Origin of the sequence: Yersinia sp. Marseille-Q3913 (assembly GCF_963892745.1) — a bacterium.
Taxonomy (GTDB): Bacteria; Pseudomonadota; Gammaproteobacteria; order Enterobacterales; family Enterobacteriaceae; genus Yersinia; species Yersinia bercovieri.
The window spans coordinates 1-57,671 of record NZ_CAWQAF010000077.1 but is presented as its reverse complement, the minus strand read 5'-3'; the positions used below and the strand labels follow the sequence as shown (position 1 = coordinate 57,671).

Sequence of the window (57,671 nt, the reverse complement as noted above, 5' to 3'; positions counted from 1 at the left end):
GGCACGACAAAATCCCTTTCAATGATGTTTTAACACATCATTTAACAAATTTCCCCCCTCACAAGACGTGCCCAATAACATATGCTGGCACAACTTGGTCAACAGATTGAGCCAACCGCCCCTATTCTCACCTCATGATCCCGAGGCCCGACACAATGAAACTTGATGCAAAAACGACTGCACTGGTACTGATTGATCTGCAACAGGGGATCTTGCCTTATGCCAAAGGCCCTTACAGCGCTGAACAGGTCATCGCGATCAACGCGCGACTGGCCGATAAATTTCGCCAACTCGGTGCTCCCGTCGTTTTGGTGCGCGTAGGCTGGTCTGACTCCTTCGCCGAGGCGCTAAAACAGCCGGTAGATCAGCCTAGCCCTGCCCCTGAGGGCGGTTTACCGGAGTCATGGTGGAGATTCCCTGAACAACTGGCAGTGAGTGATCAGGATATTAAAGTGATCAAACACCAGTGGGGGGCGTTTTACGGCACTGACTTAGATTTGCAGCTGCGCCGCCGTGGGATTAAAACCGTGGTACTGGCGGGAATTGCCACCAATATTGGTGTCGAATCGACTGCCCGTACTGCTTGGGAATTGGGTTATGAGTTAGTGATTGCTGAAGATGGCTGCAGCACGGCAAGTGCCGAGATGCAGCAGTTTGCGGTTAACCATATATTCCCACGCATTTCCCGAGTTCGCAGCAGCACTGAAATTCTTGCGGCGCTAGACGCATAAGTCCTGCCCCCCATAAACTCCCCCGAATCATACACACCCGTGAGTGATGCGGAGGAGTCGCTATCACGAGCAGACAACCCCCTCTTTCCAAAGGCTAAACTGAAACTCAAGAAATGACATTCCCATAATTTTTCTAGCGACAGTAACCCGGTAGGCGGTTATCATCATTCAGCCAGTCTATGTTGGGCAATGGAGTTAAAAATGGTTAGCTCGCTTTATGTCGTGTTGGGCGCACTGTTATTGATCAAACTTTCATTTGATGTGGTGAAATTAAGAAACCAGTACCGGGTAGCTTATGGCGACGGCGGTTTTTATGAGTTACAAACCGCCATCCGCGTGCATGGTAATGCCGTAGAATATATTCCTATTGCTGTAATTTTGCTCATTATGATGGAGATGAATGGTGCACTGACGTGGATGATCCACCTTTGTGGATTAATGCTGATAGTCGGCCGCCTGCTGCATTATTATGGTTTACGCCATCGCGAAATTCGCTGGCGTCGCTCTGGGATGAGTGCCACTTATGTTTCTTTGGTATTGATGGTTATTGCTAATATTTACTACCTGCCTTGGGATCAGATTTTCAGTCTCACCTGACCCCGGTTACCGCGTTATCAGCTCCGAGCACCAAAGCCGCCGGAGCACTGTTCGTCCGGGCGGGTTATCCCCGCCTTCATGCCTTTCCCGCCTATCTCCTGCTTACCCTCGGTTTATCGCGCTTATTTGTCCGTTTTTCTGTTATAATATGCGCCTTTAATTTCTTGTTAATGCCAATGACAGTCATGCCAAATCGCGACACTCAATCTCAAAACGATGCGCAACACCATCAGTCTGGGGCGACAGAGCCACAGCGTGATAGCCTGTTTGCTGCCCCTATTGCCAAATTAGGTGACTGGACCTTCGACGAAAAGGTCGCTGAAGTGTTCCCTGATATGATCCAGCGGTCAGTTCCCGGCTATTCCAACATTATCTCGATGATCGGCATGTTAGCGGAGCGTTTTGTGCAGCCCCATAGCCAGATTTACGATCTGGGCTGTTCACTGGGTGCGGCTACACTGTCAATGCGCCGTAATATCAAGGCTGAAGGTTGCAAAATCATTGCCGTGGATAACTCGCCCGCGATGGTCGAGCGCTGCCGTCGCCATCTCGACGCTTTTCGTGCAGAAACGCCAGTCGACGTGGTGGAGTCAGACATTCTGGATATCAAGCTGGAAAACGCCTCAATGGTGGTGCTGAACTTCACTTTGCAATTCCTGGAGCCGGCTGACCGCCAACGGCTGCTCAATCAGGTGTACCAAGGGTTGCGACCAGGGGGGGCCTTGGTGTTGTCCGAGAAGTTCAACTTTGAGGATAGCGATATCGGCGAACTGCTGTTCAACATGCACCACGATTTTAAGCGCGCCAATGGTTACAGCGAGCTGGAGATCAGTCAGAAACGCAGCATGTTGGAGAATGTCATGTTGACCGACTCCGTTGAAACCCATAAACAGCGTCTGCATCAAGCCGGTTTCGAGCACGCGGAAGTCTGGTTCCAGTGTTTTAATTTTGGTTCGCTAATTGCCCTGAAAGCAGGAGAGGCTCAATGATTGAATTTGGCGATTTTTACCGGCTGATTGCCAAAGGCCCATTAAGCCCATGGCTAGATACCCTACCCGCTCAGCTCAGTGCCTGGCAGCGCGAATCATTGCACGGTAAGTTTAAAACCTGGTTTAACGCGGTAGAACATTTGCCGCAGCTCACCCCAACATCGCTGGATTTACGCGATGGCGTGCGGGCTGAGATGTCGCCACCTATTTCTGCCGGCCAGCGGGAGGGGATGGAAAATATGTTGCGCGCTTTGATGCCATGGCGCAAAGGCCCCTTCTCTTTATATGGGCTGGATATCGATACCGAATGGCGCTCTGATTGGAAATGGCAGCGGGTATTACCGCACATCACGCCACTGGCGGGGCGCACCATTTTGGATGTCGGCTGTGGTAGCGGTTATCACCTGTGGCGCATGATTGGTGAAGGTGCTCATCTGGCGGTGGGTATCGACCCAATGCAGCTGTTTTTGTGTCAGTTTGAAGCCATCCGTAAGCTATTGGGTGGTGATCAACGTGCCCATGTGCTGCCGTTGGGCATTGAGCAACTGCCAGAGTTGGCAGCCTTCGACACCGTGTTTTCTATGGGTGTGCTCTATCACCGCCGTTCGCCGCTGGATCACCTCTATCAGCTAAAAAACCAGTTGGTTAGCGAGGGGGAATTGGTACTCGAAACCTTGGTGGTTGAAGGCGATAGTCGGCAGGTATTGGTGCCCGGTGATCGTTATGCTCAGATGCGTAACGTCTATTTCATTCCGTCGGCACCCGCATTGAAAGAGTGGCTGGAAAAATGTGGGTTTGTGGATGTCAGAATTGCGGATATGGCGGTGACCACCACCGATGAGCAACGCCGCACAGACTGGATGACCAGCGAGTCATTAGCTGAGTTCCTCGATCCAAAAGACCCAAGCAAAACTGTGGAAGGCTATCCGGCCCCAGTTAGAGCCGTATTAATCGCTCGTAAGCCATAACCCTCAGCTATAAAAACAGCCCTCAGTTTAATCGCCGAGGGCCGCTAACCACGCAGTAGCTTCAAGGACGAAAGGTCTAGGCGGATTGAGGCAACGGTGCGCCCATCACCAGCAAACTCTTCATCGCCTCAACCACTTCGCCATCAACACAATAATGCGCAAACTCATCAACATCACTGTCGGCACACATGGTCACGCCAGCTTTGCGATATTTCATCGTCGAGGGAACAGAACGCCCCGCTGAACTGTGTAACTCGCGAATACCGGCATCAATAAATTTCTGCATATTGGTCAGACGAACACCCGCACCCGCCATGATAATCGGCCCTTGCGCTTGGGTGGCTGCGACCAAATCTTTCAGTAATGACAGTCCCAGCTCCGCATTCTGTTGCTGACCCGAAGTTAAAATCCGCGCCACATTCAAATCAGTTAATTGCTGCAAGGCGACCATCGGGTTTTGACACATATCAAATGCGCGATGGAATGTGACCGCCAGGTCACCGCTGAGGGACATTATCTCGCGCATCCGCGGCATATCAATATGACCATCCGTATCCAGCACCCCCACGACCACGCCAGCAAAACCCATATCACGGATGCGCGCGATATCATTTTTGATGATGGCAAAATCATTATGGCTATAGCAGAAATCACCGCCCCGAGGCCGCACGATGGGATGTACCGGAATGGTCACAGTCTCTCTGGCTTGCATTAAAGCGCCGACGCTAGGTGTTAAACCCCCTTCGGACTGACCGCAGCATAATTCAATCCGGTCGGCTCCTGCCTTTTCTGCTACCTGCGCGCAATCGACGCTATAGCAACAAATTTCCAATTTAGTCATTCTCTCCCCCGTTTGACGGATGCCACTGCGGCAGTTGTTTTACCCGGTAACTCTGGGCATAGATATCACCTAAGAATTGAATAATTATATTTCAGAATAATTTATATGCTTAATATATCACTCGCGTTCAAACTGAATCTAATCCAGTGTACTAGAGCACTTACTATGGCACTCATTTTGAGTTCGTGAGTAGATGTCAGTCACAGTGATAACCATAAGTGATAGTCGATGTTGAAATAAATAACCCATTTACGTTAGTTATGGTGCTCGCTGTCTATTATTTGTCTCAAGGTATAGGGATGAAACTTAATTGTTATCTCACCGTCACTCACCGCCAACGTTGGATTGGGTAAACGTTCATGTTCCCCCTGCGGTGAACTAAATTTTTCATTAATACCCACGGGTAATGTCGCGGGTAACAAGGCTCGGGCGCGTTGTTGCAGAGTTTGCGGGTCACCGGGCAAAACCAGCTCAACATGCTCCCAGCCCTGATGGGGATAATGGGTTTTCCCCGGATACGGCAGCTCAATGCAATCTATCTGCCAGGGGCCAATAGATAAAGGCTGCGCTAAATCGAACAGACAAATAGGTCGGCCATTAATCTGCGTCTCGGACATCAAATTGCCGCAATGTAATAATCCGCTACGCCAGCGCTCCGCTGTTTCAATTTGATAGCAGCGCAATGAAATATGGTCGGCGCTAAACTGAGTCAAATCCAAATTTAATTTGGCCGAAAAATTCACCAGCTTTTGCTCAAAACTTGGCAGATCAGTGATTAAATCCTGTAATTCGGCGATATCTTTCAAGCTGCACATCTGGCTCTCCTTTTAAGCGGCTATTTCAAACATTGAAGCGGCCATAATCTACAGTTATTAGCACTAATCAGCCATATTTTATCTGATTGATTTATGACGCCATCTCAATCATTGCTAATAAAATAATCAGTTGATCTATTTGCGGGCGATCTGCGCTGTAACCACTGCCCCAATGCTGACGCCGAAAGCCAAATATGGTATAAATCCTGCCATCTTGCGACTAACACGCTGTCAGCCCGCCCCACCGTCACTCATTGATTGCGGTATCAGGCGCTGGCCCCGTTTGAATTAACTGGCACAGTGACTCTTTTGTGCATCACTAATGTCTCTTTTGTGCGTAATTAAGGTAACCCGGTGAATATTCAGGCTCTTCTCTCAGATAAAGTCAGCCAGGCGCTGATTGCAGCAGGTGCTCCAGCAGGTAGCGAAGCTCAAGTTCGCCAATCTGCTAAAGCTCAATTTGGCGATTATCAAGCTAATGGCGTCATGGCCGTTGCCAAAAAACTGGGCATGCAACCCCGACAACTGGCAGAAAAAGTCATTGAGCTGCTCGATCTTGAGGGCATTGCCAGCAAGGTTGAGATCGCCGGCCCCGGTTTTATCAATATTTTCTTAGACCGTCAGTGGGTTGCCAGCAAAGTAGAGTTCGCGTTAACAGCACCCAAACTGGGCGTGGCACCAGTTGAACCGCAAACTATCGTGGTCGACTATTCGGCACCTAACGTGGCTAAGCAAATGCACGTCGGTCACCTGCGCTCAACCATTATCGGTGATGCGGCGGTGCGGACTCTGGAGTTCCTGGGGCACCATGTTATCCGCGCTAACCACGTCGGCGACTGGGGCACACAGTTCGGTATGCTGATTGCGTATCTGGAAAAAATGCAGAATGAAAGCGCCAGCGATATGGACCTATCGGATCTGGAGCTTTTCTATCAGCAAGCCAAGAAAACCTATGACGAAGACGAAGAGTTCGCCCTGCGCGCCCGTGCCTATGTGGTGAAACTGCAAAGCGGCGACGAATATTGCCGTCAGATGTGGCGCAAACTGGTGGATATCACCATGGCGCAGAACCAGATTGCCTATGATCGGCTAAATGTCACCCTGACCACAGATGATGTCATGGGCGAAAGCCTATATAACGCCATGTTGCCGGGCATTGTTGCGGATCTGAAAGCCAAGGGTCTGGCAGTCGAGAGCGACGGCGCAACTGTGGTCTATCTGGATGAGTATAAAAACAAAGATGGCGAGCCAATGGGCGTCATTATCCAGAAAAAAGATGGTGGTTACCTCTATACCACCACGGATATCGCTTGTGCCAAGTATCGTTATGAGACACTGGGCGCAGATCGCGTGTTGTATTACATCGACACCCGCCAGCACCAACATCTGATGCAAGCATGGACTATCGTGCGCAAAGCCGGTTATGTTCCTGAATCTGTGCCGCTAGAGCACCATATGTTTGGCATGATGCTGGGGAAAGATGGCAAGCCATTTAAAACCCGCTCAGGTGGCACGGTTAAGCTCTCCGATTTGCTGGACGAAGCCATTGAACGTGCGGGCAAATTGATCGCCGAGAAAAACCCGGATATGCCTGCAGATGAGCTGAAACAGGTCGTGGAAGCGGTCGGTATTGGCGCGGTGAAATATGCCGACTTGTCGAAAAGCCGCACCACCGACTATATCTTCGACTGGGATAACATGCTGGCGCTGGATGGCAACACCGCACCTTACATGCAATATGCCTATACCCGCGTGGTTTCGGTGTTTAAACGTGCTGGCGTTGATGAGAACAGCCTGACACTGCCACTGGTGATAACCGAAGATCGTGAAGCGGCACTGGCAACGCGCCTGCTGCAATTTGAAGAGGTCATCACTACCGTCGCCCGTGAAGGGACGCCGCATGTGATGTGTTCCTATCTGTATGACGTGGCGGGCTTATTCTCCAGTTTCTACGAGCATTGCCAGATACTGAATGCAGCAAGTGAAGAGATCCGCCAAAGCCGCCTGAAACTGGCGATGCTGACGGCAAAAACCCTGAAGCAAGGTCTGGATACCCTCGGTATTCGCACGGTAGAGCGCATGTAGTTCTCGCCACTCGCCGTTTAGCTAATAATTGACGACAAAAAAGGCCCCAAGGGGCCTTTCAGACTGCTGACAAACCCCGATGACTCGATCTTGAACGGCGAGGACAGACAGAAGAGTAAAGCGTCCGCGCCAGGGATGGCGCGGCTCGAGCCATCAGGGATGATTTTACGGCGTCTTTACGATCTACCTGTTCTCTCCGCTCAGGCGGCTTTGTCAATAACAGCAAACCGATTGACCATCAGCAGGTCACATCAGCCATGGGTTCGCCGGGCAAAATCTCGCAATTTGAATCCGAGTAACGCCAGTGAAGCAAAATAGGCAATCACCCCCGCCGCCACCACTGCCGATAAGCGCAACAGCCGATAAGCCATCCCACCAATATCCCACGCCGGCATGACCCACAACAGCCCCAGCAACACCGCTGACATCACGATCACGCCGATAACCAATTTCGTCAGGAATATCGCCCAACCGGGTTGCGGCTGGAAAATCTGCTGCTTACGCAACTGCCAATACAGCAAGCTGGCATTCAGACAAGCCCCAAGACCAATCGACAGTGATAGCCCCGCATGTTTTAGTGGCCCGATGAAAATAAGGTTCATCACCTGAGTCAATATCAGTGTGACAATGGCAATCTTCACCGGCGTTTTGATGTTTTGGCGCGAGTAGAACCCCGGCGCCAGCACTTTAACCACAATCAGCCCCATCAGGCCAACCGAGTAAGCTACCAGCGCTCGCTGGGTCATCGCGGCATCAAAGGCACTGAACTTGCCATACTGGAACAGTGACACCACCAGCGGTTTGGCGAGGATCCCCAATGCCACCGCACTGGGTAACGCCAGCAAGAAACAGAGGCGCAGACCCCAATCCATCAGTCGGGAATATTCATCATGGTTACCGCTGGAGAAACTTTTTGCCAGTGAGGGCAACAAAATGGTGCCTAACGCCACGCCCAGCACACCGGATGGGAACTCCATCAAGCGGTCAGCATAGTACATCCAGGAGACAGAACCTGAGACTAGAAACGACGCAAAAATAGTGTTGATGATCAGTGAGATTTGGCTGACAGACACCCCAAGGATCGCCGGCCCCATTTGGCGCATCACTCGCCAGACACCCGCATCGCGCAGTGACAACCGCGGCAGTACCAGCATACCTATCTTTTTCAGATGAGGGAGCTGATAACCCAATTGCAGCACTCCACCCACTACCACGGCCCAGGCCAGCGCCATCACCGGGGGATTAAAGTAAGGCGCGGCAAAGAGGGCAAAACCTATCATGCTGATATTCAGGAAGGTTGGCGCAAACGCGGGAATGGAGAAGCGGTTCCAGGTATTAAGAATAGCCCCCACCAGCGAGGCCAGTGAGATCAGTAAGATATAGGGGAATGTCACCCGCAGCAGCGCAGAGGTGAGTGCAAATTTATCTGGAGTATCGGTAAAACCGGGGGCGGTAATAAAGATAACCCAAGGTGCTGCCAACATGCCCAATATCGTGACTACCGCCAGTATCAGGGTTAATAAGCCGGAGACATAGGCGACAAATGTTCGTGTCGCCTCCTCGCCTTGCTGGCTCTTATATTCAGCCAGAATCGGCACAAAAGCCTGCGAGAATGCACCCTCGGCAAAAATACGCCGCAGGAGATTAGGCAATTTAAAGGCTACAAAAAAGGCATCCGTTGCCATACCTGCACCGAAGACCCGCGCCACAATGGCATCACGGGCAAAGCCCAATACGCGGGAAAACATGGTCATTGAACTGACGGCTGCCAGTGATTTCAGTAAATTCATAGGTTTCTGATCTGGGGTTAGGGTGGGCATCAGCGCTGCCCTGATACTGTTTAAAAACAGCCGCCAGTCTACGTAACCGGCTATGAATAGCCATCGAAAAGTGTAACAACTTACTGAGAGCGCTGATCTTTTGTTCATGCTTGCTCAGCGCTACTAACCTGGTCCGCACTCTACTGCTGTAACATCGCTTCTATCATGCGTTGAGCATAAATCGCCTCTTCACCTGAGAGTTGCGGGGCCGTTTGGTGGCTCACCGCGTCAATAAAGTGACGTACAGCCCCGACAAAGCCGCGCTGCTCCAGTGTGGTTTGCCAACCGGGGGCGGGCAAGCTAATCACCTGCCCGTCAGACTCCTGCTGCCACTGGCGCATATCATTAATCTGATAACAGCTCCCGGAGCTGATAGCTTGCACACTCTCCCGCTGAGTACCAGCATCACGATGCATACTGGTGGTTATCAGGCAATGACCCGTTTCGAAGTGGTGCTCGGCATATAACATCTGCCCTTGCGCGTTGGTTTGCACGCGGCCGGTGGTCAATGTTGCCGGCTCACCACCCAGCCACAACGCGGTATCCACCACATGCAGATAATCATCCAGCAAGGTAAAACGGGCACTATTTGGCCCAATGCCGTTTTGGCGATGTTTCTCCATGCGCAGTGATGTCGGCAAAGCCATCTCATACTTAAGCTGCTGGTATAATGGCGAAAAACGGCGGTTAAAACCGACCATCAACGCCAACTTTTGTTTGGTTGCCAGGGTGATCAATTGCTCCGATTGCGCCAGCGTTTCAGCCAGCGGCTTATCGACATAAACATGAATTCCGGCCTGCAATAGCTCACTCACCACCTGAAAGTGGCTGGCGGTACTGCTGTGAACAAAAATAGCATCACACTCAGCGGCGAGGGTATCCAAACGTGAAAAATAGCGTATGCGGTAGCTGTCGCACACCGGCTGCGCCTTAATTTGATTGGGCGAAAACGCGCCAATCAGTTGCCAATCCAGCGCTTGGGTCAGGATCGGCAGATAGACTTTTTGCGCAATCCCACCCAGACCGACGATACCCACACGCAGTTTTTTGCCAACGCCCGATCTGTTCATAGCATCCTTATCAATCATCTAACTGGATCAGCACTTCATCCAAACGGCGTGTCAACGCCATGACCTGTTGCTCAAGCTGCGCGACTCGGATTTCAAGAGCGCTCGCTCCCCCGTCAACGCCCTCGTCTGTGGGTGCAGTTGGTGCAGCATCGCCGCTAAACAGATGCCTATAGCGGCTCTCGCGTTTACCCGCTTCACGGGCCAGACGCGCCACAAATGGCCCATCTTCACGTTGGGAGAGCTGATTCAGCACCGCTTCTGTCTCGGTTACATCCGCAAACTCATACATTCGGTTGGTGCGGGTACGCAACTCACCTGGCGTCTGTGGGCCACGTAATAATAACGTGGCGATCACCGCCAACTCCGCTGGGGAGAATTTAAGGTTACCAAACTCAGAATTGCAGAAACGGTGCTCGTACTTCATGACCCTATTGCCACTTTGTGTGCGGATAAGGTGTTTTTTCAGCAAAAAATCCAGTGTCTGCTGCACATCCGATTCGGATAGCTCCATCACTGGTTCACGGTTGGTTTTCTGATTACAAGCTACCGTCACACCATTGAGCGACATCGGATACTGCTCTGGCGTCGTCACCTGTTTTTCCAGCAAACAGCCAATCACTCTGGCCTCTAATGCATTTAGACTCTGTTTCATCCTGACCTCAGCGCGTGGGTGTCCACTCATTGTTAGTCAAGGCCGTCAGCACATGATCGCGCCACTGGCCGTCAATCAGTAAATAATCCTTCGCGTAGCCTTCGCGCTCAAAACCCAGGCGCTCAAGTAAGCTGCCACTGCGATGATTATGCGGCATATAATTAGCCATAATACGGTGCATCCGCTCCTGCCGCTGCATATAGCGGATCAGCGGTTGCAATGCTTCAAACATTAAGCCCTGCCCCTGCCAGCGCTCACCTAATGAGTAACCCAGGAAACAGGCATGAAAGGAGCCGCGCAGCACATTGCTGAAGTTAGCAACCCCGCGCACCTCTTTCTCCTCAGGATCCAGCAGAATAAAGTAGTAGGCGCTGCCCTGTTTTTGTAGCTCCATGATCATACCCAGCCGCGCCTGCCAACCGGACGGCATACAGTGGCTTTGATCACGCACCGGTTCCCAGGGTTTGAGAAATACCTGATTTTCAGCGTAATACTCCGCCATGCGGTAAGCATCACGCTCATGAACCAGCCGCAGTGACATGCGGTCAGTGGTCAGGCGTATTTTAGGTGTTGCTGAATGATAGCCGAACATCTGCTCCCCTTGGCGGTGCGCTGCACCTAATTTAGCATTTAGCGGCTAACGGCGGCTCTTATGATTCAATATACCTGTTACACCGCAGTCGCGTAACACCACCCTTGCGCTCTTTTCAGATATCAACACCACAAAATGGCGTCATTGAAGGGCTAAAAAATCATTTTATGATGAAATTGTCGATGAGGTAACGTATTGACGATAAAAAAATATTATCAATCTAACCCCTATCGTTTCTGATGATTTGGGTACAAACTATATTTCTTATAAATAATGTTTTTTACAAACAATGTTTGCTACAAACGAGTTCGCTACAAGCTATATGGGCAATAAACCATAAATGTAGTTTCTATTCCCTCCTTATTTGATTTCTGACGGTGAAGCATGGCCTTGGTATCGCAAGCTCGGAGCTTGGGTAAGTATTTTTTATTGCTTGATAACTTATTAGTGGTGTTGGGTTTCTTCGTTGTATTCCCACTTATCTCTATCCGATTTGTCGATCAAATGGGTTGGGCTGCGGTGATCGTGGGCCTTGCCTTGGGATTAAGACAACTGGTCCAGCAAGGGCTTGGCATCTTCGGCGGTGCTATTGCCGACCGCTTCGGTGCCAAACCGATGATAGTCACCGGAATGCTGATGCGCGCAGCGGGTTTCGCGTTGATGGCAATGGCTGATGAACCCTGGATACTGTGGCTCGCTTGTGCGTTGTCCGGCTTAGGCGGCACACTTTTCGATCCACCGCGTACCGCATTGGTGATTAAGCTCACTCGCCCGCACGAACGTGGCCGTTTTTACTCACTGTTGATGATGCAAGACAGTGCTGGCGCGGTAATTGGCGCATTGATCGGTAGCTGGCTGCTGCAATACGACTTCCACTTTGTCTGCTGGACGGGTGCGGCTATCTTCGTCCTGGCGGCGGGCTGGAATCTCTGGCTACTGCCCGCTTACCGCATCTCGACTGTCCGCGCGCCAATGAGAGAGGGGCTAATGCGGGTGCTGCGTGATCGCCGCTTTGTGACCTATGTCCTGACACTGACCGGCTATTACATGCTCGCCGTGCAGGTGATGCTGATGCTGCCAATCATGGTCAATGAGATTGCCGGTTCGCCTGCCGCGGTTAAATGGATGTATGCCATTGAAGCTGCGCTCTCTCTGACACTGCTCTACCCGATTGCCCGCTGGAGTGAGAAGCGCTTTAGCCTTGAGCAGCGCTTAATGGCCGGGTTGCTTATCATGACACTCAGCCTGTTCCCAATCGGCCTGATTAGCCATCTGCAAACCCTGTTTATGTTTATCTGCTTCTTCTATATGGGGTCAATCATTGCCGAACCGGCCCGTGAAACCCTGAGCGCATCACTGGCAGACTCACGGGCTCGCGGCAGTTATATGGGCTTTAGCCGCCTCGGGCTGGCTCTGGGTGGTGCATTGGGTTATACCGGCGGCGGCTGGATGTACGACACCGGCCGCACCCTTGAAATGCCAGAGTTGCCGTGGTTCATGTTAGGTGTCATTGGCTTAATTACCTTGATTGGACTGTACTGGCAATTTAATCAGCGCCGGATTGAATCCACGATGCTCAGCGGCAATTAGCCTGCTATTAACCCGGATTCAGGGTTATCTGATGGGCAATTGCCGGACAGTGCCGCACTATAGCGCCCAGTCCTAAACGCGCCTAATCCCAAACCGTTGTTGAACAGCAACGGTTAATAATACAAAACAGCAGATTAACCCGTTATCATTGGGCAAATTCGTCTTGTCTGATGTGATTGTGCATATTGCTATGAGGTTTTAATGAAGAGAATAACTTGGGGCGCAGCGGCGCTGCTGACGACCGTCACCCTGGTCGGCTGTAACCAACTGACTCAGTACACACTGAACGAGCAGGAAGTGAATGATTACCTGCAAAAGCATAATAATTATGAAAAGCAGATTGGTATTCCGGGTTTGGTTGATGCCCATATCACCCTGACGCAATTGCAGAGCCAGATTGGTCGCGCTGAACCCGGTAAAGTGACATTAACCGGTAACGCCAAAGTGGATATCACCTCGATCCTTGGCCCGCAAAGTGCCGATATGACGCTGACCTTAAAAGCACAGCCTACATTCGATCGCGAAAAAGGCGCTATCTTCCTGAAAGATATGGAGTTGACCGATTATACAGTCAAACCAGAGAAGATGGATTCCGTGATGAAGGCGCTGACGCCTTATCTGAACCAGTCACTGAAGTCCTATTTTGATCAGCAACCCGCCTATGTGTTAGATGGCGAGAAGAGTAAAGCAGAAGCGATGGCGAAGAAGCTGGCGAAAGGCTTAGAAGTGAAGCCGGGCCAACTAGTCATCCCATTCACTGACTAATCGACCCTGCCCGCAAATAGCTGTAGCATCAAAAACCAAGGGCGATACCCAAAGTCATTGGCGTTACAACAAGGCAGCAAACGAGCAAATCCCGATGAGCTTACGTTGGTAAGTGATTCGGGTGCGCGAGTGCCGCTAACACAGTTGTAGCATCAAAAACCAAGGGCGATACCCAAAGTCATTGGCGTTACAACAAGGCAGCAAACGAGCAAATCCCGATGAGCTTACGTTGGTAAGTGATTCGGGTGCGCGAGTGCCGCTAACACAGTTGTAGCGTCAAGGACGAAGGGTATCTTCTGATAACTCATCCCACATCGCTTGCAACGCCTCACGACTCAACTGCGCCAGTGTGCGATAAAAACCGCTGGAAGCATGTGCCTCCACTTTGCCAAGAAAACGACCACACCATGGTAGTAGATAGTCATTAAACAGTGCAATTTGTGCCGCGACTTCATCTTCAGCCGCTTGATCTTCCAGCCAGGAGGCGGCCAGTAATAATCCACCAAAATGGTCAGTTGGCGCATCGCCTAGCGGCATACCGCGCTGTTGCAGAAAAGCTCTGACTTCAACTTCTGGACAGCCATCCTCATAATCGGAACCATAAGGTGACACGCGGCAATCATCGCCCACAAACATCGCACTATAATCAGCGGCCAAAGCATCTGGCTGATACTCCTGCTGCAAACGCGCCAGCAACTCACCTTGCTCCAGTGGCCAGTGTTGCTCAAGCTTGCCTTGACTGATCAGGGCAAACAGCGGTTCCAATAGTGGATCTTGTGGCTGACGATAGAACAGTGACCCCAGAACCCGGCACACCAGAGAGAAATCATTCATCTACATCTTCCTGTTTCTTATTGATTTTTTTGTATAAAAAATAACAGTGACAACGTCACCGATTCTCTTATAAATCGGCTAATTCGGGGATGGCGGGACGGCCACGCATCTCAAGATAGTTGAGTAAACGGCGCGGGCTGACATTTAAAATGCGCTCTTGCGGGAAATTTACCTCAGCGATAATACGCTCGCAATGCTCAAAAATCCCCAATGAGTAGGCGATATGGGAATCAGAACCTAACGCCAGCCAGCCGCCGGCATCACGGACAGCTTCAGCTATCGCGCGGCAATTCGGCTCACTCCCTTTACGTGAATGGCTAAAAGAGGAGTTATTCAGCTCAAGGGCAACATGGTATTTTGCCGCCGCTTGCGCTATCGCCGGAATATCAACCGGATATTTAGGGTTGCCGGGATGGCTGATAATATGCACATTCCCCTGCGCCATCGTTGCGATCATCGCCTGAGTATTGGCGGCCTTGTCTTGCGGCGGAAACACCGGTTCATGGAAACCCGCAATCAGCAGATCGATGGCCTCGAGCATTGGGCCGGTACAGTCAATATCACCGTCCAGATTCTTAATATTGGCTTCAATACCCCGCAAGATGCCCACGCCATCGACCAGACGCGGCCAGACTCGCATATTCATAAAGTGCCAATAATGTGGCGCATCCGCCATATCCGGGCCATGGTCGGTAATGGCAAACAGTTTGATATTTTTGAGCTTAGCTTCGGCGATGTAATCGTGCAAAGTGCTGTAAGCATGAGTACTGGCAATGGTATGCATATGTAAATCAACAGGATACATGACTACTCCACAAAGTCTTTTAACGCGGGGGACAGTTATTCGCAGGCAAAATATAGTCTGCTAATGATAGCAGGAATTCTTCTCATCAGCAGCGCTAAAAACCTTGTCTGGCAAATGGCTGCCCCGTGCTGGCAGCCCTTATTCAGTAACCTCGCACCACATCAACCAAGCCCAGCGGCTCCCTGCCCGCCTCGATGGCCTGAATATTGGCGACCACCTGATCCATGGCTGCATCAGGCAAAGTCACTGCGGCAATGTGCGGCGTGATAGTAATACGCGGATGGCTCCAGAAAGGATGCATCGGGGGTAATGGCTCTTCAGCAAACACATCCAGTGTTGCCGCCGCAATTTTACCAGCACTCATTGCGGCTAATAAATCCCGCTCTAACAGATGCGCTCCCCGTGCAATATTGATGATATAGGCATTGGCATTCAGTTGCGAAAAGAGCGATTGATTTAGAATACCGGCTGTTTCTGGGGTGTTCGGCAACAGATTAATCAGTAATTGTGTCCCCTGGATGAAGGCGGGTAACTTCTCTTGGCCGGCAAAACTGACCACGCCATCAATCTGTTTTGGTGTTCGGCTCCAGCAGCGCACCGTAAAACCAAATTCGGCTAATTTGTGGGCCACACTTTTGCCTAATACGCCCGCCCCAAGAATGCCGATAGTGAATTTATCGTGTTGATGTGGCTCCAGCGGCTGCCACATTTTCTGCTGCTGTTGCAGTTGATACTCATCCATCCGGCGAAAGTAGCGCAGTACACTGGCAACAACATACTCCTGCATTTGCAAGGACATACCGGTGTCCTCCAAGCGAACCAGCGGAACCCCGGCAGGTAATGTCCCCGGATGGCGACGCTCCTGGTCCAAAATAGCATCCACCCCCGCCCCTAATGCAAAAACTCCTTTCAGTTCAGTGCGTTTAGCTAGCATTTCCTGTGGCGGCTGCCAAACCAGCGCATAATCTGCCGGTTGGGTATCACCACGTCGCCACTGCCGAATATTCGCAGCCGGCAAGCGAGACTGTATACCTGACAACCACTGTTTTGCTTCAAAAAACGGGTGATAAAAAATAATATTCATTATTTGCCAGCTCCTTGCGAAAGTACCGATTAGATTTCCGCGATTAACGGCCAGATGCAAGTGCTACCGGCAAGAAATGCCGATGAAATCAGCAAACTGCTGTAACTTTAGCAAAAGAGTGACAAAGGCGACATAAGAGGGTTGACGCTGGGCACACTTTTGCCTACATTACGCCGGTCGACCATGCTTAGCGCGGTTGATAGTCGTTAATAGCAGTAAGCGCAGTAATAAATAGCAGTAACACGGTGAGGTGTCTGAGTGGCTGAAGGAGCACGCCTGGAAAGTGTGTATACGCGTAAGCGTATCGAGGGTTCGAACCCCTCCCTCACCGCCATATTAAGTCGTTACAGCGCAAAGCGCGGTGTCGCGGCAGTAAAATCAAACGGCAATTGAAGCAAGTCTGGTGTCTTACCCCAGTATTTGTGATTCGATTGCCGTTTTTTTTATCTCTTTTTGGCTCGCCAGCTAACGCCTAATATTGGCGTTGGGTCAGGTGATTTGCCTGCGATTTATCCTATCTGGGTGCAGAATAACCAGATGAATGGCAACGGATAAATACTACTTGACCATCAAGCCACCTATCCCTATAGTACCGCCCCGTTGCAGTGCATAGCGCGGCAACTTACGGTGAGGTGTCTGAGTGGCTGAAGGAGCACGCCTGGAAAGTGTGTATACGCGTAAGTGTATCGAGGGTTCGAACCCCTCTCTCACCGCCATATTCGAACGAAAGGCTCTGACGAAAGTCAGGGCCTTTTTCTTTGGTACTCACCTCATTCCCCTACCGCTATGATCTGCGGCGACGCCCTTCTCTATTGATACGGTCCCCCAGAGGGGAGAATGGCATTAATCGGCTGTAAACCACCTGATTACGACCCTGATTTTTCGCTTGATAAAGTGCTTCGTCAGTCATTTTTATTGCTTTTAGCATCGACATACCCGGCAAATAAAGCGAAGCACCAATTGAAATTGTGGCCTCTATTTTTCGTCCATCAGGTAATTCCACGTCTAAATTCTCTACTCGCTGGCGAATTCGCTCAGCAACCGCTTTGATGGCTTGCGGATCATGGCTATGTGTAATAACAATAAACTCCTCACCGCCAAAGCGACCAACGAAATCCTCATCCCGAATGGTTGAGGTTAATAACTTCCCAACTTCAGTCAGCAGCAGATCACCGCCATCATGGCCATAGGTGTCATTCACCGATTTAAAGTGGTCAAGATCCAGAATCATTAATCCACAGGCCAATCGGCTGCTATGGATAGCATTCAGCCGATAATCAACACTGGCCCGGTTATTTAATTGGGTTAATTTGTCGATATTAGCCCGATTTTTCATCGCAAAATAGGCGTAAATATGGCGCTCTTTAAAATTCAATGCGTGGTAGCAAATAGCTAAACAGAAGGCAGAAATCAGTTGATACACCACAATTTGAGTCCAGAGCAGTTCATTCGGAACAAATAGAACAGCGACGATTATGCGATAAATGGCAATTGAGATAATTGTGATATAAAAAATGCGATTACTCTTTTTCTCCCATACTTTGGCGAGTAAAAGTGGAATAAACATTATTGTTATTAATATATTATCTAGTGTAAGCCATCCGGTGAAAGCATAATTTATCACCAATGCCGTTAAGCCACTCAGCCAGCCACCATAAAAGGTAACCAAAACGATTGGGATCAATTCAAAACTGTAAAAAAATGAACCGGAAATAATCCACTGATCTTGATTGAGGTAGAGCGAAACCAGCCCCGCCACCAGACCGAATACAATACGTTTCCAGACATCCCCATGATAGGAGAAGGCACTACTTTTACTTAAAGCAAAATAACTAATAGAGAGGGTCGCATAAGTGACACAAGCATCCCGATATAACGTTGACAGAGATTCTAATTCACTCATGGCGTAGCGTCAGTCCTTTGAATTTTCACTGTTGATTTTAACCAACATTGACGTGACCGATTTCCCATTAATGTTAAATCATAATTTAGACTGAAATTATTCATCGGAATTCCTAAACATTGAGCATGGATAATAGCAATAGTTTCTAACCTAAATCTTAGCTGCGAAACAGGCTTTATTCCGGAATAATTTGATGATGAGTTTTGCCAATATCGCCAGGTAACAAGATATTGTTTAGCCTCATAACTCCTCCGCCTAATACGGTATCATCTTCTTCTTGCGGTTTAATATTCAGTTTCTGCTATTTGGGGGTAAAAGAGATAGCTAGCGAGGATAATAGGCACTTTTCATTTATCCGGATGAGAATTTGACCTACCGGCAATGTAACTGTTCACTTAATGCCTTTTTCAAAAGGGCATGTTTTCTCAATTCCTACAGAGATTGATATACATCTAGATATTGGCCGCCTAATTGGCGTATCGTGTGTATCTGCTACTCGAGACGGACCCTTATTGGCCCGCCATTTATTTTGTCTTTTCTTTATTTGGTTTGCACCTTAGATGAAAACGCACGGAATTAACGGCATTAGGCCGTTCAGCGCGATAATTGACGCTTGCTGGCGAGAAACCTATACACTTCAACGACTTGTTAAAGATATAATTGCCGGTGTCACTGTCGGTATTATTGCTATTCCGCTGGCGATGGCTTTGGCTATTGCCAGTGGCGTCCCGCCGCAATATGGCTTATATACCTCAGCGATTGCCGGTATTGTCATTGCGGTCAGTGGCGGCTCCCGTTATAGCGTATCCGGCCCGACGGCGGCCTTTGTTGTTATTCTCTATCCTGTGTCACAGCAGTTCGGTTTGGCCGGTTTATTACTGGCGACATTAATATCCGGCATATTTTTACTCTGCATGGGGCTGGGGCGACTTGGCCGCTTGATTGAATATATTCCGCTGTCAGTAACCTTGGGTTTCACCTCAGGGATTGGTATCACCATTGCCACCATGCAAGTGAAGGATTTTTTTGGCTTGCAGCTAACCGAAGCGCCAGAAAACTATGTCGGCAAAGTTGGCGCACTGGCGCAAGCGCTGCCAACCATCAACTTCAGTGATACTTTAATTGCTACTGTTACGCTGTTGGTATTAATTCTCTGGCCCCGGTTAAAATTAAAGTTACCGGGTCACTTACCTGCGCTTGTTGCCGGCACTGCCGTGATGGGTCTGTTATCACTATTTGATCATCAGGTCGCGACCATTGGTTCACGATTTGGCTATTTGCTGGTCGATGGCACTCAGGGCCATGGCATTCCCCCCATCCTGCCACAATTTGTCTTGCCCTGGCATCTCCCTGCCGCCAATGGGCAGGATTTTGTATTGAACTGGGCGACCCTTTCCGCCTTGCTGCCGGCCGCTTTTTCGATGGCAATGTTGGGGGCAATTGAGTCGCTATTATGTGCGGTGGTGCTTGATGGAATGACCGGGCAAAAGCATCACTCAAACAGTGAGTTAGTGGGTCAGGGATTGGGAAATATGATCGCACCATTCTTTGGTGGGATCACCGCGACAGCGGCTATTGCCCGCTCTGCGGCAAACGTCCGCGCCGGTGCCACCTCACCAGTGTCAGCCATTGTCCATGCCCTGCTGGTGTTGCTGGCCTTACTGGTGCTGGCCCCGATGCTCTCTTATCTACCTTTGGCTGCTATGGCCTCGCTGCTGCTGATTGTGGCCTGGAACATGAGTGAGGCACATAAAGTTGTTGATCTGCTGCGTCGAGGGCCGAAAGATGACATTATCGTGATGTTGCTGTGCATGAGTCTGACCGTGTTATTCGATATGGTGATTGCTATCACGGTCGGTATTGTGTTGGCCTCACTGCTGTTTATGCGGCGCATTGCGCGAATGACGCGGTTGAGTGAAATACCGGCGGCGGTTGATGAGAAAACATTAATCTTACGGGTGAACGGACCACTGTTCTTCGCAGCGGCTGAGCGGATATTTAACGAGTTGCTGGGCCGGAGTGAGCATTACCAGACCATTATTCTGCAATGGGATGCGGTGCCGGTTCTGGATGCCGGTGGCTTAAATGCGTTTCTGCGCTTCACTGAGGCCCTGAGCAATGAGCAGCAACTCATCATCACCGATATCCCTTTCCAGCCACTGAAGACGCTGGCAAGGGCCAGAGTGCAGCCTATTGAGGGCAAACTGAGTTTCTACGGCACCCTCCCGGAAGCGCTGGACGTTATTAACAAAGTACCCACGACGGAGAGAACAGGCAGATCGTAAAGACGCCGTAAATCCCTCCCTGGAGGCTCGAGCCGCGCCATCCCTGGCGCGGACGCTTTACTCTTCTACCCGTCCTCTCCGTTCCAGATCGCGTCATCGGGGTTTATCAGCAGTCTGAGGCAGCGTCAATAGCTGCCTTTTCAATCATTCGACTTATAGTGCAATACTCAACATCAGTGACGCCAGATATTATTTGCTGGTATCCAGCTCAGGGAAACTCTTCACCAAATCGTCGATAGCTTTCATCTGAACCAGGAACGGCTCCAGTTTAGCTAATGGCAGTGCTGACGGGCCGTCGCACTTGGCGCTGTTTGGCTCTGGGTGAGCTTCAATAAACAGCCCCGCCAAACCTACCGCCATACCAGCACGGGCCAGTTCCGCCACTTGAGCACGGCGACCACCTGATGCAGCACCAAATGGGTCACGGCATTGCAGTGCATGGGTCACGTCGAAAATCACCGGATGGCCGCCAGTGGCTTGCACCATCACATTGATACCCAACATATCAACCACCAAATTGTCATAACCAAAGTTGCTGCCACGATCGCAAAGAATCACCTGATCGTTACCCGCTTCCTTGAATTTCTCGACGATATTGCCCATTTGACCGGGGCTGACGAACTGAGGTTTCTTGACGTTGATCACCGCGCCAGTACGCGCCATGGCTTCAACTAAATCAGTTTGGCGAGCCAGGAAAGCGGGCAGTTGGATAACGTCGACCACTTCGGAGACCGGTTGTGCCTGGCTGGCTTCATGGACGTCGGTGATGATTTTTACGCCAAATTGTTGCTTCAAATCCTGAAAAATTCGCATCCCCTCTTCCAGACCGGGGCCACGGTAAGAGTGAATTGAAGAACGGTTGGCTTTGTCGAACGAGGCTTTAAACACGTAAGGGATACCCAGTTTTTGGGTCACGGTGACGTAATGCTCGCAGATGCGCATCGCCAGATCACGAGACTCAAGCACATTCATGCCGCCGAACAGCACGAAAGGCAGGTCGTTCGCTACGTTGATATCGCCAATGCTAACCACTTTCTGTTTCATACTAATACCTTTATAAAGGGTAAATCGAGATTAATTACAGCAGGTTATCTCTACCGCCAAGGGCGGTAAATGCTGGCTGTTATCTAGCCACTGCGACACCCCCGCTGTCGAAAAAAATCAGTGTAATGTTACCCGCTGTTGCTCAATGGAGTGGATCTGCATTTTTATCATTTCAGCGATCGGGTCTTCCGGGCACTGTTCGACAAAATAGCTTAAATCAGAGATTGCGATGTGATTGCAATCCAACTGGGCATAGATCAGGCCACGGTCGCGAATTTCATAGGGGTCATCGGGATCAAATGCTAATACCGCTTCACTGGCACGTAATGCCAGCTCCATCTGCTTCTCTTCCATTAATGCGGCTTTCAGCGTATCGAGCATTTTGCGGACAATAATGGTATTTTCCGCCTCTTCCAAATCTTCATCTTCCAATTCGGCACTTAACCCTAAATTACCTTTGATCCACACTTCCAGCATATGCTCGTTCAGTGTTTCACCGTTTAGCGGGTTAATTAGCCACATCTCTTCGTCCAGCCAATCAGCACGAAGAATTAATTGAGTTGGAAAGATAACTGGCATTAAAGGCAAATTCAGTTGATGGGCGATATAGAGGAAAATCACCCCCAGCGATACCGGAGTTCCCTGCCGCTTATCCAGGACTTTATCCAGCCAAATAGCATCGGAGAGACGATAAACGCCACCTGCGCCGCCAAATTTCCACTGGTGGTAAAACAGATCGATAAGCACTTCTAATTGCTGATCCTGATTGAGATCGGCAGGCATAGCCGCCCGCGCATCATCGACCAGCTGTTGCAGTTGGTTGCGTACTTCAGCCAGTGGAAAATCTTGTCGAATCTCCTGGGTAACCAGTAACACCCCATCACACAGGGACGCGTTGTTAAATTCGAAATCAGCAATACTACTCATAAATATCCCATCAGCAGTGGTAACTTAGTTGTTGCCAGTTTGGCAATCAAATACAGGCAACCCAATGCGAGTATAAAGGCAAGCCAGCGACGACTCTGGCTGCGAGTTCGCTTACCTAATGCGACATAGCCAAGCAGGATATAGATAATAACGCCAAACAGCTTTTCAGTCAGCCATGTTCCTTGCGGACTGAAAGGGTAAAAACCGGTTATAAAGATCAGTATAATGCCACTGACAAACAGCAGTGTATCATTGATATGCGGCGTTATTTTTACCCAGCGCTTGTCCATCATAGCTGAACCGCGACATTTCCAGAAGAAACGTAATACAAACAGCGTAATACTGATGACCACGGTCAGTAAATGCAAATACTTCATGGCGAGATAATCGACCCACATGACTGTTGCTTCCTTATTTTATTCTGCTTAATGACACGCCCATTGCCCCAAAGTAACACGATCATTATTACCATAATCTTTATGGGTAATTACAGCACTAAAACCCGCTTTTTTAAGGTGTTTTTGTACTGCCTGCGCCTGCTGCCAGCCATGCTCTAACACTAACCAACCGCCCTGTTCCAGATAATCCGGGGCCTGACGAATAATGTCAGCCAGGTCAGCCATCCCTTCAGCCGGTGCGACTAACGCGCTCTGCGGTTCATAACGGACATCCCCTTCACTAAGATGGGGGTCATTGGCATCGATATAGGGAGGATTACTGGCGATCAGCGTGAATTTACCATGTACTAATTGAAACCAGCTGCTTTGCAGAAAATCGACATTCTCTAGCGCGAGTTTCTCGGCGTTATGCCGTGCCAGCGCAACAGCATCGGCTTTAATGTCCACGCCAATCACCGCACAATCTGGCCGCTCGCTGGCTAAGGCCAGGGCGATAGCACCAGTACCGGTGCCCAAATCCAGGATGCGGCAAGGGGTGGAGGGCAGATGCGCCAACGCCTGCTCGACCAGGCATTCAGTGTCTGGCCGTGGGATCAGTGTGGCGGGGGAAACACTCAGTGGCAGCGACCAGAACTCTCGTTCACCAACCAAATAGGCAATCGGCTCGCCCTGCTCACGGCGGCCAGCCAGTGGCTCTAACGCCGCTAGCTGAATGGGGGTCAATTGGGTTTCGCCGAAAGCCAATAAATAGGTCCGCGCCCGCCCGGTCACCCAGCTCAACAGGATCTCAGCATCGCGCTTCGGGCTGTCACTTTGACTAAAACGGGCTGCCGCTAACGACAGCCACTGCTGATAATCCATTAATCTTGCTCAGACAAAGCGGAGAGTTGGTCAGCCTGATACTCCTGCACTATCGGCTGGATCAACATATCCAGTTTACCTTCCATCACTTCATCCAGACGGTACAGCGTCAGGTTGATGCGATGATCTGTCACGCGCCCCTGCGGGAAGTTATAGGTGCGGTTGCGATCGGAACGGTCGCCCGTGCCGAGCAAGTTGCGGCGCTCGGAAGCTTCCGCCAGTTGGCGCTTTTGCATTTCGGCAGCACGAATACGTGCGCCCAATACGGACATCGCCTTGGCTTTGTTTTTGTGTTGCGAACGCTCGTCCTGACACTCCACCACCAGCCCCGTAGGAATGTGGGTAATACGGATTGCCGAGTCGGTGGTGTTAACGTGCTGACCACCCGCCCCTGAGGAGCGGAAGGTATCGATACGCAAATCACCGGCGTTGATTTCTGGCATTTCAGCTTCAGGAATGGCGGGCATCACGGCAACAGTACAGGCCGAGGTATGAATGCGCCCCTGTGATTCAGTCTCAGGGACACGTTGCACCCGGTGACCACCTGATTCGAATTTCAGTTGCCCAAAAACTCCCTCACCGGAGACTTTAGCGATCACCTCTTTATAACCGCCGTGCTCACCTTCGCTGGCGCTCATAATCTCAACTTTCCAGCGACGGGCTTCGGCATAACGGCTGTACATACGGAACATGTCACCCGCAAAGATAGCGGCTTCGTCGCCCCCCGTCCCCGCACGGATCTCGAGGAAACAATCGCGCTCATCATCGGGGTCTTTCGGCAGCAGCAACACTTGCAACTGCTGTTCCAGCTCTTCACTGCGCGCTTTGGCCTCTTTCAGCTCTTCCTGTGCCATCTCACGCATTTCGAGATCGTCCAGCATCATTTCTGCGGCTTCAATATCCTCCTGCGCGCTGCGCCACTCTTTAAAACAGCGAGTGACATCAGTCAGTTGCGCATACTCACGAGATAACGCGCGAAAACGGTCTTGATCGGCAATGACGCTGGCATCACCAAGATAAGCCAACACTTCTTCGTGGCGCTCTTGTAATGCTTCCAGTTTGGCAACAATAGAAGACTTCATCCGTGGTTTTAAACCCTGTAATTAGAGGAAACTAGTGCTGATCCAGCCCAAGGCTGTCGCGTAATAATTGCAACCGCTCCATATCGCCATCGCTGGCGGCTTGCTGGAGGGATTTGGTGGGCGCATGAATCAAGCGGTTAGTTAGCTTGTAGGCCAGTTCATTCACCACCTGCTCGACATTAGCACCCTGCTCAATGGCAGCTAAAGCTTTAGCGGTCATCTCGCTGCGCACCTGTTCGGCCTGAGAGCGGTAATCACGAATGGTTTCAACCGCCCCCTGCGCACGCAGCCAGGCCATAAAATTCATGCTTTCCTGCTGTACTATCGACTCAGCCTGAACCGCAGCGGCCTGACGTTGCGCCATATTATGCTGAATAATCGCTTGTAAATCATCAACACTGTACAGATAGGCGTTAGAGAGCTTACCGACTTCCGGTTCGATATCGCGCGGCACCGCAATATCCACAAACAACATAGGCTGATTGCGGCGGCTTTTCAGCGCGCGCTCAACCATCCCTTTACCAATAATCGGCAGCGGGCTGGCGGTAGAGCTGATAATGATGTCAGCATCCGCCAGACGGGCGTCAATTTCTGGCAAGGTAATGACTTCAGCGCCCACTTCCGTCGCCAGTGCTTGTGCGCGCTCACGGGTACGGTTGGCTATAATCATATGTTTGACTTGATGCTCACGTAGATGACGTGCCACCAGCTCAATGGTTTCACCGGCACCGACCAGCAACACATTCAGCTCGGACAGAGATTCAAATATCTGTCGCGCCAACGTACAGGCGGCAAAAGCCACCGAAACCGCGCTGGCACCAATTTCAGTTTCAGTCCGAACCCGCTTAGCCACCGAGAAGGATTTCTGGAACAAACGCTCCAACTCGCCAGATAGCGATTGGCCGCGCTGAGACTCAGCAAAGGCTTTTTTCACCTGCCCCAGAATTTGTGGCTCCCCTAATACCAGAGAGTCCAAGCCACTCGCGACGCGCATCAAGTGGCTGACCGCGTCATTACCATGGTGCCAGTAGAGGCTTTTTCTCACTTCGTCCGGGCTGAGCTTATGATAGCTACACAGCCAGGCGATAAGTTGTTCGTGCAGATTTTCTTGTTGCTCGACGCTGAGGTAAAGCTCGGTTCGGTTGCAGGTAGACAATACGACACCGCCCTGCACCAACGGCTGTTGGAGCAAGCTAGCAAGTGCCTGATCGATCGATTCCGGTGAAAATGTCACCCGTTCACGTAACGATACAGGAGCGGTTTTGTGGTTAATGCCTAATGCAAGCAGAGTCATGGGAACGGCTTCGAGTAATACTGGTGTTAGTATGGATTCTCGTCTGAACCGCATTCTACTTGATGCGCGAGATCAATAAAAGGCGCAGTGCATCATCCTAAGTATTATCCCAAATTATGCTCAGAATTTGATTATATGCTGTACAAAATCGAACAAGATATTGACGCTCCGCCGTTAGGCCGTTAGCGTGAGCAGCAATATTGCCTGTTTACAGCGCATCAACAGGATTTGCTTTACACTATATTGCCCAATGAGAAACAGATTGCTCCATCAGAAATGTGTCGCCAGTGCAAACCCGGCGGCCGATAGGATTTATACCCATATGCCGCAGCGCAAAATCAGTTTTTATCGCCTACTTCCTTTAGCTACTCTGCTGCTGGCAGCCTGTAGCACGACGCCGCCGACAGGCCCTGCGACCAGCCCGACATCGCCACAATGGCGTCAGCATGAACAACAACTACAGCAACTCAGCCAATTCCAGACCCGTGGCGCTTTCGCTTATATCTCTGAAAAACAAAAAGTCTATGCCCGCTTCTTCTGGCAACAAACCGCGCCAGAGCGTTATCGCCTGCTGCTGACCAACCCGTTAGGTAGCACTGAGTTAGAGTTGGTGGTACAGCCGGGTGTGACTCAGTTGACCGATAATCAGGGCAAACGCTACGTCAGTGACAATCCGCAAGAGATGATTCAGAAATTGACCGGCATGGCCATTCCATTGGATAGCCTTCGTCAATGGATTCTCGGCTTGCCTGGGGAGACCACTGATTTCACGCTCGACGATAAGTATCGCCTGAAACAGCTGACTTACACCCAGGCGGGGGTGACGTGGACGGTGGATTATCAGGAGTACAATACGCAGGTGACACCAGCACTGCCTAGCCGTATGGAACTGAGCCAAGGTGGGCAACGCATCAAACTGAAAATGGATAACTGGACTGTCAAATAACATGGTTAGCGCGAACCAATATCTGTGGCCGTCACCGGCAAAACTGAACCTGTTTCTTTATATCACCGGGCAACGTGCCGATGGCTATCATCAATTACAAACACTGTTTCAGTTTCTCGATTATGGCGACGAACTAACGATTGTGCCGCGCGATGACGAGCAAATTCGCCTATTGACGCCGATAGCGGGTGTGGAAAACGAGCAGAACTTGATAGTCAGAGCGGCGCGGTTGCTGCAAAAACAGCCCCGCGCGACCAAAACACCACGAGGGGCGGATATCAGTATTGATAAACGTCTACCGATGGGCGGTGGACTGGGAGGCGGTTCCTCCAATGCCGCAACCGTCCTAATCGCGCTCAATACCCTGTGGCAATGTGGCTTATCTGATGAAGAATTAGCCACTATTGGACTGACATTAGGTGCCGATGTGCCCGTATTTGTACGCGGACATGCCGCCTTTGCCGAGGGCATTGGCGAAAAATTGCAGCCAGCAACACCTGCGGAGAAGTGGTATTTGGTGGCGCACCCCGGTGTAAGCATCCCAACTCCCATTATTTTTTCCGATCCTGAATTAAAAAGAAATACGCCAGTTCGCCCGCTGGCGGCGCTTTTAAGCACTCCTTACGCAAATGATTGCGAACCGATCGCAAGAAAACGTTTTCGCGAGGTTGAACAGGCTCTTTCATGGCTGTTAGAATACGCACCGTCACGCCTTACCGGAACAGGTGCTTGTGTGTTTGCAGAATTCGACACTGAGTCATCAGCCCGGCAGGTGTTAAGTATTGCCCCGGAGTGGTTGCACGGTTTTGTCGCTCGTGGTGTGAATGTTTCGCCACTGCATCGTGTCCGCTCTGGGAAATTTGAGAGTTGTGAGCGCAGATAACGATTTACAGCGTTATGTAAGGTCGAAGTCATGGCCCCACTGACCTTGGGTTCTGAAAATACCTGTCTCACTTGATTGAAAGCCGGTTCATAATGCTGTTTGTACCGGATAGATTTCATAATGCAGGAGAGTGGCAAGCAAGAGCAGCCAACACCCCTGCAACTTGAATGATGATGGTTATCACTGTGTTTTGGCTTTAAATACCCGTATGTATATTGCTATCAGTATGAATAGTCGCCCCTGATTACTGATCTGACAATATCTTCTCTGGACGCATGCCTGAGGTTCTTCTCGTGCCTGATATGAAGCTTTTTGCTGGTAACGCCACCCCGGAACTAGCACAACGTATTGCCAACCGTTTGTACACCAGTCTTGGTGACGCCGCTGTAGGTCGTTTTAGCGACGGCGAAGTGAGCGTGCAAATCAACGAAAATGTACGCGGTGGTGATATTTTCATCATCCAGTCCACCTGCGCACCCACGAACGATAACCTGATGGAACTGGTTGTCATGGTTGATGCCCTGCGTCGCGCCTCCGCAGGACGTATTACTGCTGTTATTCCTTACTTCGGTTACGCTCGTCAGGATCGCCGTGTGCGTTCTGCCCGTGTACCAATCACTGCCAAAGTTGTTGCAGACTTCCTCTCAAGTGTTGGGGTTGACCGCGTATTGACAGTGGATCTTCATGCTGAACAGATCCAAGGCTTCTTTGATGTTCCGGTTGATAACGTATTTGGTAGCCCAATCCTGCTGGAAGATATGTTGCAGCAGAATCTGGAAAACCCAATTGTTGTCTCTCCAGACATCGGTGGCGTAGTCCGCGCCAGAGCTATTGCAAAACTGCTGAACGATACTGATATGGCGATTATCGACAAACGCCGTCCGCGCGCTAACGTTTCTCAGGTGATGCATATCATCGGTGACGTTGCGGGTCGTGACTGTGTGTTGGTTGACGATATGATCGATACCGGTGGCACGTTATGTAAAGCAGCTGAAGCCTTGAAAGAACGTGGTGCCAAGCGTGTATTTGCTTATGCTACTCACCCTATCTTCTCTGGCAATGCGGTTGAGAACATCAAACACTCCGTTATCGACGAAGTGATTGTGTGTGACACCATTCCGCTATCAGCTGAAATCAAAGCATTGAAAAATGTGCGTACTCTGACGTTGTCTGGCATGTTGGCTGAAGCCATCCGCCGTATCAGCAATGAAGAGTCGATCTCTGCAATGTTTGAGCATTAATCAGTATCAGGCTATCAATATTCCTGCGGCGCTGTTTGGCCGCAGCTAGCCGTTAGATTACTGCTGTGATGAGCCACTTAGCGGGCATTGCGCGGTATATGTGTGGCGGAATATTTGTATCTCGTTGAGATAATGCACTAAATGAACTCATGCAGATAAAGAAAAACCCGTTGAAGCAGATGCGACAACGGGTTTTCTACTCTTGATCGATGTTTCCTTGATCAACGCCCTCTTGACCAATGGATTTTTGAGCCGTCATTTACCCCTCCTGCACATCAGCTCAATGAAAAACTGAGAAGACAGGTTTCGATTTGCTACTGCACTATTGGCTACGTTATCTATTAGGGTCGCAACTCAATAACTGATAGCTGTTTTATAACCGTCAGCAATTTTATAGCTGATAGCTATGAGTGACGTTGATTACGATTGCAACGTTTATCAAAGTGCTTAACCCACCAATAGCGGTCTGCAACTTCTTCACGACCACCGATACGCGCCCCCACCAACCACAACAGTGCACCCACAAAAATACTCATTACAGCACCATGGGCAAAGAATTGCGGTAAGCCGAGTTGAGTGACTTCAGTCAGGATTGAGTAACCTACCCCAACCACCATAGTCACCAAACCCAACCCCATCAGCACATTACCTAGCCTTGCAGCGCTTTTACGTTTCATATGCCACCTCCACTCTGGGTTGCCAATAAATAATCACCTGGCTGAGCTTTGAAACTGCTTGCTTAATGCGATTATTCATGTCCACTTAATAACTCAGTATAGTCAGGCTAGCGAGGAAGGTATTGCGCTTGCGATCACAACTGGCAAATATAATCCAACAAATCTTTACACTTTCCAGACATTTAGCATCGAAAATGAATTATACCGACCAGTAACTATTAACATTGATAATTATTATCGTCAGTTCGCTCAATTAACTTAACCACGTCGACATCTACAGATTCGCAAATATAGCCAAAAACCTGGCTTTATCACTAAATAGCCCCTCTATCTACCACTTCAAGTAGCAAGGATATCAACTTTGTCATTACGCGCCATGACAGGTAAACTGTGGCACTTAAATTCCTTTAGTAATAGCGAATGACGACGTGAGCAGCATTAAATTAATCGTTGGGCTGGCAAACCCTGGCGCTGAATATGCCCAAACCCGCCACAACGCCGGTGCCTGGTATGTGGATTTATTGGCTGAACGCCATAACCAATCACTGAAAGAAGAAGCTAAATTCTTCGGTTATACCGCACGATTAAACCTGGCAGGTCAGGATGTTCGTTTGCTGGTACCCTCCACATTTATGAATCTCAGTGGTAAAGCCGTTGTGGCGATGGCGGGATTTTATCGTATCCTGCCTGAAGAGATCTTAGTCGCGCACGATGAGCTGGATATCCCACCGGGCGCAGCAAAATTGAAATTGGGCGGCGGCAACGGCGGTCATAACGGCCTGAAAGATATTCAAAGCAAACTGGGCAATAACCCTAATTTCTATCGGTTACGCATTGGTATTGGTCATCCGGGGGATAAAAGCAAAGTCGTCGGTTTTGTGCTAGGTAAACCACCGGCGAGCGAGCAAGCTTTAATTGACGAGGCCATTGACGAATCTATCCGTTGCACTGAAGTGCTGATGACCGAGGGCATCACCAAGGCGATGAATCGACTACACTCCTTCAAGGCTGGCGTATAAAACCTTGCCAACTCCCCTGCGTACGCACTTAAGCCGGGGAGCCACACTTTTGTATCACTCATTGATTATCACATCATTCACTTTTGTCACACAATGCATTAATCCCCTGCTGCCCCTCACTGGTTAATACGACACCTGAAATAATTACCCTCACCTGACCGAGAAAATTGTTGCTCTTACCGTCATATTCATCAGCAATATCGCTGAGTTTTTCGGTACAAAAAAGCGCATCCCATGCCGTCGCCTTTCTCTTATTCTCTGACAACTCATGGCTGCGCTCAAATTTGTCGGTTGTGGCGGTAAACGTCAGCTGAATGCTGTCAAAATCCTCATAAAGTGTCTTTTTCTTGTAGCCCACATACCTGACGCTTTTGCCCGATTGGTTTTCTATTTCTACGCCATATTGATCAATCAATTGGGCAAAACCAGGCCCGGCTGGCTCAATATCTGCCGTTAAAAATCGCATTCCCACAACACCGACCATCCCCCCTAGCAAAATCACTATTAGCCACTTATAGATGCTCATTTCCATTGGGATAATCCAAACTCAATATGCAGATCGTAATCACTAGTTATCGGACATCTGTCAGAAAACTTCAGATGGCAGAAGCGTGATCTCGCACACAGAGTTAGAAAAATCAATCACCTACCCGTCATCAAAGCGAAATCATCACCCACCTTGAAACAGCATGATCGAGATAAATCGTCATTATGTGTATAATGGCGGCATAAATTTTGATTACATCAACCTGTTAACCCTAACGAGTTGATTTTTAAGTTATTTAAGGTGATATAAAACATGGGATTCAAATGCGGTATTGTGGGCCTGCCTAACGTTGGTAAATCCACCCTGTTCAACGCGTTGACACAAGCGGGTATTGAAGCCGCTAACTTCCCGTTCTGCACCATTGAACCCAATACGGGTGTGGTGCCAATGCCGGACCCGCGCCTGGACCAGTTGGCTGAGATTGTTAAACCACAACGTATCTTGCCAACGACCATGGAATTTGTTGATATCGCGGGCCTGGTTAAAGGAGCATCCAAAGGCGAAGGCCTGGGTAACCAGTTCCTGACCAATATCCGTGAGACCGAGGCGATTGGCCACGTGGTGCGCTGTTTTGAGAATGACAATATTATCCACGTAGCCGGGAAAGTTGATCCAGCTGATGATATTGATACCATCAATACTGAGTTGGCACTTTCTGATCTGGAAGCTTGTGAACGCGCCATGCATCGGGTTCAGAAAAAAGCTAAAGGCGGCGATAAAGACGCTAAAGCTGAACTGGAAGCACTGGAAAAATGCCTGCCACATTTAGAAAGTGCGGGCATGTTGCGGGCATTAAACCTGACTGATGAAGATAAAGCGGCGATCCGTTATTTGAGCTTCCTGACGCTAAAACCAACCATGTACATTGCCAACGTCAATGAAGATGGCTTCGAAAATAACCCGTATCTGGATCAGGTCCGTGCTATTGCGGCAGCAGAAGGTTCTGTCGTGGTTGCTGTTTGCGCCGCTGTTGAATCTGACATTGCTGAACTGGAAGATGCAGACCGCGCAGAGTTTATGGCTGAATTGGGTATCGAAGAGCCAGGTCTGAACCGTGTTATTCGTGCTGGTTATGAATTGCTGAATCTGCAAACCTACTTCACTGCCGGTGTCAAAGAAGTCCGTGCCTGGACTATCCCTGTAGGTGCAACCGCACCACAAGCCGCCGGTAAAATTCACACCGACTTCGAAAAAGGCTTTATCCGCGCTCAAACTATCGCCTTTGATGATTTCATCACCTACAAAGGTGAACAAGGTGCGAAAGAGGCGGGGAAAATGCGTTCAGAAGGTAAGGATTACATCGTAAAAGATGGCGACGTGATGAACTTCTTGTTTAACGTCTAATTTGCTTCTGTTGTCTTATGAAGTTTGATTGAATCTCATGACGACTGACAAAACCCATAAAATCCACGCGCTTGCGTGGATTTTTCATTTCATAATGTCTATGAATGTCTCGTGGCAGCGCAGTTTAAAATAATGTGCTGGATTTTGCACTCAACGCCGTAGAGATGACACAGATAGCCGCCATGGATACCGCCACCCGCGCCTTCTTCTCCCACCGTGATCCGGCCATGGTTGAGTGGCTGACCCAACGTAAACTGGATGTTTAATCAGGAATTATCACATGCAAAAACGTATTCTTGGCAATTCGGCGCTTGAAGTCTCGGCATTAGGTTTCGGCTGTATGGGGCTGAGTCATGGTTATGGTCCCGCAACTGATACCAGGCAGGCGGTAGCGCTAATTCGAGCCGCCGTTGATCGCGGCGTCACTTTTTTTGATACCGCTAAAGTCTATGGGCCATACATCAACGAAGATGTGGTCGGTGAAGCACTCAAGCCGATGCGTGATCGAGTGGTCATTGCCACTAAATTTGGTTTTACCTTTGGTGATGATAACAAGCAGCAGATCCTGAACAGCCGCCCTGAACATATTCGCTTCGCTGTTGAAGGCTCTCTTCGCCGGTTGAAAACCGATGTTATCGACCTCCTGTACCAACATCGCGTCGATCCAGAGGTGCCGATAGAAGATGTGGCGGGTACCGTCAAGGATCTGATTGCAGAAGGGAAAGTGAAGCACTTTGGCCTTTCAGAGGCTGGCGTACAAACCATTCGTCGCGCTCATGCCATTCAGCCGGTGACTGCATTACAGAGTGAGTATTCGCTGTGGTGGCCCGAGCCCGAACATGAAATTCTGCCGACACTTGAAGAGCTTGGCATCGGTTTTGTGCCATTTAGCCCCTTGGGTAAAGGGTTTCTAACCGGTGCCATCAAAGCGGGTTCCACTTTTGGTGCCGACGATTTCAGAAGCAAAGTGCCGCGCTTTGCACCTGCTGCACTCGACGCCAACCAGCAACTGGTGACATTGATCACTGAGATTGCCAGCCAGAAAGGTGTCACACCGGCACAGATTGCACTGGCATGGTTACTGGCGCAAAAACCGTGGATCGTGCCAATCCCCGGCACCACTAAGCTCCATCGTCTGGAAGAGAACCTCGGTGCTCTCCAGGTAGCATTGAGTGCCAACGACCTGCAAAACATAGCAGCCACGCTGGAAACGGTTCGCATTCAAGGTGAGCGTTATCCTGCGGCAATGCAGGCGCGCGTGGGGCGTTAATCGTTTAGGATTATGACAATAGCGGCGCAGCCTGACATGCTGCGCTTGCGTATATTTTGACGCTTATCGTTCAAATGTTAATATAGGGGCTGAGGGAACGACACTTCACGATGAGAAAGGAAATTTTTTGAACACGAGAAGCAAAATGCGTTTGTGGCCAAGCTTAGCTTTATATGCAATGGCAATTTTCCTATTAGCAGGGTGCTCAAGCAAATCAAATCGTGACTATGCCACACTGCCAAAAGGCAGTTACAACGATAAAACCTATACAGTCCAGCGGGGTGATACGCTCTATTTTATTGCGTGGATCAGTGACAGTGAAGTCAGTGACCTTGCGCGCATCAATAAAATTCGTCCACCCTATCAGCTGGAGATTGGGCAAAAAATTCATCTCAGCAGTTCCGCACCGGCAGCGCGTAAACGTAAATCGTCAAGTACCGTGCTAGCCAATTCGACGCCACCGCCTGGGGCCAATCGTTGTTGGCGCTGGCCAACTAGCGGCCAAATACTTTCGAAGTATTCCACCGCCGATGGTGGCAATAAGGGCATAGATATTGCGGGTAAACGCGGTCAGCCAGTCTATGCCTCAGCCAAAGGGCGGGTCGTCTATGTAGGAAATCAGCTGCGCGGCTATGGAAACTTAATCATGATTAAGCATGGCAATGATTTCATCACCGCTTATGCACATAACGACACTATGCTGGTCAAGAATGCGCAGGATGTGAGTGCTGGGCAAAAAATAGCCACCATGGGAAGTAGCGGGACGGATACCTTAATGTTGCACTTTCAAATCCGTTACCGAGCCACAGCCCTTGATCCGCTGCGCTATTTGCCCCCTCAGGGAACATCACCTAAGTGCTAATTTACCCTACCCGATTCAGATAACATGATGTTTCAGAAAATATAAAGGCTCCTGATTAGGAGCCTTTATATTTTGGGTGCTGGTGACTTTTTTTGTCACCCAGCTCCGGCGTTACGCCAGAACTTGTTTCACGAATGCTTTAATCTCTTCAACCTGACAGTTATCGAAGAAGCACTGCTGGAAACGTTCGCCGCTAACGGCAGTTTTCACCAGTTCTGGATCGATAGCACGCAGTGTATCCAGATAATTATCTTTCACTACTGCAGCTTTCACTTGATTCAAGATACCCGCGTTACGTACTTGTGGCTCTTTACGATCCAGTGGGTAGCCTTCGCCTTTCACGCCAGTGAACGCTTTTTCAAAGATATAACGCACATTCAGCTCTGCGCCCCAGCCAAAACCTTTGGCATATGGCAGTGACAGTGCATTACCATTATTAATTTGAGCAAATAGGAAAGCATCCGCTGGATCGATGCAATAGCCACACACCACACCTGGGTGGATGTTTAATGACATCATTGCGCCCTGGCCTGTACCACAGCCAGTGACCACGAAATCAACCGCTTTAGAATTCAGCAAGATACTGGCCATGATCCCCAGATGAATATAAGTCAGATGATGGTCGTTTTCATCACTCATACCTACGTTGTATACCGGGTACGCTTTTTCCGAGGCTACAGCATTCAGCTCTTTCAGGATTATCGCGTTTTTCGTTGCCTGACTATTTTCCATCATCAGTGCAATTTTCATTATTTTATCTCCGATTGGTCAATGACACGTGGTCCATTGAAGGTGTTATGTTTGGCTTGATTATATCGAAGATAGCACTAGTAAAACAACATTTCAATTTTAATGGAAATTAGTTCTACACACATCACACATCGGAATTGATTGGGTTACGCCCCCCCTATTTCCTCTTGAAATTTCGACCACAACGGCCTTATGTGGACGTTTTAAGGGGGCAAAACAGCAATCTTAGTGGTGCAACATCTCGTGAACGATGTCATCTTTATCCAATGTTATTGGGTAAAAGGTTGGCCAATTATCCATTTGTTTAAGCAATTTTTCATGTGATTCATTGCTCGTATAAATATGAAAATGCTGGGATTTTTGTGGCTTAATGATGTGGTCGCTGAATTGAACATATTTGGGTGCTTTCGAATGGGTATCCTTGCACTCAAATAGATAGCGCACACCTTTTTTCCCTGAATCGTAGTGCATTATTTTAAAACCAGAGTAGCTATATTTGCAGGAGTTCACTGCTTCAGCAGTATGGAAATCAATCGTATTGTCCTCAATACCAATCATATTAACGTCAGTGGCATAACCTTTTTTGTAATATTCCCGATATGCTTCAACGCTTTTATCTTTATTTTTCTGCGATTTATAAACCAATACCGCATCCAAATCCCCTTTTAGCAGGTAGGGATTAACTGATTGCCAAACCCCATCCCAATCGCTGAGCGCTCTATCTTTAACCTCTTGGTCTTCAAAAACGCCTTCACTTGCTTTACGTTCTGCATCTGTTTGTTGATGCTCATGCCCATGGCTATGGTTGCCGTGAGCTAATGAGTTAAAACTGCTTAGTGAGGCACAAACTCCGAGTGCAATAATGGTTCGATGGGCAAGTTTTTTTGGCATGAATAGCTCCTGGTTGAATACTTGATATGTAATGTTATACTATAACATATATTGTAATCAATAGGCACCTATCTTCCAACCTAGAACTAATGAACACCCAACTCACAGTGTAAAATTTATCGTTGTTTCATTAAGATAACCTATGTGCATTTTGTATCGAGCAGATCAAAAAACCATGGCAGGGATCTAGCAAATGCAGGTAATTTGAGCGAGGGGTGACGACTAAATGTGTTATTTAGCAGCCACAAAGCCGCCTAAGCAGAGTTTAGGAGAACGCAGTATGTTCAGCAGTCAACGAGTGGGGCCCACGGTCTGTCTGTGGGCATTAATCACGAAAATCTGAGTTATATTAATATTATAAATCAATGCGTGATATTGATGGCCTGCGACAAAAAGGACGGAAGTGATAGATTGATTATCGCTCTGAAAACAGATCCACCCACAACAAGCAACTATCCGCCACGAGCGGTTGTAGTTGCCCCCCTTTGATTGCAGGCAGCCACCAACAGCCCTGCGAAACCGTCAGTTCGTGGGTTGCTGTGTGATTGATGAGCCATTTCCCTTTCACCACATAGAGAAGCCCTGCATGAGATGCGGGTAATTCTCGTGCCGAACTCACCGCAGTTACTGAGGATTGCCAACAGCCTCGCCGGGTCATAATATTAAAATCTTGGCTACTCCCACCTAATAGATGCGCGTGAATAGGAACATCGCCGGGAAAGGCGAAAGGTTGCAATGGCAGTGATAGTGTATGTGCTTCCCAGTCTGGGCTGGAGAGTACAACGCCCTCTCCTGAGAGCAATGTAATTGACCGGTCAATATTCGGAAATAGGGAAAATGGGCCATCTTGTTCAATCGTCGCGATACTGGCACGCCAGGCAAAATCATCTCCCCCGACTGGCCAGCATGCAATTTCACGGGTTTCGCCCCCCCCATTTCGCCAACGACTAACCGGTAAACTGGCAAAGTCAAAAACGGTAAAGCTCATCAGACCTCCTGTTGACAGGCTTTCAGTACAGCTAGAAAAGCCTGTGCAGTTTGCTGTTGCAGTGGATGATATCTATCCACTATTACCGCTTTACCTGCCACATAAACATCTCGAATTTGCGATTTGCCCCCCGCAAATAACCAACGGTTTAGTAAAGAAGCAGATTCTGTACCGGCAATATAGGGATCATCACCATCCAAAACTAGCCAGTCCGCACGGTAGCCTTCAGCCAACTGACTAATTTTGCTGGCACAAGCCTGCCGCCCGCCCGCTAGCGCTTGCGTATAAAGCAAGTCAGCTACAGCAGGATGCTGCTCACTGGTCAGGCGATTACGCCGTTGATCACGCAAACGCTGACCATATTCCAACCACCGTAACTCCTCCACCACATCCAGTGAAACGTGACTATCAGACCCTATCCCCCAGCGCCCCTGATGCTGTAGATAGTCAACACCAGGGAAAATACCATCCCCCAAATTCGCTTCTGTGGTTGGGCATAATCCTGCAACTGCCTGACTTTTAGCCAGGCGTACAAGCTCTGACTCATCCAGATGGGTGGCATGAATCAGGCACCAGCGACTATCGACGGGCAAATGGTCATACAGCCATGCAACAGGTCGCTGCCCACTCCACTCCATGCAGTCCTTAACCTCTTTTTGCTGCTCTGCAATATGAACATGTATCGGTAATTGCTTATCTGAGGCATGAAGTACCTCCTGCATTTGGCTTAACTCCACGGCACGTAGCGAGTGGAAACATAAACCCTGGTTTTGCAACGGCTGGTTGGCAAGCTGTTTACTGATAATTTGCTGCTGTTTGAGATAACTCTCGGTGTTCTGAATAAAACGACGTTGCCCCGGTTGAGCCGGTTGGGCACCAAAACCCGCATAGCTGTACAATACTGGCAGCAGGGTCATCCCGATCCCAGCCTCTTGTGCTGCCTGACTCAGCTGTGACGTCATTTCACCCGGATCGCTGTATGGATGACCCTCAGTGTCGTGATGTAAATAATGAAACTCCGCAACCTGGGTATAGCCACCTTTCAGCATTTCGATATACAACTGGCGCGCGATCACACCGATATGTTCCGGTGTCAATTGCTGTACCAGCCGATACATCAGATCCCGCCAAGTCCAGAAACTGTCCTGCGGATCACCCGCAATTTCTGCCAGCCCTGACATCATGCGCTGAAAAGCGTGTGAGTGAAGATTTGGCATACCGGGTACGATTGGCCCAGCTAAAATCTGACAACCTGCATCACTGCTCCCAGGACAAATACGCTGAATGACCCCCTGTTCATCGACAGTGATCTGCACGTCCGTTGCCCATCCATCAGATAAAAAAGCACGTTTGGTAAAATAAGCTGGCATAGCGATATCCCAATATTTGGTTCAGAGTCAAACGCGCTAGTAGCTGCGGCGTCAATTAATTAATTCATTTACTTGTATATACATATACATACGCTAAATTCAAGCTTAGACTTAATTTATGATTTTACTATTTGACGAGGTTAATGCCGTGGCGGAACAGCCAGCAGTCTTACAATTAAGTGCCGCAATGGACGATACTCCTGCGCCAATTTACCAGCGGGTGAAGCTGGCTATCATTCGTCAAATCAGAACCGGTATCTGGCAGCCCCACCAGCGAATTCCCTCCGAAAGTGAGCTCGTTACCGAGTTAGGGGTCAGCCGGATGACCATTAACCGCGCACTACGTGAACTGACCAGCGAAGGTTTCCTCATCCGTATGCAAGGCGTAGGAACCTTTGTTGCTGAAGCAAAGGCGCACAGTGCTTTGCTGGAAGTTCATAATATTGCTGATGAAATCACAGCCAGAGGCCACCGACACAGCAGCAAAATTTTGCAACTAGAGGTGCGCTCGGCAACCCCTGAAGAAGCAATGACTTTAGGCATTCAGCCCGGACAGCCACTGTTCTACTCGCAAATTGTTCATTATGAGAATGACGTTCCCATTCAGGTCGAAAACCGTTGCGTCAATCCAAATACAGCTCCCGATTACATGAAGCAGGATTTCAATCTGATAACCCCTTACAGCTATCTCACCCAAGTGGCCCCACTCACCGAAGGTGAACATATTGTTGAAGCGGTGATCCCAAGCCCTATCGAGCGACAACTGCTGCAACTGGACGAACATGAACCCTGCCTGTTGATTCGCCGTCGAACCTGGTATGAGAAAGCCATCGTGACCGCCGCTCAACTGCTCTACCCAGGTTCCCGCTATCAGCTCTATGGTCGTTTTACCCCACAAGGCACAGTGTCGTCCTGAACAATTTTATTTCTCTACGAGAACTGCGAAGTGTTACGCAATTGTTGAAATCCCTATCTTGCTGATAGTGAATTTATACGCTAGGTTGTCCATGATTGTATATACAACTTAATTTCGTCTGTTTTTTTAGGGAGTGAGATTGTGTCAGAAATTCACTGCGACAGCCTGTGGTACGGCGCCGATATCGTGACCATGTGTGGTGGGAAGTATCACCTGATACCGCAAGGTGCGATGGCGGTGACTGACGGTAAAATAGTCTGGATTGGGTCATATAGCGAATTGCCCGCATTTAATGCCTCACGTGAAGTCGCCTATCAAGGTGGCCTGATTACCCCCGGATTGATTGATTGCCATACTCATCTGGTTTTTGGTGGTGATCGCAGCGCTGAATTTGAGCAACGCCTTAATGGCGTTAGCTATGCTGAAATTGCGGCCAAAGGCGGCGGCATTATCTCCACAGTCAAAGCCACGCGAAATACCAGCGAACAACAACTGCTGGAACAAGCTCTATTTCGCCTAAAACCGCTGCTTGCGGAGGGCGTGACCTGCATTGAGATTAAGTCGGGTTACGGCCTTGACCTTGAAAGTGAAATGAAAATGCTGCGGGTGGCTCGTCAGTTGGGTGAATTACTGCCTGTCACGGTTAAAACAACTTGTCTGGCAGCCCATGCTTTACCGCCAGAGTTTGCAGGCCGGGCTGATGACTATATTGATTTCGTTTGCCATACCATTATTCCGCAAGTTGCCGCAGAGGGGCTTGCCGATGCCGTTGACGCTTTTTGTGAGCATTTGGCATTTTCACCCACACAAGTTGAACGTGTATTTTTTGCCGCACAGCAAGCAGGTTTACCCGTCAAGCTACATGCTGAACAGCTTTCTGCACTGAATGGCAGCACACTGGCCGCCAGGTATCATGCGCTCTCCGCCGATCATCTCGAATATGCAACCGAGTCAGATGTTCAGGCAATGGCTAAAGCGGGGAGTGTCGCTGTGTTACTGCCGGGGGCCTATTATCTGTTGCGGGAAACACAGTGCCCCCCAATCGAATTGTTCCGCCAATATAGTGTACCAATGGCCTTAGCCAGCGATGCTAATCCAGGAACGTCCCCTGTGCTCTCCTTGCGTTTGATGCTAAATATGGCGTGCACATTATTCCGCATGACCCCAGAAGAAGCGCTGGCAGGTGTGACTTATCATGCGGCTCAGGCTCTTGGCCTGCAAGAGACTCAGGGCACGCTGGAAACAGGTAAATTAGCAAACTGGGTTCATTGGTCATTATCTCACCCTGCCGAATTGGCTTATTGGCTGGGTGGTCAATTACCTGCGACTGTCGTTTTCCAGGGAGAGGCGCGCCCATGAATATCACCGTTCCTTTGAGTTTCTGCGCAGGTAAACTGCCGTTATTAATCAGTATTCCTCATGCAGGAACACGGCTGACACCTGCCGTTGCAGCGGGTCTGTCAGACGTGGCTCGTCCTTTATCCGATACCGACTGGCATATTCCTCGTCTCTATGATTTTGCCCATGAAATGGGGGCCAGCATAGTGATTGGTAATTACTCTCGCTTGGTGGTTGATCTCAATCGGCCAGAGGATGATCAACCGCTATATACCACCGCGACGACTGGCTTGTTCCCTGAAACACTTTTCGATGGCCGCCCTTGCTTTATGCCAGGTAAAACGCCGTCACCGCAAGAGCGTCAATCTTACCTGCAACACATTTGGCGACCCTATCATCAGCAACTTCAATCAGAGCTGGAGCGCCTTAAAAACCAGTTTGGCTATGTGATGCTGTTAGATGCTCACTCGATTGCCTCGGTTATCCCGAGATTGTTTGCGGGGCAACTGCCAGATTTGAACTTTGGTACTAACAGTGGGGCCAGCTGTGCGCCTTCATTAAGTGAGCAGTTGCTTGAATGTTGCCAACATCACTCCTTATTCAGCCATATATTAAATGGTCGTTTTAAGGGGGGGTATATCACTCGAGCTTATGGATCACCTCAGCATCATCAACACGCGGTGCAGCTGGAGTTATCGCAGCTCAACTATATGTCTGAAACCGAGCCTTATCCCTACCTGCCAGAGCGGGCGACTCATTTACAACAATTACTCCAACAGCTGATTAATAGAATGTTGTTATGGGGTGAGGACTATTATCAGCGCTGAATTATCGTAAGTGATTTACCATCACTTATTGGAATGATTGAATTGATAGTGATTATTGAAAAGCAAAAAAGGCGGGGGTTATCCCGCCTTCAGACTGCTGACAAACCCCGATGGCGCGATCTGGAACGGAGGGATGGGTAGAAGAGTAAAGCGTCCGCGCCAGGGATGGCGCGGCTCGAGCCTCCAGGGAAGCTTTTTTTTTCAAAGGACAGACGGCGTCTTTACGATCTACCTATTTCCTCCGCAACCGGTACTTTGTCAATAACCTCAAGGCGGGGTTATCCCGCCTTTTTAATTCACCAATTTCCGACACAGAAAAGGGTAATAACAACTGCTTAAATTAACTTAGAAACGGTAAGTCAAGTTAACTGCAACAGTATCATCAGTACCCAGACCCAGTGGGTTGTTTTCATCCAGCAAGTTAATCTGGTAGTCAACATAGGTGAACATGTTTTTGTTGATGTAGTAAGTCACACCGATTTCAGCATATTTCAGCAAATCAGCATCACCGACAACTGACAGATCTTTGCCTTTTGACTGAACATAAGCGATTGATGGGCGAATACCATTTTCGAACTGGTACTGAGCAACCAACTCTACGTTCTGAGTTTTGTTTGCAATCAATGCCTTATATGGGGTCATATTCAGCGTTTCGCCGTACATTGCTGCGATGTAAACCTGGTTTGCATCGTATTTCAGCGCAGTTGCCCAAGCTTGAGCTTTGTCACCGGTAGCGCTGTTAGCCAGATTTTTCTGACCCAGAGTACGGTTGGAAGAGGAGTATGCTGCTACGAAGCCAACACCGCTGCCTTCAATATCTTGATAATCAACAGATAAGCCAAAACCGTCGCCGTTAGCTTTCTGAATTGCGCGCTCGTTCTTAGTGGTATCGCCATCGTCATTGCGGCCTTGATACTGCGCTGCAACATTCAGACCTTTAACCAGACCGAAGAAGTCAGAATTACGGTAAGTTGCCAGACCGGTAGAACGGCCAGTCATGTAGTTATCGGTGTAAGCAATTGAGTCGCCACCAAATTCTGGCAGCATGTCGGTGTAAGCCAGTGCGTCATAAACTACGCCGTAGTTACGGCCGTAATCAAAAGAGCCAAATTCAGCAAATTTCAAACCAGCAAAGCCCAGACGAGTTTTATTGCCTTTATCGCCCTGAGATTCGGCATTGCTTGCTGCAACGTTATATTCCCACTGGCCGAAACCGGTCAGTTGGCTATTAATTTGTGTTTCGCCTTTAAAGCCAAAACGAACATAAGTCGCATCTGAGTTATTATGATTTGTAAAAAGGTATTTAGCGGCTACGCGACCATAAAGATCCAGTTTATTGCCATCTTTATTATAAATCTCTGCTGCGTTTGACAGAGTAGGAACCATACTCAAGGTGACCGCTAAGGCCAGCACACTGCGCTTCATCATTATTTTTTCCTTTAAATTTTAATAAAATTAACCCGCCGGGCTAAATTGGCTTTAGCCTCATAAAAGTTAATTTTTAATTTTTTATAGTTACCTGTCTTGTAAAGCGAATAGACATTATCACTAAGCACGAAAAGTTAAAACGGTAAATTTGAAGATATATACGTTTAAACAGGTAATCAATTGTAACAAAATGTGTTTTAAGGAACTTTTTATAACTTGTTGATTATAATAAATTTTAAGTAATTACATATAATCAAAATAGTGCATTAGCACCAATTCAGTGCAAAGTCATTTCCATTTGTTTCTTTTTTGTTCTATTTAACAATAAGATTTGTAAAATGCAGCGAATATCACAGTTCCATTGCACTTTTTTATATATCCACTGCTATTTAATGGATATATAAAACACAAAAAATGAGCCATTAAATGTCACATTTGGTGCAGCAAGCATAAGTTGAATTAATAAATATATAAAAAGTGTCTCTTTGATTCGTTATGACTTAGCCATTTTTTATTAATAGTGAAAGAGTGGACTAGAATGGAAGAAGACCTTTTTTAATTTAATGAATAAAAAATGAGCCATTGTCTTCCCTGGCCCATTTTTTTGTATGCTAATAAAAATATATTGCTTTTAATTTAGCTTAAGTAATAGTTCCGCTCGTGATATTACCCCGTGTCACTATCCAGCCCGGTATTGGTAATCGCCCCTTACTTATAGTGTCGGTAACTCACATTCATCCATTTGCACCAACATGATCCCGGCACGTAACCCCATCGCGACCCGTGGATTGGGAAATAAGATCCATTCCGCCTCATGCTGAACATGATAATGTTCATTGGGTTGTTCTGTCAGCAGTGTGCCGTGCTTGAAACGGGTAAAGTTCAGCGTGTCATCCGCCACCAAAAGTTTAAAGTCTGGGTGCTGTTTAAGCAGTGATTTAACCACCCGATAGAATATCATCGCCTCTGTCGAGCGCTTAGAGAGTTGCTCACCACTGACTAATGCCCTTAATCCCGCAATAATCGCACTAAATTGCGCGAGTTGATTTTGACCAAATGGCAGCGCCTTTCCTAGTTCCAGCGTGCAACTTGCCGCCAGACAGTGCTCACTACTGAAGTGGGCAAAGGTTCCCCCCGCCGAGGTGTGCATCACCAGTGCATCCAGTTCAATATCTTGTAACCAGCGCAGCATTGCCGCAGAGTACGGCGCGGACTGGTAGGGTAATAAACCAAAGCGGGTATGATGGGAACCTCGGATCGCGGTGTGTAAATCATAATGCAGCCGTATTGATTGGTTATCCGCATCAAAAAAATCAACCATCACCTGTTCGAGAAACGCCGCCCTTGCTGGCTCCTCCCCCGCTGAGTAGCTCTGATGACGCCCGCCAAACATGCGGTTGATATCCGCAATGAGGTAGCGCTCACCGGCTCTGATTGCTGGCGGATTACCTAATATCACCAGCAAACAGGCCGTCAGTGGCAATTCGCCCATCAATAACTCGGCGACTAATTGATTAATGATCTCAATTGGCGCGGTTTCATTTCCATGGATCCCGGCAGAGAGTACCACCGACTGCGTGTAACCCCCATGGGGCGTCAACATCAATACCCCTTCGCCTAGCCATTGCCATTTGAGGTTTGCCGTTTCACCTTGAGTGGTTTGCGGTGAATGGCCCGAGAGTGTCACCGACAAGAAATCTGGCATTATCCTTCCCTCTGCTTTGCGCCTAATCCCGTTGGAATGGGTATACCGAGCCAAGATTGAGTATCCGCGTCAGTTCATCCAAAGCTTGCCGCCCCTCTTGCAATAGCTGCGGGTCTGCTAAGTCCTTAAATTGCAAGTGATCACGATAATGCTGATCAACCCAATTATTCAGCGCAACAAACAGTGCTGGGGTCATCATCACTCGGCTATTAACGGCAGCTAGCTCAGTGTTATTCAACGCCACACGTAACCGTAAGCAGGCAGGACCACCGCCATTGCGCATACTTTCACGCAGATCGAATACCCTGACCTCATCAATGGGTCCGCCACTATTTATCAGCTCGGACAGATACCGCCACACCGCAGGGCTATCTTGTGACTCCTGTGGGATAACCAGCAGCATTTTGCCGTTGGGTTTGCTCAGTAACTGGCTGTTAAACAGGTAGGTCGATACCGCATCAGCCACTGATACCTCAGTGGCCGGCACTTCAATAGTGATCAGCTGTTGTTCAACACGCTCCATTTTGCGGCGAATATCATCCATCACCTGAATATCTGGCACAAATGCATGTTGATGATGGAACAACACATTTTGATTGCTGACCGCGATGACATCATTGTGAAAGACCCCTTGGTCAATCACGGCGGGGTTTTGCTGCACAAAGGCAGTCCGCTCAGGCGATAACTGGTGCAAGCGCGCGACAGCCTGACTGGCTTCGAGTGTTTGGCGGGTAGGATAGCGGCTCGGGCTGCTGCCAGTTTCCAGCCCTTTACGGCCATAGACAAACAGCTGGATCGCCGGGCTATTATACTCGCCGCCCAGCCGATTGTGATTAGCCGCCCCCTCATCGCCAAACAGTTCGACAGCGGGCAAAGCATCGTGATGAACAAAGTGGCGATGGTTATTGAACACCGCTTTTAACAGTGCAGAGGTGGTATCCACCTCAATCGCCCGATGAAATTTATTATTCAAATTGGCAACAGTGAAGTGGACTCGGCCATCACTGCTGTCCGCTGAGGGGGAGACCGTCGCGGCATTAGCGGTCCACATCGAAGAGGCGGAGCTGACCGCTGATAACAGGCGCGGTGATTTGCGGGCCACTTCACTCAACACTTGCTCATCAGAGCCGCTAAAACCCAACTGCCGCAGCACCCCGATTGCCGGGCGCTCCTGTGGCGGCAAAACGCCCTGTTTGTAGCCTAAATCAGCCAGCGCCTTCATTTTTAGCAGCCCCTGCTTGGCGGCTAATCGAGGGTTAGAGATGCTATTTTGATGGGTCGTCGAGGCTTCATTGCCAAAAGACAATCCAGCGTAGTGATGTGTCAGCCCAACCAATCCATCAAAGTTAACTTCATATCCTGCCATCATGTTCTCCCTGTGCGGATCAGTGTTTGTCGGGGAAATCAATGTTTGTCGGGTAAATCAAAACAGATCCCCGGTGATAAAGTCGCGGGCAGTGTCAGGCTCTCACTTTCGAGTGATGCCATTGGCCAGGCACAATAATCAGCGGCATAAAATGCACTTGGCCGATGGTTACCCGAGGCACCAACCCCACCAAAGGGCGCAGCACTGGAGGCTCCCGTCAGCGGTTTGTTCCAGTTAACAATCCCCGCCCGAGCTTCCAGCAGCAGTTGCTCAAATTGTTGGCGATCGTCAGAGACCAGACCAATGGCTAACCCGAAGCGGGTTTGATTAGCAATCTTCACTGCTTGAGTAAAATCGTGGTAGCGGATCACACTGACCAGCGGGCCGAAATACTCCTCATCGGGAGCCGCCGCGATACCGGTGATATCAATGATACCGGGCGTCAATACTGCACTTTGGCTGTCGGGGCGCGTCATGGTGAGTAGTGGTTTACCGCCTAAATCCAGCAAATGTTGTTGTGCTGCCAGCATCTTTTCGGCTGCCTGCGATGAAATCACCGCGCCCATAAAAGGGGCCGGTTGCATGTCCCAGCGACCAATGCGCAGGGCTTTGGCGACGGCGACAAATCGTTGCAAAAAGGCATCGCCTGCCGCACCCGTTTTCACCAACAGGCGGCGAGAACAGGTGCAGCGCTGTCCGGCGGAGATAAACGCGGACTGAATCGCGAGATTTACCGCCGCATCACGGTCGGTGACCTGCTCGACGATCAGGGCATTGTTCCCCCCCATCTCCAGCGCCAGAATTTTTTCCGGCTGCCCCGCCAACTGGCGATGTAAGTGGTAACCGGTGTTCGCGCTGCCGGTGAACAGTAAACCATCAATATCGGGTTGTGCCGCCAGCGCTTCGCCAGTTTCTCGCCCGCCCTGCACTAAATTGAGCACGCCGTCAGGTATGCCAGCCAACTGCCATAATTTGATGGTCTCTTCTGCCGTCACTGGTGTCAGTTCACTGGGCTTAAACACCACAGTATTACCGGCCAATAGTGCCGGCACGATATGCCCATTGGGCAGATGTCCCGGGAAATTGTAAGGGCCAAACACCGCCAGGACACCATGAGGCCGATGACGTAGCACCGAGAGACCATCGGCCATCGGGGTTTGACTGCTGCCAGTGCGGGTTTGATAGGCTTGCAACGAAATGGCCACTTTGCCCATCATCGCCTGCACTTCCGTCAGGGTTTCCCAGTGCGGCTTACTGGTTTCGAGGCTAATGGTGCGCGCCAGTTGTTGCTTATGCTGCTCGAGTAAGGCGGCAAAACGTTGCACCACCGCCACACGTTGTTCCAGCGGCGCACGCGCCCAGGCAGGGAAAGCGCCCCGTGCGGCGTGACAAGCCGCCGCGACATCCTGAGGGTCAGCGGCTCGCGCCTGCCACAAAAGTTGCTGGTCCATGGGGTCGTGTTTGTCAAAATGGGCACCCTGGCCGGTGCGCCATTCACCCTGAATAAACAGTGCAGGATGGGTCATTTTTTTATCTCCGGAGCAAAGAGGCTCACTATCCGAACCGAATCACCCGCCGTGACACCTAGCGCAGCCGCATTTTTAGTGGTTAAGTGCAGCGATTCGTCTGATAGATGAGTGTGAATCAATATTGAGCGGAAATGTTGGTAATGGTCATTCGCCACTAAATAGGCGGTGCCACTCGGGTCAATATCGATATCATCGATAACCACTTTTCGCATACTGCTGTCACGCACAGCGCGCACTTCATCAGTGTTGGCTTCCAGTGTTGGGCCGCCATCAAAGATATCCACGTAACCTTGATATTGTAGCCCTTCAGTCTCCAGAACTGCCCGTGCGGGTGCGGTGTGGGGATGAACCTGCCCGATCACTGCCCGCGCCTCCGCCGCCAGAAAATCCACATACAGCGGGTGCTTAGGCATTAATTCAGCAATAAAAGCTTTTTGCCCAGTACCACTGAGGTAATCGGCTTTGGCGAATTCAATCGAGAAAAAGTGGCGACCAACATTCTCCCAAAATGGCGAGCGGCCCTGTTCATCCGTGTAGCCCCGCATCTCGGCAATGACTTTGCGGGAGAAATAGTGGCGAAAGGCCGCAATAAATAGAAAGCGCACTTTTGATAAGAAGGGGCCGTTTTTATTGATGCGATATTCAGGATCGAGAAACAGCGTGCACAGTTCGCTATACCCGGTGTGGTCATTGCTGAGAAATAGGGTCGGGACCGATTTGTACACATTGAGCGTTTTGGATGCATGTACCAGCGTCCCGACGCGGAAGTTGTACCAGGGATCATTCATTCCGACCGCCACTTCGATGGCGCTGACACCCACCACTTTATCTCGCTCACTATCTTCCAGGACGAACAGATAGCCCTGATCGCCCGCAGTCAAAGCACCTTGCCAGGTATTTATCGCGCGCTCAATGCGAGCGGCGAGGTGTGGCTCATTTTGTGGCAGTGAAGTCATGCCAACGCCAGTTTTTCCTGCCAACTCAAGGATATCGGCTAAATCTCGGCGCTCTACCGGGCGAATGATCATCATATTCAAGGTCCCTTGCTGACTGCATAAATGTTACGACTTAGCCTTTCGACACACCTGCTCAATCCCCAAGGCGAGCCGGGCCAAACCTTCCTTAATATCCTGCTGAGAAATAATCAGTGATGGCGCAAAACGCACCACATCAGGGCCGGCAATCAGCGCAATAAGTCCATGCAGGGCTGCGGCCTGAACTATCTCTTTGGATTTACCGGCATAATCACTGTTAAGCACACAGCCAATGAGCAAACCGCGCCCACGTATTTCAGCAAAAACTTTGTGGCGGGCATTGATTTCAGCCAATCCATCCAGGAACCACTGGTGCCGCTCTTTCACCCCCGCCAGCACCGCCGGGGTATTGATCAGTGACAAAACCGTACCGGCAACCGCGCAGGCCAGCGGGTTACCGCCATAGGTGGTGCCATGACTGCCGACATTCAGCGCACTGGCATATTTTGTGGTGGTTAGCATCGCGGCAATCGGGAAGCCGCCACCTAAGGCCTTGGCACTGGTCAGGACATCCGGCGTCACGCCGTAATGCATATAGGCGTAGAGTTCGCCGGTGCGGCCGACCCCAGTCTGCACCTCATCAAAAATCAGCAGTGCATTATGGCGATCACACAAGGCCCGCAAGCCGTGCAGAAACTCGCGATCGGCTGGCAATACGCCACCTTCGCCCTGAATAGGCTCGACAATCACCGCGCAAGTTTGGTCCGTGATCAGCGCCTGGGCAGAGGCCAGATCATTGAAAATACCGTGACTAATCCCCCCCGGCAGCGGCGCAAAATCCTGCGAGTATTTCGGCTGCCCACCCGCAGAGACGGTAAACAGCGTGCGGCCGTGAAACGCATTTCTAAACGCCACAATCTGATTCTTCTCGCCCTGCTGCCCCGGCTTATTGGCAAAATTATCCAGCGCATATTTGCGCGCCAGTTTCAGCGCCGCCTCATTGGCCTCGGCCCCTGAGTTGCAGAAGAAAACTTTCTCGGCAAAAGTTGCATCGATCAGCTGCTTCGCCAGACGCAGCACCGGTTCGTTGGTATAGCCGTTGCCCAGGTGCCACACTTTGTCGGCTTGCTCAATCAGTGCCGCCTTGACCGCTGGATGCCCATGCCCCAACGCATTGACGGCAATACCACCGGCAAAATCGATATATGATTTGCCCTGCTGATCCCACAGTGTCGCCCCCTCTCCCCGCACGATAATAAAATCTGCTGGCGCATAGGTTGGGACGATCCATTCATCAAAAGAGTGTCGGGTAACCGGGATTGGCTGTTCCATAATGGCCTCTTTAATCAGCGTAAATATTGGGTTGAGAGATCTATCATTAGGCTTGGCTGATGCCAGTCAACAAAAATCTCTTATTCTGGTAACAATAAAGAATGAAATATATTCACCTGATATAAAGTGTACAGCAGCTTTCGTGCCACACCATAAGACATGTGAATAAAATGTATAAATTCCATTAAAACAATAATTTAATTTGCATAATTATGCATATTAGCCGCATTCATTCTGTATTTTAGTGGTTAAATTGACCAACAAGGTGGGTTTGGCGAGAAATTATATGCATTTGTGATCAATTTTGATTTTTGCTCTGTCAGATCACAGTTTGGCAACACAAAAATAACAATCGATATTGCTACCGCCCTATAAATGAGCAGTGAATGCTTCAATTGAGTGCATTTCTACTGTGGATATAAAGGGTATTGCAGCAAGAAATAGGGATGTTATGCATCATAGAGGGGGAAAATTACCGTAATATGACTAGCGGATAATGCTATTTTGGCCCCATTTTCTGGAGCCATTTGCTGCGGCACAGCGATTTGAACACCGTGAGGGTTAGCGGAAGCGGCTATTATCGGCACCATGGGTGAGTTGGTTAATCAATTGCGCCAAGATCTGGATTGCCTTTTGGCTTTGCTCTGACCAGGCAAAAGAGGCATTGAGTCGAAAGCAGTGATCAAACTGATTACCGGTGGTGAACATCCTGCCGGGAGCAATGCTGACGCCCTGCGCCAGCGCGCGCCGATATAATTCGCTGGCATTAAAAGGGGGTTCCAGCTCCAACCACAAAAAATAGCCCCCCGCAGGATGGCTGATTTTGACATTTTTAGGGAAATGCTCAACCACCGCCTGCCGCATCGCGTTCAATCGCTGCTCCATTAAGCGGCGTAAGCGGCGCAGATGAGTATCGTAACCGCCTTGAGTGAGATAATCCGCAATCGCCAACTGGGTCGGGACGCTGGCCGAAACCGTGCTCATCAGTTGCAAATGTTGGATCCGCTGCGCATGTTCCCCAGCGGCGACCCACCCCACACGGAATCCCGGTGCCAGACATTTTGAAAAAGAGGAGCAGTGCAGGATCTGCCGATGTTGATCGAGCGCTTTGGCCGGTAATGGGCGCTCCGCACCAAAGTACAATTCACCATAAACATCATCTTCAATCAGCGAAATATGGTGCTGTTGCAGCAGCGCCACCAGCCGTTTTTTCTGCGGCCAGGAGATTGAGCACCCTAGCGGATTCTGAAAATGGCTCATTAACCAGCAAGCTTTGATGGGATATTGGCTGATGACCTGCTCTAGGGCATCAAGATCCATGCCATGCTGTGGGTGCGTGGTGATGAAAATGGCTTTTAACCGCAGGCGCTCAATCGCCTGCAATGCACCATAAAAAGCGGGCGACTCAAGCACCACCCAATCTCCGGGCTGCGTCACCGCTTGCAAGCTCAAGCTCAGTGACTCCATCGCACCGGCGGTAATCACAATTTCTTCCGGTGAAACGTTCATTCCACTGGCGGCATAGCGCTGGGCAATATTGCGCCGCAAACTTTCATTGCCCGGTGGCAAGTTGGTCACCGAACTTTGTGGCGATATCTTGCGGGCGACACTGGCCAGCGCACGGGATAAGCGGGGCTGTAGCAATAAGTTCGGATCAGGAAATGCCGAACCAAAGGGCATGATGGCCGGATCTTTACCTGCTTGTAGTACATCAAAAATAAACGCATTAATGTCTACTTGCTCATCCAGATGCAGTTTTTTCCCGCGCTGTGGCTGCGGCAGTTGTGTCGGACGTGAGGCAACATAGTACCCCGATTGCGGGCGGGCGACGATCCACCCCTGGCTTTCTAGCAGCTGGTATGACTGCACCACGGTCATTAAACTTAAGCCAGATTGCTTACAACTCTCCCGCAGCGACGGCAGTTTGTCGCCCGCCTGCCAGACTTTGGATTCTATTTGCGCCCGTATTTGTTGCGCTAACTGTTCGTATCGAGTCATAGGCCAACTGTTATAGGTAAGATTGAATTAATTGTCACTATTATAGCCACTTTAACTTATGGTTAACTAACTGCCAAGTTTAGGCCCTGAAATAATCGCCTGTGGCTCGCCACACTGGGCTTGATTCATTTTATCGATTGATGAGGCAGCACCATGTTTGCAGCGAGGTCATTATGTTTGGCTTAACCGCTCTCGAGTTGGCCCGGATCCAATTCGCTTTCACCATTTCGTTCCATATTATCTTCCCCGCCATCACAATCGGGTTAGCCAGCTTTCTGGCGGTATTAGAAGGTTTATGGTTAAAAACCAAAAATGAGGATTACCGTGATCTTTACCATTTTTGGTCAAAAATCTTCGCCGTCAACTTTGGTATGGGGGTGGTTTCCGGCCTCGTCATGGCCTACCAATTTGGCACCAACTGGAGCTTTTTCTCACAATTTGCCGGCAGTATCACCGGCCCCCTGCTGACCTATGAAGTGCTGACCGCCTTCTTCCTCGAAGCCGGTTTCCTCGGTGTGATGCTGTTTGGCTGGAACCGTGTTGGCCCCGGCTTGCACTTCTTTGCCACCTGTATGGTGGCGCTCGGCACCCTGATGTCCACCTTCTGGATCCTCGCCTCCAATAGCTGGATGCAGACGCCGCAAGGTTTTGAAGTCATTAATGGGCAAGTGGTGCCGGTTGACTGGCTGAAAGTGATTTTCAATCCCTCCTTCCCTTATCGGCTACTGCATATGTCAACCGCCGCGTTTTTAGCCTCCGCTTTCTTTGTCGGGGCTTCCGCCGCCTGGCATTTACTGCGCAAGCGGGATACTCCAGCTATGCGGAAAATGCTGTCGATGGCGATGTGGATGGCGCTAATTGTCGCCCCATTACAGGCGGTAATTGGTGATGCCCATGGCTTAAATACCCTCGAGTATCAACCGGCTAAAATTGCCGCCATTGAGGGCCACTGGGAGAATAAGCCCGGTGAAGCCACGCCATTGATTCTGTTCGGTTGGCCCGATATGAAGCAGGAGAAAACCCATTTCGCAGTGGAAATACCCTATTTAGGTAGCCTGATCCTGACCCACAGTTTGGAGAAACAGATCCCGGCATTGAAATCTTTCCCGCCAGAAGACCGCCCAAATTCCACCATTGTGTTCTGGTCGTTCCGCATCATGGTCGGGCTAGGTATGTTGATGATTTTGGCTGGTTTTTGGAGTTTATGGCTCCGCTGGCGTGGTAGTTTGTATCAGTCGCGCCCTTTTCTCTATTTCGTGCTGTGGATGGGGCCGTCAGGGCTGATTGCCATTCTGGCTGGCTGGTTTACCACTGAAGTGGGCCGCCAGCCGTGGATTGTTTATGGTTTGCAGCGCACAAGTGATGCGGTGTCATCTCACGGCGAGATGCATATGAGCATCAGTTTGCTGGTATTCATCGTAGTTTATGGTTCGGTATTTGGCGTGGGCTACGCCTATATGATGCGGCTGATCCGCAAAGGGCCAACGGCCCATGAAGGCAGCCAGCAAGATCACGGTGGCCCAGGGCAACACAATACTCCCGCCCGACCACTCTCGGCAGTCAGTGAGCCATTTGATGCGGATAGCAGCCCATTGCCAACTGACCACCAACCAAATAGGAGCTAATGATGGGTATTGATCTTCCACTGATTTGGTTTGTCATCATTGTATTCAGCACCATGATGTATGTGGTGATGGATGGTTTCGATTTAGGGATAGGCATCCTGTTCCCGCTGGTCAAAAACAGTCGCGACCGGGATTTGATGATGAATAGCGTCGCACCGGTTTGGGATGGTAACGAAACCTGGTTGGTGCTGGGAGGGGCGGCGTTATTGGGGGCTTTCCCGTTAGCCTATGCGGTGATTTTGGATGCACTGGCTATCCCGCTGACCCTGATGCTGTTGGGCTTGATTTTTCGCGGCGTGGCATTTGAATTCCGTTTTAAAGCCAGCCCTGAGAAACAGCATATCTGGGATAAAGCCTTTATTGGCGGCTCGCTGATTGCCACCTTTACCCAGGGTATGGTGGTCGGGGCCTTTATTCATGGCTTCCCGGTGACCGGCCGCAGCTACAGTGGTGGGCCGTTTGACTGGTTGACCCCCTTTGCCCTGTTTTGTGGCATCGGCTTGGTGACGGCCTATGCGCTACTCGGCTGCACCTGGCTGATTATGAAAACCGAGGGCCATCTACAGCAGGTGATGCATAAACTGGCAACCCCACTGACATGGGGGATGTTGCTTATTATTGCCGTCATTAGTCTCTGGACACCACTCGCGCATCCCCAAATTGCCGCGCGCTGGTTCAGTTTGCCGAATCTGTTTTGGTTCCTGCCGGTGCCCATATTGGTGTTACTGGCCAGTTGGGCCTTGCTGCGCGCCGTCAATCGTGGCGGTCATTACGCCCCCTTCCTGCTGACACTCTTACTGGTGTTTCTGGGCTATAGCGGCTTAGGTATCAGCATCTGGCCCTATCTTATTCCACCCGCCATTACCTTATGGCAAGCGGCAGCCCCTGCGCAGAGCTTAGGATTTATGCTGGTTGGCGCGCTATTTATCATCCCCATTATTCTGGTTTATACCTTCTGGAGCTACTACGTATTCCGCGGGAAAATCAATCACGAACAGGGCTATCATTGAATGATTAAATCACCATCACCTGCTGAACCGAAGAGATCGCCCTGGTGGCAGCGCCTCGGTTGGATGCTTATTATCTGGTGCGGTAGTGTACTGGCACTATTGGCGGTTTCCATGCTGTTCCGTATGATGATGACGGCGGCCGGGATGAAGTCTCATTAGCGCTAACATTTCACCCTTAAAACCGTTAAGGTTGCAGGCTAATTAGACTAGAGATCCCACTTTATGAAACGTTACCTTATCCCACTGGTGAATCAGATCTCTTTACTGATGATACTGCTGGGTATGCTGGGGCTGGCGGGCATGACGATTTCGTCGTGGATGGCGCAAAGCATTCAGGGTAATGCCCACGCCATCAATAAAGCGGGTTCACTGCGTATGCAAAGTTATCGGCTGCTCTCTATGGTGCCGCTGGATGACCGCGATTTACCCTATCTGGTGGCACTGGAGCAGGACAAAACCAGCCGTGATTTGCAGCAAGCCCTAAAACGGGAAGGTTTGACCAATCAATATCTGCAAATCGAACACTACTGGCAAAACACGCTAAAACCACAGTTGCTGCAAGCCAAACACCCTGACGAGGTGGCTGCCAGTGTGGCTGATTTTGTCCACCAGCTTGATGCGCTGGTATTAGCCATTGACCATAAAACAGAGCAGCGGCTGCTGCTGGTAACACTGATTCAACTGGTTTTCATCATTCTGACGCTGGGCCTGCTGTTAGCCACTATCTACTATCTGCGCCGCCGCTTATTGCGACCATGGCTGCAATTAATCTCGATGGCGAATGCAATCGGGCGCGGTGACTTCAGCAAGCGCTACACCCTGGCCAATCAACGTGACGAGATGGGTATGCTGGGGACCGCATTGAATCGAATGTCGCAGGAACTGTCGCTGATCTACAGTGATCTGGAGCAGCGAGTGGCGCAGAAAACCACTGATTTACAACAGAAAAACCAAGTTTTAGCCTTTCTTTACCACAGCAGTCGCCAGCTCCATACCCATCAACCACTGAGTGAACGACTGGTCCCGGTGATTGATCAGTTGCAAGCACTAACGCCGTTGGAAAATGTGCAGATCTGTTTGTACGGCAATCATCTTTACCGTGCTCACCTCACGGATAATATGGATGGTGAATATTTACCGCCGCAAAATAGCCCAACGCGATCAGCTGTCCCAACACAATTAACCATCAGCAGTGCATTCAGCGGTGCCAGTCAGGTGACATCACGGGAATCACTGAGTTGGAGCCTGAGTGATAAGCTCGGCCAATATGGGTTATTACTGGCGAAGTTACCCACGGATACCCCCCTCAATTCAGACCAACAGCAGTTGATTACCATGTTGGTCGAGCAACTGACCAGTACATTAGCGCTGGAGAGCCAGGCCAGACATCAGCAGCAACTATTGTTGATGGAGGAGCGCTCATCCATTGCGCGCGAACTGCATGACTCCATCGCGCAATCCCTCTCTTGCCTGAAGATACAAGTGAGTTGCTTGCAGATACAGACGCCGGACTTGCCCGCTCCCAGCAAATTATTGATACAGCAAATGCGCGATGAACTTAATATCGCCTATCGCCAGTTACGTGAGTTGCTGACCACATTCCGCCTGAAGCTCAATGCCGCGACCTTACATGCCGCCCTCCAGAGACTGGTCAATGAGTTCAGCGAACGGGCCAATCTGCCCATTACGCTCGATTTTAATCTGGCCTCAGATGCGGTGCCTGATCATCAGGCTATTCATATGGTCAATATTGCCCGCGAAGCGCTGAACAATATCTATAAGCACGCCCATGCCAGTAAGGCCGAGGTCAAGGTGGTGGCTGAGGAGGGTGAAGTCGTGATGTCCATCATCGACAATGGCTGTGGAATTGGTCAAGCCAGTGAGCGGCCTAATCATTACGGCCTGATGATTATGCAGGATCGCGCCACCAGCTTACATGGACAGTGCGACATTCGTCAGCGGGAAGAAGGTGGGACGGAAGTGCGGGTGCAATTTAGCCCGGATAATGATGATCTTGACTGACCTTTGGTATCAAAACCGCCAGTCAGCGCCTTTTATTAGCTAAATTTGGTAATCAATGACCATCTCCTCTGTGGCCCCTGCCAGCACTTTTTCTTTGATATCATACAGGGAGAGTGTTGGGTTACAGAGCTGGATAAAGAACCAGATAAAGTTACGTTGTAACTGGCCTCGTTTTAGCCCCAACCAGACGGTATTAGCATCAAATAAGTGCTCTGCATTCAGTCGTACCAACCCCTTATCACGATCAGCCTCATAGGACATATCCGCCAGTATCCCCACCCCCATGCCCAGCTCAACATAGGTTTTAATCACGTCAGAATCTTGCGCGCTAAGCACAATGTTTGGTGTTAACCCTTCGTTTTTAAAGGCATTATCCAGACGTGAACGGCCTGTAATGCCCTGACGATAGGTAATTAATGGCAAGCTGCTCAAAGTTTCCAAGGTGATATTGGCTTCTTGGGTTAGCGGGTGATTTTCTGGCACCACTATCGCGTGGTGCCAGCGATAATAGGGAAATACCGCGACGGACTCATCACTCATCAATAGCTCAGTGGCAATGCCAATATCGGCTTCGCCGGAGTGCAGCATAGCGGTAATTTCTTGTGGATTACCCTGACTAATCACTAACTTCACCTGAGGATAGAGTAAGCGAAACTCTTTAATCACCCTCGGCAAGCTATAGCGCGCTTGTGTATGGGTAGTGGCAATATGTAACTGCCCACTATCATTATTACTAAATACATCGGCCAGACGACGAATTTGATTAGCATCATTCAACATG

General features: G+C 49.7%; 52 protein-coding genes, 2 tRNA genes and 1 pseudogene. 25 read left to right on the top strand and 30 right to left on the bottom strand.

What is annotated here, in order from left to right; translation table 11 throughout:
* Nucleotides 1-155 precede the first annotated feature (155 nt).
* From AACW11_RS18460 to cmoB, 4 genes are all read left to right on the top strand, one after another.
* Nucleotides 156-731: a hydrolase gene (locus AACW11_RS18460; protein WP_212585094.1), complete on the top strand. Its 576-nt coding sequence runs from the start codon at nucleotides 156-158 to the stop codon at nucleotides 729-731.
* A gap of 201 nt (nucleotides 732-932) precedes the next feature.
* Nucleotides 933-1,328 carry an MAPEG family protein gene (locus tag AACW11_RS18455; protein WP_019209819.1) on the top strand — a complete coding sequence of 132 codons (396 nt, stop codon included), beginning with the start codon at nucleotides 933-935 and terminating at the stop codon, nucleotides 1,326-1,328.
* A 185-nt stretch (nucleotides 1,329-1,513) separates the two neighbouring features.
* On the top strand, nucleotides 1,514-2,317 hold the full coding sequence (gene cmoA / locus AACW11_RS18450; protein ID WP_212585093.1) for a carboxy-S-adenosyl-L-methionine synthase CmoA: 804 nt from the start codon (nucleotides 1,514-1,516) through the stop codon (nucleotides 2,315-2,317).
* Nucleotides 2,314-3,285 carry a tRNA 5-methoxyuridine(34)/uridine 5-oxyacetic acid(34) synthase CmoB gene (cmoB, locus tag AACW11_RS18445; RefSeq protein WP_212585092.1) on the top strand — a complete coding sequence of 324 codons (972 nt, stop codon included), beginning with the start codon at nucleotides 2,314-2,316 and terminating at the stop codon, nucleotides 3,283-3,285. Before cmoA ends, cmoB begins: the two co-directional genes overlap by 4 nt.
* A gap of 76 nt (nucleotides 3,286-3,361) precedes the next feature.
* Here cmoB and cutC read toward each other — a convergent pair whose 3' ends face one another.
* Both cutC and AACW11_RS18435 read right to left on the bottom strand, forming a co-directional pair.
* Nucleotides 3,362-4,126, bottom strand: coding sequence for a copper homeostasis protein CutC (cutC, locus tag AACW11_RS18440; protein WP_212585091.1), 765 nt, complete (start codon nucleotides 4,124-4,126; stop codon nucleotides 3,362-3,364).
* 254 nt (nucleotides 4,127-4,380) lie between these two features.
* Nucleotides 4,381-4,941 carry a VOC family protein gene (locus AACW11_RS18435; protein WP_212585090.1) on the bottom strand — a complete coding sequence of 187 codons (561 nt, stop codon included), beginning with the start codon at nucleotides 4,939-4,941 and terminating at the stop codon, nucleotides 4,381-4,383.
* Between the two features lie 354 nt (nucleotides 4,942-5,295).
* On the opposite strand from AACW11_RS18435, the gene argS reads away from it, so the two are divergent.
* Entirely contained in the window at nucleotides 5,296-7,026 is a 1,731-nt protein-coding gene (gene argS / locus AACW11_RS18430; protein ID WP_212585089.1) for an arginine--tRNA ligase, read from the top strand.
* A 251-nt stretch (nucleotides 7,027-7,277) separates the two neighbouring features.
* On the opposite strand, the gene murJ is transcribed toward argS, so the two are convergent.
* The 4 genes from murJ to rimJ form a co-directional block, all read right to left on the bottom strand.
* The gene (murJ, locus tag AACW11_RS18425; protein WP_212585194.1) at nucleotides 7,278-8,816 is read right to left on the bottom strand and encodes a murein biosynthesis integral membrane protein MurJ; all 1,539 of its coding nucleotides are present in this window, start codon (nucleotides 8,814-8,816) and stop codon (nucleotides 7,278-7,280) included.
* A 170-nt stretch (nucleotides 8,817-8,986) separates the two neighbouring features.
* Nucleotides 8,987-9,934 carry a Gfo/Idh/MocA family protein gene (locus AACW11_RS18420; protein ID WP_249192785.1) on the bottom strand — a complete coding sequence of 316 codons (948 nt, stop codon included), beginning with the start codon at nucleotides 9,932-9,934 and terminating at the stop codon, nucleotides 8,987-8,989.
* A complete protein-coding gene (locus AACW11_RS18415; RefSeq protein ID WP_212585087.1) occupies nucleotides 9,927-10,568 on the bottom strand; it encodes a DUF480 domain-containing protein in 642 nt (213 codons plus the stop codon). Before AACW11_RS18415 ends, AACW11_RS18420 begins: the two co-directional genes overlap by 8 nt.
* 7 nt (nucleotides 10,569-10,575) lie before the next feature.
* A complete protein-coding gene (gene rimJ, locus AACW11_RS18410) occupies nucleotides 10,576-11,160 on the bottom strand; it encodes a ribosomal protein S5-alanine N-acetyltransferase (protein WP_212585086.1) in 585 nt (194 codons plus the stop codon).
* A gap of 384 nt (nucleotides 11,161-11,544) precedes the next feature.
* Between rimJ and mdtH the strand changes: the two genes are divergently transcribed.
* Together mdtH and AACW11_RS18400 are read left to right on the top strand one after the other, a co-directional pair.
* Nucleotides 11,545-12,750 carry a multidrug efflux MFS transporter MdtH gene (gene mdtH, locus AACW11_RS18405; RefSeq protein ID WP_212585085.1) on the top strand — a complete coding sequence of 402 codons (1,206 nt, stop codon included), beginning with the start codon at nucleotides 11,545-11,547 and terminating at the stop codon, nucleotides 12,748-12,750.
* 201 nt (nucleotides 12,751-12,951) lie between these two features.
* Nucleotides 12,952-13,515: a lipoprotein gene (locus tag AACW11_RS18400; RefSeq protein ID WP_212585084.1), complete on the top strand. Its 564-nt coding sequence runs from the start codon at nucleotides 12,952-12,954 to the stop codon at nucleotides 13,513-13,515.
* Between the two features lie 276 nt (nucleotides 13,516-13,791).
* Here the strand turns inward: AACW11_RS18400 and AACW11_RS18395 are convergent, their stop codons facing one another.
* From AACW11_RS18395 to ghrA, 3 genes are all read right to left on the bottom strand, one after another.
* Nucleotides 13,792-14,349, bottom strand: a complete 558-nt coding sequence (locus tag AACW11_RS18395; RefSeq protein WP_049602506.1) for a TorD/DmsD family molecular chaperone — start codon at nucleotides 14,347-14,349, stop codon at nucleotides 13,792-13,794.
* Between the two features lie 67 nt (nucleotides 14,350-14,416).
* Nucleotides 14,417-15,154 carry a phosphatase gene (locus AACW11_RS18390; protein ID WP_212585083.1) on the bottom strand — a complete coding sequence of 246 codons (738 nt, stop codon included), beginning with the start codon at nucleotides 15,152-15,154 and terminating at the stop codon, nucleotides 14,417-14,419.
* 142 nt (nucleotides 15,155-15,296) lie between these two features.
* Nucleotides 15,297-16,238 (bottom strand): glyoxylate/hydroxypyruvate reductase GhrA, encoded by a 942-nt coding sequence (gene ghrA, locus AACW11_RS18385; RefSeq protein ID WP_212585082.1) that lies wholly within the window; start codon nucleotides 16,236-16,238, stop codon nucleotides 15,297-15,299.
* Nucleotides 16,239-16,482: 244 nt separating this feature from the next.
* Here ghrA and AACW11_RS18380 point away from each other — a divergent pair.
* Together AACW11_RS18380 and AACW11_RS18375 are read left to right on the top strand one after the other, a co-directional pair.
* Nucleotides 16,483-16,572 (top strand) — tRNA-Ser (locus tag AACW11_RS18380).
* A 292-nt stretch (nucleotides 16,573-16,864) separates the two neighbouring features.
* Nucleotides 16,865-16,954, top strand: a tRNA-Ser gene (locus AACW11_RS18375).
* A gap of 68 nt (nucleotides 16,955-17,022) precedes the next feature.
* Here the strand turns inward: AACW11_RS18375 and AACW11_RS18370 are convergent.
* Entirely contained in the window at nucleotides 17,023-18,141 is a 1,119-nt protein-coding gene (locus AACW11_RS18370) for a GGDEF domain-containing protein (RefSeq protein ID WP_212585081.1), read from the bottom strand.
* 560 nt (nucleotides 18,142-18,701) lie between these two features.
* Here AACW11_RS18370 and dauA point away from each other — a divergent pair.
* Complete coding sequence (gene dauA, locus AACW11_RS18365; RefSeq protein ID WP_212585080.1) at nucleotides 18,702-20,426, top strand: C4-dicarboxylic acid transporter DauA; 1,725 nt, start codon at nucleotides 18,702-18,704, stop codon at nucleotides 20,424-20,426.
* A 189-nt stretch (nucleotides 20,427-20,615) separates the two neighbouring features.
* Here dauA and kdsA read toward each other — a convergent pair whose 3' ends face one another.
* The 6 genes from kdsA to hemA all read right to left on the bottom strand — a co-directional run bounded on the left by kdsA (nucleotide 20,616) and on the right by hemA (nucleotide 26,032).
* On the bottom strand, nucleotides 20,616-21,470 hold the full coding sequence (gene kdsA, locus AACW11_RS18360; RefSeq protein ID WP_005272030.1) for a 3-deoxy-8-phosphooctulonate synthase: 855 nt from the start codon (nucleotides 21,468-21,470) through the stop codon (nucleotides 20,616-20,618).
* A 117-nt stretch (nucleotides 21,471-21,587) separates the two neighbouring features.
* On the bottom strand, nucleotides 21,588-22,397 hold the full coding sequence (gene sirB1 / locus AACW11_RS18355) for an invasion regulator SirB1 (protein ID WP_212585079.1): 810 nt from the start codon (nucleotides 22,395-22,397) through the stop codon (nucleotides 21,588-21,590).
* Complete coding sequence (locus tag AACW11_RS18350; protein WP_212585078.1) at nucleotides 22,394-22,795, bottom strand: SirB2 family protein; 402 nt, start codon at nucleotides 22,793-22,795, stop codon at nucleotides 22,394-22,396. Before AACW11_RS18350 ends, sirB1 begins: the two co-directional genes overlap by 4 nt.
* 27 nt (nucleotides 22,796-22,822) lie before the next feature.
* Nucleotides 22,823-23,656 (bottom strand): peptide chain release factor N(5)-glutamine methyltransferase, encoded by an 834-nt coding sequence (prmC, locus tag AACW11_RS18345; protein ID WP_212585077.1) that lies wholly within the window; start codon nucleotides 23,654-23,656, stop codon nucleotides 22,823-22,825.
* Nucleotides 23,656-24,738: a peptide chain release factor 1 gene (gene prfA, locus AACW11_RS18340; RefSeq protein ID WP_212585076.1), complete on the bottom strand. Its 1,083-nt coding sequence runs from the start codon at nucleotides 24,736-24,738 to the stop codon at nucleotides 23,656-23,658. Before prfA ends, prmC begins: the two co-directional genes overlap by 1 nt.
* 31 nt (nucleotides 24,739-24,769) lie before the next feature.
* Nucleotides 24,770-26,032 carry a glutamyl-tRNA reductase gene (hemA, locus tag AACW11_RS18335; RefSeq protein WP_212585075.1) on the bottom strand — a complete coding sequence of 421 codons (1,263 nt, stop codon included), beginning with the start codon at nucleotides 26,030-26,032 and terminating at the stop codon, nucleotides 24,770-24,772.
* A gap of 322 nt (nucleotides 26,033-26,354) precedes the next feature.
* Between hemA and lolB the strand changes: the two genes are divergently transcribed.
* From lolB to prs, 3 genes are all read left to right on the top strand, one after another.
* Nucleotides 26,355-26,978, top strand: a complete 624-nt coding sequence (gene lolB, locus AACW11_RS18330; RefSeq protein WP_032896902.1) for a lipoprotein insertase outer membrane protein LolB — start codon at nucleotides 26,355-26,357, stop codon at nucleotides 26,976-26,978.
* A 1-nt stretch (nucleotide 26,979) separates the two neighbouring features.
* Nucleotides 26,980-27,861, top strand: coding sequence for a 4-(cytidine 5'-diphospho)-2-C-methyl-D-erythritol kinase (ispE, locus tag AACW11_RS18325; protein ID WP_212585074.1), 882 nt, complete (start codon nucleotides 26,980-26,982; stop codon nucleotides 27,859-27,861).
* 293 nt (nucleotides 27,862-28,154) lie between these two features.
* The gene (gene prs / locus AACW11_RS18320) at nucleotides 28,155-29,102 is read left to right on the top strand and encodes a ribose-phosphate diphosphokinase (RefSeq protein ID WP_004390739.1); all 948 of its coding nucleotides are present in this window, start codon (nucleotides 28,155-28,157) and stop codon (nucleotides 29,100-29,102) included.
* Between the two features lie 404 nt (nucleotides 29,103-29,506).
* On the opposite strand, the gene ychH is transcribed toward prs, so the two are convergent.
* Nucleotides 29,507-29,779: a stress-induced protein YchH gene (gene ychH / locus AACW11_RS18315; protein ID WP_005272004.1), complete on the bottom strand. Its 273-nt coding sequence runs from the start codon at nucleotides 29,777-29,779 to the stop codon at nucleotides 29,507-29,509.
* A gap of 428 nt (nucleotides 29,780-30,207) precedes the next feature.
* Here ychH and pth point away from each other — a divergent pair, with 428 nt between their 5' ends.
* On the top strand, nucleotides 30,208-30,798 hold the full coding sequence (gene pth, locus AACW11_RS18310) for an aminoacyl-tRNA hydrolase (protein WP_212585073.1): 591 nt from the start codon (nucleotides 30,208-30,210) through the stop codon (nucleotides 30,796-30,798).
* Nucleotides 30,799-30,871: 73 nt separating this feature from the next.
* On the opposite strand, the gene AACW11_RS18305 is transcribed toward pth, so the two are convergent.
* Nucleotides 30,872-31,330 carry a hypothetical protein gene (locus AACW11_RS18305; protein ID WP_212585072.1) on the bottom strand — a complete coding sequence of 153 codons (459 nt, stop codon included), beginning with the start codon at nucleotides 31,328-31,330 and terminating at the stop codon, nucleotides 30,872-30,874.
* Nucleotides 31,331-31,597: 267 nt separating this feature from the next.
* On the opposite strand from AACW11_RS18305, the gene ychF reads away from it, so the two are divergent.
* The 4 genes and pseudogenes from ychF to actS all read left to right on the top strand — a co-directional run bounded on the left by ychF (nucleotide 31,598) and on the right by actS (nucleotide 34,821).
* Entirely contained in the window at nucleotides 31,598-32,689 is a 1,092-nt protein-coding gene (gene ychF, locus AACW11_RS18300) for a redox-regulated ATPase YchF (protein ID WP_212585071.1), read from the top strand.
* A 131-nt stretch (nucleotides 32,690-32,820) separates the two neighbouring features.
* Nucleotides 32,821-32,955 (top strand): annotated as a pseudogene (locus AACW11_RS18295) (aldo/keto reductase); the annotation flags it as partial.
* Between the two features lie 14 nt (nucleotides 32,956-32,969).
* Nucleotides 32,970-33,959, top strand: a complete 990-nt coding sequence (locus AACW11_RS18290) for an aldo/keto reductase (protein ID WP_212585070.1) — start codon at nucleotides 32,970-32,972, stop codon at nucleotides 33,957-33,959.
* A 145-nt stretch (nucleotides 33,960-34,104) separates the two neighbouring features.
* Nucleotides 34,105-34,821 carry an amidase activator ActS gene (gene actS / locus AACW11_RS18285; RefSeq protein ID WP_212585193.1) on the top strand — a complete coding sequence of 239 codons (717 nt, stop codon included), beginning with the start codon at nucleotides 34,105-34,107 and terminating at the stop codon, nucleotides 34,819-34,821.
* Between the two features lie 111 nt (nucleotides 34,822-34,932).
* On the opposite strand, the gene AACW11_RS18280 is transcribed toward actS, so the two are convergent.
* The 4 genes from AACW11_RS18280 to AACW11_RS18265 all read right to left on the bottom strand — a co-directional run bounded on the left by AACW11_RS18280 (nucleotide 34,933) and on the right by AACW11_RS18265 (nucleotide 38,820).
* On the bottom strand, nucleotides 34,933-35,571 hold the full coding sequence (locus tag AACW11_RS18280) for an RpiB/LacA/LacB family sugar-phosphate isomerase (protein ID WP_005271968.1): 639 nt from the start codon (nucleotides 35,569-35,571) through the stop codon (nucleotides 34,933-34,935).
* 225 nt (nucleotides 35,572-35,796) lie between these two features.
* Entirely contained in the window at nucleotides 35,797-36,462 is a 666-nt protein-coding gene (gene zinT, locus AACW11_RS18275; protein WP_212585069.1) for a metal-binding protein ZinT, read from the bottom strand.
* A gap of 415 nt (nucleotides 36,463-36,877) precedes the next feature.
* Nucleotides 36,878-37,450 (bottom strand): HutD/Ves family protein, encoded by a 573-nt coding sequence (locus tag AACW11_RS18270; RefSeq protein ID WP_212585068.1) that lies wholly within the window; start codon nucleotides 37,448-37,450, stop codon nucleotides 36,878-36,880.
* Nucleotides 37,450-38,820 carry a formimidoylglutamate deiminase gene (locus tag AACW11_RS18265; protein ID WP_212585067.1) on the bottom strand — a complete coding sequence of 457 codons (1,371 nt, stop codon included), beginning with the start codon at nucleotides 38,818-38,820 and terminating at the stop codon, nucleotides 37,450-37,452. Before AACW11_RS18265 ends, AACW11_RS18270 begins: the two co-directional genes overlap by 1 nt.
* A 148-nt stretch (nucleotides 38,821-38,968) precedes the next feature.
* Between AACW11_RS18265 and hutC the strand changes: the two genes are divergently transcribed.
* The 3 genes from hutC (at nucleotide 38,969) to hutG (ending at nucleotide 41,901) form a co-directional block, all read left to right on the top strand.
* Nucleotides 38,969-39,736 (top strand): histidine utilization repressor, encoded by a 768-nt coding sequence (hutC, locus tag AACW11_RS18260; protein ID WP_212585192.1) that lies wholly within the window; start codon nucleotides 38,969-38,971, stop codon nucleotides 39,734-39,736.
* 138 nt (nucleotides 39,737-39,874) lie between these two features.
* Complete coding sequence (hutI, locus tag AACW11_RS18255; protein ID WP_212585191.1) at nucleotides 39,875-41,095, top strand: imidazolonepropionase; 1,221 nt, start codon at nucleotides 39,875-39,877, stop codon at nucleotides 41,093-41,095.
* Nucleotides 41,092-41,901, top strand: a complete 810-nt coding sequence (gene hutG / locus AACW11_RS18250) for an N-formylglutamate deformylase (RefSeq protein WP_212585066.1) — start codon at nucleotides 41,092-41,094, stop codon at nucleotides 41,899-41,901. Before hutI ends, hutG begins: the two co-directional genes overlap by 4 nt.
* Before the next feature lie 345 nt (nucleotides 41,902-42,246).
* Here the strand turns inward: hutG and AACW11_RS18245 are convergent, their stop codons facing one another.
* From AACW11_RS18245 to AACW11_RS18215, 7 genes are all read right to left on the bottom strand, one after another.
* Complete coding sequence (locus AACW11_RS18245) at nucleotides 42,247-43,329, bottom strand: porin (protein WP_283048999.1); 1,083 nt, start codon at nucleotides 43,327-43,329, stop codon at nucleotides 42,247-42,249.
* 712 nt (nucleotides 43,330-44,041) lie between these two features.
* Nucleotides 44,042-45,034 (bottom strand): succinylglutamate desuccinylase, encoded by a 993-nt coding sequence (gene astE, locus AACW11_RS18240; RefSeq protein ID WP_212585065.1) that lies wholly within the window; start codon nucleotides 45,032-45,034, stop codon nucleotides 44,042-44,044.
* 22 nt (nucleotides 45,035-45,056) lie between these two features.
* Nucleotides 45,057-46,400, bottom strand: coding sequence for an N-succinylarginine dihydrolase (astB, locus tag AACW11_RS18235; protein ID WP_212585189.1), 1,344 nt, complete (start codon nucleotides 46,398-46,400; stop codon nucleotides 45,057-45,059).
* A 38-nt stretch (nucleotides 46,401-46,438) separates the two neighbouring features.
* Complete coding sequence (gene astD / locus AACW11_RS18230; RefSeq protein ID WP_212585064.1) at nucleotides 46,439-47,926, bottom strand: succinylglutamate-semialdehyde dehydrogenase; 1,488 nt, start codon at nucleotides 47,924-47,926, stop codon at nucleotides 46,439-46,441.
* The gene (astA, locus tag AACW11_RS18225; RefSeq protein WP_212585063.1) at nucleotides 47,923-48,960 is read right to left on the bottom strand and encodes an arginine N-succinyltransferase; all 1,038 of its coding nucleotides are present in this window, start codon (nucleotides 48,958-48,960) and stop codon (nucleotides 47,923-47,925) included. Before astA ends, astD begins: the two co-directional genes overlap by 4 nt.
* Before the next feature lie 30 nt (nucleotides 48,961-48,990).
* The gene (locus AACW11_RS18220) at nucleotides 48,991-50,235 is read right to left on the bottom strand and encodes an aspartate aminotransferase family protein (RefSeq protein ID WP_212585062.1); all 1,245 of its coding nucleotides are present in this window, start codon (nucleotides 50,233-50,235) and stop codon (nucleotides 48,991-48,993) included.
* Nucleotides 50,236-50,796: 561 nt separating this feature from the next.
* A complete protein-coding gene (locus AACW11_RS18215; RefSeq protein WP_212585061.1) occupies nucleotides 50,797-52,233 on the bottom strand; it encodes an aminotransferase-like domain-containing protein in 1,437 nt (478 codons plus the stop codon).
* 173 nt (nucleotides 52,234-52,406) lie between these two features.
* Between AACW11_RS18215 and AACW11_RS18210 the strand changes: the two genes are divergently transcribed.
* From AACW11_RS18210 to narX, 4 genes are all read left to right on the top strand, one after another.
* Nucleotides 52,407-53,858, top strand: a complete 1,452-nt coding sequence (locus AACW11_RS18210) for a cytochrome ubiquinol oxidase subunit I (protein WP_212585060.1) — start codon at nucleotides 52,407-52,409, stop codon at nucleotides 53,856-53,858.
* A gap of 2 nt (nucleotides 53,859-53,860) precedes the next feature.
* Nucleotides 53,861-54,868 (top strand): cytochrome d ubiquinol oxidase subunit II, encoded by a 1,008-nt coding sequence (gene cydB / locus AACW11_RS18205; protein WP_212585059.1) that lies wholly within the window; start codon nucleotides 53,861-53,863, stop codon nucleotides 54,866-54,868.
* Nucleotides 54,869-55,027: a DUF2474 domain-containing protein gene (locus AACW11_RS18200; RefSeq protein WP_212585058.1), complete on the top strand. Its 159-nt coding sequence runs from the start codon at nucleotides 54,869-54,871 to the stop codon at nucleotides 55,025-55,027. It abuts the gene before it with no gap.
* Nucleotides 55,028-55,090: 63 nt separating this feature from the next.
* The gene (gene narX / locus AACW11_RS18195; protein ID WP_212585057.1) at nucleotides 55,091-56,890 is read left to right on the top strand and encodes a nitrate/nitrite two-component system sensor histidine kinase NarX; all 1,800 of its coding nucleotides are present in this window, start codon (nucleotides 55,091-55,093) and stop codon (nucleotides 56,888-56,890) included.
* A gap of 39 nt (nucleotides 56,891-56,929) precedes the next feature.
* On the opposite strand, the gene AACW11_RS18190 is transcribed toward narX, so the two are convergent.
* A partial coding sequence (locus tag AACW11_RS18190) for a LysR substrate-binding domain-containing protein (RefSeq protein WP_212585056.1) occupies nucleotides 56,930-57,671 on the bottom strand: 742 nt, incomplete at its 5' end.

What these genes read in the sequence shown, in the direction of transcription:
- AACW11_RS18460 (WP_212585094.1), top strand. Translation starts at nt 156, where the DNA reads ATGAAACTTGATGCAAAAACGACTGCACTGGTACTGATTGATCTGCAA.
- AACW11_RS18455 (WP_019209819.1), top strand. Translation starts at nt 933, where the DNA reads ATGGTTAGCTCGCTTTATGTCGTGTTGGGCGCACTGTTATTGATCAAA.
- cmoA (WP_212585093.1), top strand. Translation starts at nt 1,514, where the DNA reads ATGCCAAATCGCGACACTCAATCTCAAAACGATGCGCAACACCATCAG.
- cmoB (WP_212585092.1), top strand. Translation starts at nt 2,314, where the DNA reads ATGATTGAATTTGGCGATTTTTACCGGCTGATTGCCAAAGGCCCATTA.
- cutC (WP_212585091.1), bottom strand. Translation starts at nt 4,126, where the DNA reads ATGACTAAATTGGAAATTTGTTGCTATAGCGTCGATTGCGCGCAGGTA.
- AACW11_RS18435 (WP_212585090.1), bottom strand. Translation starts at nt 4,941, where the DNA reads ATGTGCAGCTTGAAAGATATCGCCGAATTACAGGATTTAATCACTGAT.
- murJ (WP_212585194.1), bottom strand. Translation starts at nt 8,816, where the DNA reads ATGAATTTACTGAAATCACTGGCAGCCGTCAGTTCAATGACCATGTTT.
- AACW11_RS18420 (WP_249192785.1), bottom strand. Translation starts at nt 9,934, where the DNA reads ATGATTGATAAGGATGCTATGAACAGATCGGGCGTTGGCAAAAAACTG.
- AACW11_RS18415 (WP_212585087.1), bottom strand. Translation starts at nt 10,568, where the DNA reads ATGAAACAGAGTCTAAATGCATTAGAGGCCAGAGTGATTGGCTGTTTG.
- rimJ (WP_212585086.1), bottom strand. Translation starts at nt 11,160, where the DNA reads ATGTTCGGCTATCATTCAGCAACACCTAAAATACGCCTGACCACTGAC.
- mdtH (WP_212585085.1), top strand. Translation starts at nt 11,545, where the DNA reads ATGGCCTTGGTATCGCAAGCTCGGAGCTTGGGTAAGTATTTTTTATTG.
- AACW11_RS18400 (WP_212585084.1), top strand. Translation starts at nt 12,952, where the DNA reads ATGAAGAGAATAACTTGGGGCGCAGCGGCGCTGCTGACGACCGTCACC.
- AACW11_RS18395 (WP_049602506.1), bottom strand. Translation starts at nt 14,349, where the DNA reads ATGAATGATTTCTCTCTGGTGTGCCGGGTTCTGGGGTCACTGTTCTAT.
- AACW11_RS18390 (WP_212585083.1), bottom strand. Translation starts at nt 15,154, where the DNA reads ATGTATCCTGTTGATTTACATATGCATACCATTGCCAGTACTCATGCT.
- ghrA (WP_212585082.1), bottom strand. Translation starts at nt 16,238, where the DNA reads ATGAATATTATTTTTTATCACCCGTTTTTTGAAGCAAAACAGTGGTTG.
- AACW11_RS18370 (WP_212585081.1), bottom strand. Translation starts at nt 18,141, where the DNA reads ATGAGTGAATTAGAATCTCTGTCAACGTTATATCGGGATGCTTGTGTC.
- dauA (WP_212585080.1), top strand. Translation starts at nt 18,702, where the DNA reads ATGAAAACGCACGGAATTAACGGCATTAGGCCGTTCAGCGCGATAATT.
- kdsA (WP_005272030.1), bottom strand. Translation starts at nt 21,470, where the DNA reads ATGAAACAGAAAGTGGTTAGCATTGGCGATATCAACGTAGCGAACGAC.
- sirB1 (WP_212585079.1), bottom strand. Translation starts at nt 22,397, where the DNA reads ATGAGTAGTATTGCTGATTTCGAATTTAACAACGCGTCCCTGTGTGAT.
- AACW11_RS18350 (WP_212585078.1), bottom strand. Translation starts at nt 22,795, where the DNA reads ATGTGGGTCGATTATCTCGCCATGAAGTATTTGCATTTACTGACCGTG.
- prmC (WP_212585077.1), bottom strand. Translation starts at nt 23,656, where the DNA reads ATGGATTATCAGCAGTGGCTGTCGTTAGCGGCAGCCCGTTTTAGTCAA.
- prfA (WP_212585076.1), bottom strand. Translation starts at nt 24,738, where the DNA reads ATGAAGTCTTCTATTGTTGCCAAACTGGAAGCATTACAAGAGCGCCAC.
- hemA (WP_212585075.1), bottom strand. Translation starts at nt 26,032, where the DNA reads ATGACTCTGCTTGCATTAGGCATTAACCACAAAACCGCTCCTGTATCG.
- lolB (WP_032896902.1), top strand. Translation starts at nt 26,355, where the DNA reads ATGCCGCAGCGCAAAATCAGTTTTTATCGCCTACTTCCTTTAGCTACT.
- ispE (WP_212585074.1), top strand. Translation starts at nt 26,980, where the DNA reads ATGGTTAGCGCGAACCAATATCTGTGGCCGTCACCGGCAAAACTGAAC.
- ychH (WP_005272004.1), bottom strand. Translation starts at nt 29,779, where the DNA reads ATGAAACGTAAAAGCGCTGCAAGGCTAGGTAATGTGCTGATGGGGTTG.
- AACW11_RS18305 (WP_212585072.1), bottom strand. Translation starts at nt 31,330, where the DNA reads ATGGAAATGAGCATCTATAAGTGGCTAATAGTGATTTTGCTAGGGGGG.
- ychF (WP_212585071.1), top strand. Translation starts at nt 31,598, where the DNA reads ATGGGATTCAAATGCGGTATTGTGGGCCTGCCTAACGTTGGTAAATCC.
- AACW11_RS18290 (WP_212585070.1), top strand. Translation starts at nt 32,970, where the DNA reads ATGCAAAAACGTATTCTTGGCAATTCGGCGCTTGAAGTCTCGGCATTA.
- actS (WP_212585193.1), top strand. Translation starts at nt 34,105, where the DNA reads ATGCGTTTGTGGCCAAGCTTAGCTTTATATGCAATGGCAATTTTCCTA.
- AACW11_RS18280 (WP_005271968.1), bottom strand. Translation starts at nt 35,571, where the DNA reads ATGAAAATTGCACTGATGATGGAAAATAGTCAGGCAACGAAAAACGCG.
- zinT (WP_212585069.1), bottom strand. Translation starts at nt 36,462, where the DNA reads ATGCCAAAAAAACTTGCCCATCGAACCATTATTGCACTCGGAGTTTGT.
- AACW11_RS18270 (WP_212585068.1), bottom strand. Translation starts at nt 37,450, where the DNA reads ATGAGCTTTACCGTTTTTGACTTTGCCAGTTTACCGGTTAGTCGTTGG.
- AACW11_RS18265 (WP_212585067.1), bottom strand. Translation starts at nt 38,820, where the DNA reads ATGCCAGCTTATTTTACCAAACGTGCTTTTTTATCTGATGGATGGGCA.
- hutG (WP_212585066.1), top strand. Translation starts at nt 41,092, where the DNA reads ATGAATATCACCGTTCCTTTGAGTTTCTGCGCAGGTAAACTGCCGTTA.
- AACW11_RS18245 (WP_283048999.1), bottom strand. Translation starts at nt 43,329, where the DNA reads ATGATGAAGCGCAGTGTGCTGGCCTTAGCGGTCACCTTGAGTATGGTT.
- astE (WP_212585065.1), bottom strand. Translation starts at nt 45,034, where the DNA reads ATGCCAGATTTCTTGTCGGTGACACTCTCGGGCCATTCACCGCAAACC.
- astB (WP_212585189.1), bottom strand. Translation starts at nt 46,400, where the DNA reads ATGGCAGGATATGAAGTTAACTTTGATGGATTGGTTGGGCTGACACAT.
- astD (WP_212585064.1), bottom strand. Translation starts at nt 47,926, where the DNA reads ATGACCCATCCTGCACTGTTTATTCAGGGTGAATGGCGCACCGGCCAG.
- astA (WP_212585063.1), bottom strand. Translation starts at nt 48,960, where the DNA reads ATGATGATCATTCGCCCGGTAGAGCGCCGAGATTTAGCCGATATCCTT.
- AACW11_RS18220 (WP_212585062.1), bottom strand. Translation starts at nt 50,235, where the DNA reads ATGGAACAGCCAATCCCGGTTACCCGACACTCTTTTGATGAATGGATC.
- AACW11_RS18215 (WP_212585061.1), bottom strand. Translation starts at nt 52,233, where the DNA reads ATGACTCGATACGAACAGTTAGCGCAACAAATACGGGCGCAAATAGAA.
- AACW11_RS18210 (WP_212585060.1), top strand. Translation starts at nt 52,407, where the DNA reads ATGTTTGGCTTAACCGCTCTCGAGTTGGCCCGGATCCAATTCGCTTTC.
- cydB (WP_212585059.1), top strand. Translation starts at nt 53,861, where the DNA reads ATGGGTATTGATCTTCCACTGATTTGGTTTGTCATCATTGTATTCAGC.
- AACW11_RS18200 (WP_212585058.1), top strand. Translation starts at nt 54,869, where the DNA reads ATGATTAAATCACCATCACCTGCTGAACCGAAGAGATCGCCCTGGTGG.
- narX (WP_212585057.1), top strand. Translation starts at nt 55,091, where the DNA reads ATGAAACGTTACCTTATCCCACTGGTGAATCAGATCTCTTTACTGATG.